Raw genomic sequence first — 55,313 nt, forward strand, 5'->3', positions numbered from 1 at the left:
ATCCAGCAATGCATGCGCGTCAAATGGCCGTCAGACAGGACCTAACCCTCTCCCCAGAGGGGAGAGGGGATTTTAAATGCGATCACCCTGATGATATCTCGGGGCATGGTTGATCCGCTGGCCGGCGGTCCACCGCGCGGACCGGAGTGGACTCCCGGCGCCGCCGGCAAACCGGACGTTCAGAGTCCGTCGGCGCGTTCCGCCGCTTCGCCACCGGCCGGCCGGCGGCGCGAGCCGGCCCACGTCAGCATCGCGGCGGCGCTGAACGCCGCCCCCAGCATCGAAACGCCGTGCCAGCCGGCATGGGCGTAGACCATGGTCGCGGCGCTCGCTCCCATGGCGCTGCCAATCGAATAGAAGACCATGTAGCCACCGACGAGACGGCTGCGCGCCGTCGGGTGGCGGGCGACGATGATGCTCTGGTTGGTGACGTGCACCGCCTGCACGGCAAGATCGAGCAGGACGACGCCGATCAGCAGAAGCGGAATGGACGACGGCAGAAACGCGATCAGCCCCCATGACAGCAGCAGGAGCGTGAGAGCCAGGGCCGTCGTCCATTCGCCGAGACCGCGGTCCGCGAGGCGCCCCGCGCCGGTCGCGGCGGCCGCCCCTGCCAGACCGACCAGACCGAACAGTCCGATCTGCGTGTGCGAATAGTGGAACGGGGCGCTGCTGAGCGGCAGAACCAAGCTTGTCCAGAACGTGCTAAAGGTCGCAAAGATCAGCAGAGCGAGAAGACCGCGAGTCAGAAGAACCCGGTCGCGCAGAAACAGGGCGGGAATGGAACGCAGTGTCTCGGCGTAGCGGTCGGTGCTGCCCGGCACCGGCGTTCGCGGCAGAACACGCGTCAGCAGCCCGACCATGGCCGCCATCAGAATGGCCGATGCCAGATAGACCGCCCGCCAGCCGCCGAGGTCGGCGAGCAGCCCGGCGACGAAGCGGGCGCCAAGGATGCCGATGACGACGCCGCTCGTCACCGTGCCGACCGCCCTGCCGCGTTCGGCGGGCCTTGCCAGCGTCGCGGCGAAGGCGACCAGAACCTGCACCACGACGGCGAGCAGGCCCATCGCGGCGAGGCCGGTGAACAGAACCGCTTCGGTTTTCGCCGTCGCGACAGCGACCAACGCGAGGATCGACAGAAGGCCCTGGCCAATGACAAGCCGACGACGGTCCAGCAGATCACCGAGTGGTACGATGAAAATCAGCCCCAGCGCGTAACCGACCTGGGTCAGCGTCACGACAAGGCCGATGGCGCCCGGCGAAATCCCGAAATCCCTCGCGATCGCGTCGAGCAATGGCTGGGCGTAATAGATGTTCGCCACACTGAGGCCGGCGGCAACAGCGAAGGTCAGCGTCGCACCTCTCGATAACCCGCCCTCCGGCTGGCGCCATGCCCTTGGTCCCCTTGCGTTCCGCATCGTGATCCCGTTCGTGAAGCCGATCTGGTTTCATATCGAGACCACTTGCGCATAGAGAATTCTAGTTCTATTTTAGGACTAGACGTGCAGGGTGGAAATCGGGGTCATGGTCAAGCGGGTCAGTCTTTGGGATGCGGGTTGCCCGGTGGCGCGCGCGCTCGATGTCATCGGTGACTGGTGGTCACTGCTGATCATTCGTGACGCCTTCGACGGCGTGCGACGATTCAACGAGTTTCAGAGCGGCCTTGGCATCGCCAAGGGAATGTTGGCAACCCGGCTGCGCGATCTGACCGCGCGCGGCATCCTGGAGACCGCGCCGGCGTCGGACGGCAGCGCCTACAAGGAATATGTCCTGACCGAAAAGGGGCGCGGCCTTTTTCTCGTGATCGTCGCTCTGCGCCAGTGGGGCGAAGACCATCTCTATGGCCCTGATGAACCACGGTCCTCGTTGATCGCCACTGAAACGGGCGCCCCGGTCGCCCGGCTGGAGCTGCGTGCGGGAAACGGGCGGGTTCTGACATGGGACGATACGGAGGTGATAAAAATCAGCACGATATGATCGACTGAAGATCCTGGAGCAGTCCACGGCACGGCAGCCATTCCAAACGGACTTTCATGGCTTGGTCGATCATGGCTTGGTTGATCCGGCGGCCGCGCGATCCACCGGGTGGACCGCGCGGCCATGGACCCGAGCGGACTCCAAAGCGAACTTCCGTTCGCTTTGGAGTCTTATCGCCTCATTCGCCGGCTCTCAGCGGATGCCGATGGCATCCGCCTGCCGCCAGTGGGAACTCTGTTCCCGCGAGAGGCGGGCTCCGGTCGCATGCGCGACCGGGACCGCCATCGCGGTCCAAAGCGGATTGCAATCCGCTTTAGAGCAGGTCCTCGATCCGGATCGGCAGATGCCGGATTCGCTTCCCGGTCGCGTTGTGGACGGCGTTGACGATGGCCGCCGCCGCGCCGACCATGGCCACCTCGCCAAGCCCCTTGACCCCCGACGGGTTGAGGCGGCTGTCCGGCTCGTCGATGAAATCGACGTCGATGGCGCCGATGTCGGCGTTGACCGGCACGACATACTCGGCAAGGTCGTTGTTGAGAACGCCGCCGAACCGGGGATCGCATTCGGCGACCTCGCGCAGGGCGGCGCCGATGCCCCAGACCACGCCGCCCCGGACCTGGCTTTCCGCCGTGCGGCGGTTCATCACCCGTCCGCAATCGGCGACGCTGACGACCCGCCGGACCCGCACCCGTCCCGTCGACGGCTCGACATGGACTTCGGCGAAATGCGCGATCCAGCTGAAGGCCAGGAAGTCGGGGTATTCGGGACCGGTCGTCACCGGCATGCCCCGGCGCAACTGCTCGATCGCCTGCCGGTCCTTGCCGAGCGGCACGGTGTCCACCGACACCTCCAGATATGGGCGCCGGGTCCGGGCAAGCTGAACAGGGACGGGCTCGTCCGACAGCGCCGCTTCGGTCAATTGGCTCAGTTCCTCGCGCAGCTTCAAGGCGGCGGCCCGCGCCGCCGGGGCAGCACTCCCCGCGCCCCAGGAACCCGCGGTGAGGTGCTGGGGGGCGTGGCCGGTGTCGCCGATCCGGATGTCGAGCTTATCGGGATCGACGCCGAGGACGTCGATCAGCTCCGCGGCGATGACGCTGCGAATCCCCTGCCCCATTTCGTGGCCGGACGTGGCGATCCGGCATTGGCCGCCGGCCGAGAGCCGCAGCGTGGTGACGGAGGGCGTCATCGCGGCCTTGTAGCTGCCGCAGGCGACGCCGAGGCCGATGCGGTCGCCGTTTTCGGCGACCAGGGCGCCCGGCTGGTTCGTCCGGCGGTCCCAGCCGAACAGCGCGGCCCCGCGCCTCAGGCAGTCCGCGAGATGGCGGGACGAGAAGGGTTTGCCGGTGATCGGGTCACGCTGGGTGTCGTTGGCGAGGCGCAGCGCCACGGGGTCCATGCCGAGCGCCCCGGCGAGTTCGTCGAGCGCGCATTCGGTGGCGTGGCTGGCCGGATGCTCGTACGGGGCGCGCTGGTGGCCGGGGGTCTGGGTGTCGACCCGGACGATGCGCTCGCGTCCCCGCCACGCGCCATACCCGTACATGCGCGGCGGAGTGGCGCCGTGATCGCTGGCGAAGCCGTCATACCGGCTGTTCTGCTGCACCGTTTCATAAATGCCGGCGAGCAGGCGGCCGTCACCGTCGGCGGCGAGCCGGACGCGATGCCGGCTGTGCGGGCGGTAGGAGGCCGTGTGGAACAGCTGGCCCCGCGGCACGACGAGCTTGACCGGGCGGCGCAGCAGCAGGGCGGCGCTCGCCACCAGGACGCTCTGCTCCTGGACGCCGTTCTTCTGGCCGAACCCGCCGCCCGTGTAGGGGCTGACGCCGCGCAGCGCCTGCGGCTCCATCCCCATCATGCCGGCCAAGCCGCCGGCGAAGGCCGCGGCGGACTGCGTTCCCTCGTAAATCCGCAGCGTGCCGTCCTCGAACGCCGCGGTGGTCGAGATCAGCTCGATGGGGTTGTGATGCTGCTGGGGATGCCGATACTCCACGTCGATGGTGTGGACGGCGGAAGCGAAGGCGGCCTCGGCGTCGCCGGACGCGAGCGGACTGACGGCGTCCGGCTCGGGGCTCGCGAGGTCGTCGTCCATCCGCGCGCTGAAGGGGTCCTCGGCGTAGCGCACCGTCACGGCCTCGGCGCCTTCGACCGCCGCCTCCAGCGTTTCGGCGACCACCAGGGCGACCGGTTCACCCCGGTGGCGGACCTGCGGGGCGGTCATGGGTTGGTAGCCCTTTCCCGGCTGCCCATAGGCGCCGCGCGCCGCGGGCGTCGTCCGGATCTGCGAGAAATCATCATGGGTGAAGACGCGCACGACGCCCGGAACCTGGAGGGCCGCCGCCGTGTCGATAGACAGGACACGCCCCTTGGCGATCGTCGCCGGCACGGTCATCGCGTGAAGCAGCCCGGGGAACGGCTGGTCGGCGGCGTACAGGGCGCGGCCGAGCACCTTCTCGTGGGCGTCGATCCTGGGACGGTCCGCGTTGCGGTTCGGCGTCATCGGCTCTTGCTCCCGGCGTTGATGATGGCGTCGGCAAGGGTCCGCGCGCCGAGTTCGATCTTGAAGGCGTTGTGGCGGCCGGCACGGGCCTCGGCGAACGCCGCTCTGGCGGCCTCCAGCGCCCGCTCGCGATCCAGGGTTTCCCCACGCAGGAGAGCCTCGGCGGGACGCGCGCGCCAGGGCACGGTGGCCACCCCGCCGAGCGCCACATGCGCCTGCCGCACGCGATCGCCGTCCATTTCCAGCGCCACCGCGGCGGACACCAGCGCGAAGGCGTAGGATTCGCGGTCGCGCACCTTCAGATAGGTGGAAGTCCGACCGGCGGCGGTCTTCGGCACCGAGATGCCGGTGACGATCTCCTCGCGGCCGATGGTGAATTCCAGGTGAGGCGTCCGGCTGGGCGGCCGGTAGAGTTCGGCGATCGGGATCACCCGCGGTCCGTCGAGGCCCTGCAGCTCGATCGCGGCGTCCATCGCCATCAGCGCGACGGGCCAGTCCCCGGGCGACACGGCGTTGCACGCCGCGCTGGCCCCCAGCACGGCCTGGGACCGGTCCATCCCGCCGATGGCGGCGCAGCCGGAGCCCGGTTCCCGCTTGTTGCACGGGTAGGCGCCGTTCGCGCCGTTGCGGAAATAGGGGCAGCGCGTCCGCTGCAGCAGGTTGCCGCCGACGGTCGCCATGTTGCGCAGCTGCTGGGAGGCCGCCTTCGACAGGCTTTCCGCCAGCACGGGATAATCGTCGCGCACGACCGGGTGCTCGGCGACGTCCGCCATCAGCGCAGCGCCACCGAAAAACAGCCGGTCGCCGTCGGTGTCGATGCGGTTGGCGCCATCGAGGTCGGCGATGTCGATCAGGTGCGCCGGCTTCTCGATGCCGAGCTTCATCAGGTCGTAGAGATTGGTGCCGCCGGCGATGTAGCGGGCGCTTTCGCCGGCCGCGACGAAGGCCTCGATCGCCTCACGGGCCGTTCGGACCTGGACGTAGGACAGGGGCTTCATGGCTCAGCTCCTCTCGATCCGGGGAGCGGCCTGTTCGATCGCCGCGACGATGCCGACATAGGCGCCGCAGCGGCAGATGTTTCCGCTCATGTACTCCTTGATCTGCTCCGGCGTCGACGCGTGCCCCTCCTTGACGCAGGCGATCGCCGCCATGATCTGGCCGGGCGTGCAGTATCCGCATTGCAGGGCGTCGTGATCGATGAAGGCCTGCTGCATGGGATGAAGTCCGTTCGCCCCGGCGATACCTTCGATGGTGGTCACGTCGCGGCCGTTGGCCTTGGCGGCCATCGTCAGGCAGGAGGCGACCCGGCGGCCGTCCAGATGGACCGTGCAGGCGCCACATTGGCCGTGGTCGCAGCCCTTTTTCGCGCCGACGAGGCCCAGCCGCTCGCGCAGCAGGTCCAGCAGGGACGTCCGGGCATCGACGTCCAACGCCGTCGGGCGGCCGTTGACGCGGAAGGACAGGTGAAAGGACAGGGGGACCGTCATGCCGTTCTCCGGTGAAGGTCGCGGACCGGCGGGCTGGGCGAGCGCGGCGGCGGGCAGCATCGTTCCCGTCAACGAGACGATGGTCCCGGCCTCCAGAACCTGCCGGCGGGTGAGGTCGAAAGGTTGCCTGTCTTGCGGGTCCGGCATTGGAACTCCCTCGGTTGATTGCACCCTGTCGGCCGCCGGCCGGGGCCGGACGGGCGCCTTGGGATCGCAGGCCATTGAGAGTGGTTCGCGAGGGCCGGAAGGATAAGGCGCCCCATCCTGACCGGACTGGTAAGCTGTCCTTCGCAATCGGGTGAGACTGGCGAAGCGGGCCATGCCGACGGGTGCTCAGGCGGCCCACCTCGATGGCCTCACTGGACGCGCATCCACTCGATTTGGATGCGCGTGCCCTCCGGCCGTTGGAAATGTTCGGTCATGCGGTCCCCGACCACGATGAGTGTGAGCTGTTCCCGCGTGCGGGTGCTGCCAACCCAGTTCGGAAATGTCGCCCCCTCGACGCGATTTCCGCTGAATTCACCTTTTTCGTCAACGGTATAGGTCCCGAAGAAACCGATGCCGCGGGTCATTGCCATGCGGTTTTCGTCGTCGGTTCCTTCGCCACGGGCATCCGAGGCGAAACGCGGGGTGTCGGCATCGGTGAGAACCTCCACGAAACGCATGTCCGGCGTGAAGACGAGGAGGCCGTTGGGCCTCGCTCCATAGGCCGGGATGTTTTGACCGTCCGGGTCGATCGTCGCCGACACCATCCTCCAGGTGCCGACCAGTTTGTTTTCCGCCGCCGTTTGCGCGAAGGACGGAGCGGAGGCGAGGCCGATGGCGAGAGCGACGGTTGCGGATCGGATGAACATGATCTTGTCCTTCACGAATGATGATGTTTGCCGTCTTTGCCGGTCAGAGATCCGAACGGTCGGCGGAATGCGCCACATCCCGCTGCGTCTCAAGAGCCGCCAAGCGGGCCGCAAGGGCTTGCGCGATCGAGGAATGGGCGGTGCTGCCGAGCGTCAGGCGGAGAGGCGGCGTCGGGCTGTCGACCGCGGCGATGATCGCCGCCACGGTTCGCGCCGCGTCCCCCTTCAAAACGAAGCTGCCGTCGCCGATCGCGCGACGCAGGGCGCCGACGGGGGTGTCCTCATAGACGGCCATCGCATCGGCGCGGACGAGGTTGACCGCGAAGCCCGTGTCCGTCGGGCCGGGCTCCGCGATGATGAAGGTGATGCCGAAGGGCGCCACCTCCTGCGCGACGGACTCGACGAACCCTTCGATGCCCCATTTGGTGGCGTGATAGAGGCTGAAGCATGGATAGGCGATTTGCCCGCCCTCGGACGACACCTGCACGATGCGTCCCCCTCCCTGCCGCCGAAGATGGGGCAACGCGGCACGGATCAGGTGGATGGAGCCGGTGAGGTTGGTGGCGATCTGCCGGTCGATCTGCGCCTCGGTGAGTTCCTCGGCCGCGCCGAACAGGCCGTAGCCGGCGTTGCTGACGACCACGTCGATCCGGTCGTGCCGTTGAAAGGCGCTGCCGATGGCCGTTTGAACGCCGGCCAGGTCCGTGAGGTCGAGCGGAACGACCTCAAGGCGATCACCATGCTGCCGTTGCAGGTCGACCAGCGCTTCCGGGCGGCGCGTCGTGGCGAGCACCCGGTCGTTCCGGGCGAGCAACTGCCGCGCCATGGCAAGACCAAGGCCCGACGACGCGCCGGTGATGAACCATGTTTTCGACATGCGGATTCCTCCTCTTCCGTTCATCCCCGATGTGGATCGGGTCCATTGGTGCGATAAGATCGCCATGGTGAGACGGGTTGGTGAGGAATTTCGACGAATGGCGCGTCCCAGCCTGAACGACCTGGCGGCCTTTGCCGCGGTCGCCAGCCACCGCAGCTTCCGCAAGGCCGCCGATGCGATGGGCGTGTCGCGTTCGGCGCTCAGCCACGCGATCATCGGGTTGGAAGGCAAGCTGGGCATCCGCCTGTTGAACCGCACGACACGCAGCGTGTCGCCGACCCAGGCAGGCGCCCGGTTGCTCGCGCGGCTCGATCCGCTCCTTCAGGATCTCGATCAGGCGCTCGACACGCTGTCCGAGGCGCGCGGGACGCCCAGCGGAGAGCTGCGGATCAACGCGAACAAGAGCGGCGCCCGCATCCTGCTCCGGGACGTCGTTCCGAGATTTCTTGAACTGTACCCCGGGGTCGAACTCGATCTCGTCTCGGAAGGCCGGCTGGTCGACATCGTCGAGCAGGGATTCGACGCCGGCGTGCGCCTTCTGGAGGCCGTCCCGCAGGACATGGTCGCGGTGAAATTCGGCGGCGAGGTCCGCTTCATCGCGGTGGCCGCTCCATCCTATCTCCAGGGCCGCGAGCCCCCCGACACGCCCGACGATCTGCACGCCCATTCCTGCATCCGCCAGCGCCTGCCCAGCGGAAAACGTTACCGGTGGGAGTTCTCCAGACGCGGCGCCGAAGTCGCGGTCGACGTCCCGGGCACCCTCACCCTCGACGACAACGATCTCCTGGTCGAGGCGGCCGCCGCCGGACACGGCATCGCCTATGTGCCGGAACACTTCGCGCGGTCCTGTCTGCAGGCGGGGCGGCTGGTCACCCTTCTGGACGACTGGTGCCCACCGATTCCCGGTCTCGCGCTCTACTACCCGCGCAATCGGCACGTGCCGTCGCCGCTTCGTGCCTTCATCGATCTGCTCAAGGACGCGGATCGGGAACGAGGAACGCGAAGCACCACCGCTTGACAATCGTTCGCTACCTTGCAAATATCGCAAGGTAGCGAACGAATTGCGGAGAGGGTGGCGTCATGCCGGAGCGAAGCGACGCCGGGCATCCGGTCGTGGCGGGATGGACGAAGCGGTGCTATTTCGCGGGCCGCGCCCTCATGGACGCGACCCTGCGGCCTTACGATCTGGGATCGACGCAGTGGTATGTTCTCTGGCATCTGGCCAACGTCGGCCCGACCGTCCAACGCGATCTTGGACGGGCGCTTGAACTGGAACGCGCGACGCTGAGCGGGATCGTCGCCACGCTCGTCCGCAAGAATTTGATTGAACAGACCTCAGGCGGGGACGACCAGCGCCAGCGCCTTCTGACGCTGACCGCCGCGGGCGAGGCCCTGTGGCGCGACCTCCCCGATCTTTCCTTCATCCACGACGCAGCGTTCGGCGGCATCGACGAGGCCGATCTGGCGACGACGGTCCGTGTCCTGCGGCTGGCCACCGAGCGGCTGCAAAACCTGTTGCGAAAGGAATGAGCCGATGACGGTGCTGATAACCGGAGCGACCGGCCTTGTCGGTGAACGGCTGGTCCCGCGACTGATCGACGCCGGCTTTGCCTGCCGGGCACTGCTGCGGGCCGGAAAACCCTGCCCACAGGGGGCAACCGCCGCGACCGGCGACCTCCTCGACCCGTCGACTCTTTCGGACGCCATCCGGGGCGTTTCGGCGGTCGTGCATCTGGCGGCGGTCTTCCGCAGCCAGGACACCGACCTCATCTGGAAAAGCAATCGCGACGGCACCCGGAATCTGATCGCCGCGGTGAAGGCGAACGCCCCGGATGCCCGCGTCATCATGGCGAGCACCAGCCATGTCTACAGCATGGACAACCCGCATCCCGGCCGCGAGGACGATGCGGTCGATCCCAAGCATCCCTATCCGGCGAGCAAGGTGGCCGCGGAAAAGGACCTGCGCGACCGCGGGCTGACCTGGTCCGTCATCCGCTTCCCGTTCGTGTACGGCGACGGCGACGGGCATCTCGAATCGCTTCCCGATCATGTCGGACGCTGGCATCCGGCCCAACGGATGAGCACGATCCACCACCGCGACATCGCCACCGCCGTGAAGCTCGCGCTGGACGGGGTGTTCGACCGGCGCGTCGTGAATGTCGCCGACGACGCCCCTTTGTCCATCTTCGAGCTTGCGGGTGTGCTGGACACCGGAATGGCGGCGACCTCCGAGCCTCTCGCGAACCCCTGGTATCTTCATGTCGACGGTTCGCTGGCGCGCACGCTCGGTTTCCGGCCCAGCGTGAGAAGCGTCCATCAGGCCCATCAGGAAGGGCTGATGTGACCGACACGCGCCGCGCGGCTCACCCCGAACGGCCTCCGGAAAGCCCGGTGGGAACGGCGATCTGGGTGCGGTGCATGCGGCGGCGCTGGTTCTCGGGAAAGGGATCGCGGCGGTGCATGGTCCAGCGGTTGTCCCACATCACGAGATCGCCGACCCGCCATCGGTGGTGCCAGGACAGCTCCGGACGCACCGCCGCCTCCCACACCGCGTCGAGCAGGGCTTCGCTCTCCGCCGGCGGCAGGCCGGGGATGGAGGCGTGCGGGCGGCGCCCCAGAAGCAGCGCCTTGCGCCCGGTCGCCGGGTGGGCGATGACCAGCGGGTGAACCGTGCCCGGCGAGGTGGCGAGGTCGGTCGGCGGCGCGAAGCCCTGCCGCAGATAGCCGCCGCTGTTGGTGGTGCTGTCGTGCTTGATCGACAGCCCGTCGATCCGCCGCCTCAGCTCCTTCGGCAGCGCGTCGTGGGCGGCGAACATGCTGATGAATCCGGTGTCCCCGCCCTCCTCCGGCACCTCCAGCGCGTAGAGGCTGCTGGCGTAGGGCGGGATCTCCAGATAGGTCATGTCGGCGTGCCAGACCGACTCCCCCGCCCCCAGCGCGCCGATGGGACGGCCCTGCTCGGTGACGTTGGAGATGACGTAGACCTCCTCGAAGCCCGGCGCGTGCAGCCGGCCATGCTCGGTGATCGGCGCCTTGTCGAGCGGCCCGAAATGACCGGACACCCGGACGAGGTCGGCGTCGGACAGCGTCTGGTCGCGGAACACCAGCACCAGATGGCGGTCCAGCGCCACGGCCAGCGCGGCGGCGGTGGCCGCGTCCAGCGGCCGCGACAGGTCGATGCCACGGATCTCGGCCCCCAGCGTGGCGGAGACCGGGTGGGTGGTGAAGGCGGGGTGGGTCATGGGAACGCCCTCAGCTTCCGGTGCGGTCGTGGATGTCGGCGAAGAACAGGTCGCGCCAGTCGGCGGGCCGGTTGCGGATCGAGCCGATGCGCGCCATGAAGTCGGTGAAGATGCCGATGCCGCGCGGGGCGAGATCGTAGGACACCTCCGGATGGGCGATCATCGCCGCCACCTCCTCCTCGCCGAGCTTGGACTTTTCGATGCGGATGTAGGCGCGGGCGGCCTCCCTGGGATCGGCCTTGATGAGGGCCACCGCGTCCTCCAGCGCCGTCAGCACGGCCTTGGTCAGCGTCGGGTTGGCGTCATGGAAGGCGGCGGAGGTCCACAGCGCGCTGAAGGACGCCGGCCCGCCCAGCACGTCGTAGCTGCTCAGCACCTTGTGGATCTTCGGGTCGCGGAGCTGCTGATCCTGGAAGGGCGGGCTGGTGAAGTGGGCGGTGATCTCCGTCCGGCCGGACAGCAGGGCGGCGGTGCCGTCGGGATGGGCCAGCGAGACGGTCAGCGGGTCCAGCCGCGCGTGCTGGCCGGGGCCGAAGACCTGCTCGGCGGCGATCTGGAGCACGATGGCCTGATAGGAGGCGCGGACCGACGGCACGACGATGCGGTCCTTGTCCGTGAAGTCCGTCAGGCCCTTCACCTCGGGCCGGTTGGTGTTGAGGTAGGCCGGCTGGGCGTTCAGCGCGGCCAGCCCGCGCAGGTTGGCGTTCCCCTTCGTCTTGTCCCAGGCGATGATGAAGGCCGGCACGCCCGCCGCCCCGAAATCGGCGTTGCCGGACAGGGTGGCCTCGGTGATCGTCGTCGGGTTGCCGAGCGGGGTGTAGCTGGCCGTCACCGCGCCCAGCCCGGCGGCGCGGGCGTGCTTCTCCACAAGCCCCTTGTCCTCCATGACGTAGAGCGGCAGGTAGCCGAGGCCGAGGTTGCGGGCGAAGCGGACCTGCGTCGCCTCGGCCCGCGCGGGGGCCGGGTTCAGGCCGGCGACGCCGGCGGCGAGCAGCAGCGCGGAGCCGAGCAGCGTCCGGCGGCCCAGCGTGGAGAGGCGCGTGGAAATGGTCATGGGGTGTCCCGTGGCGGAGATCGTCAGATGACGCGGAAATTGTGGGCGCCGTCGCGCTTGAGCTGGTCCACCAGCTCAAGCTCCCAGTCGATGTAGCCCTGCATGGCGGCGGCGCTGTTGTCGGTGCCCTCGTAGGGGCGCTTGTAGACGTCGTCCGGCTCCGGCCCCAGCCGCTCCAACCCGGTGCTGAGCGGCAGCCCGGCCGCCACCCAGCCCTGCGTGCCGCCCTCCAGCAGCAGCGGGGCCGCTCCCGGCGGGAAGTCGGCGGCGGCGTAGCGGGTCAGCGCGCCGTCCCAGCAGGTCAGCACCGGCCGCACGCCCTTCGGCAGGCGGGCGATGGTGCCGCCCAGACGCGCGCGGGTCGCGAAATACGCCCCCGGAATGTGGCCGGCGCGGTAGCGCGGGCTGCGGGCGATGTCGATCACCGCCGCCTCGCCGTTCTCCAGCAGGGCCAGCAGGTCGCGCGGCGCCACCGTCTCCGCCCCGGTGTCCGGGATGGGCGGCAGGCGGCGGCGGTCGGGACCGGTCCCGATGCCCAGAGACGCCACGTCGCCCTCCAGCACATGCACCTCCCAGCCGAGCTGCGCCAGCCAGGAGGCGGTCATGTCGGCGCGCGGCCCGCCGCCGCCCGCCGGGTCGTCGGCGAGCACGATGCGGGCGCCGCGCACCGCGACATACTCGTCCGTCGCCTGGACGAGCTGGCCGCCCGCCGCGTGGCGGAAGCCCGGCAGATGGCCGGCCTCGTACTCCTCCGGGGTGCGCACGTCGAAGAGGTGCAGGGTGCGCCGCCCGTCGCCGCGGAAGGCGTCCAGCGCGGCGGGGCCGATGCGCCCGACGCCGGCGCGGTCGGCCACCGCGCGGGCGGCCTCGCGGCCCTTGGCGTCGCCCTCCGGCGACACCGCCGGAAAGCGCCCGTCGCGCCCGCGGTCCAGCTCCAGCCCCGCCAGCGTCCAGCCGATGGTGCCGTTGCGCAGCGCCGCCACCCGGTTGGAAATGCCGGCGTTCACCAGCGATTGCGTGCCGATGATCGAGCGGGTGCGCCCGGCGCAGTTGACGATGATCAGCGTCCGCGGGTCGGGCGCGATGTCGTGGACGCGCTTGACCAGCTCGGCTCCCGGCACGCTGATGCCGCCGGGAATCGCCATGGTCCGGAACTCCTCGTAGCGGCGGGCGTCGAGGATCACCAGATCGGCCCCGGTGTCGACGAGCGTCTTCACCTCCTCGGCCGACAGCGACGGGGTGTGGCGGTGATGCTCCACCCACTCGCCGAACGCCTTGCTGGGCACGTTGACGTCCCGGTAGACCTCGAACCCGGCGGCGATCCAGCCGGCCAGCCCACCCTCCAGCAGCGTCACCTCGCGGTAGCCCAGCGCCTGGAGCCGCCGCGCCGCCGGCTCGGCGTAGCCCTCGCCGTTGTCGTAGACGGTGATCGGCACGTCGCGCCGCGGCAGCAGGTCGTAGGCCAGCAATTCCACCCGGCTGAGCGGCACCGACACGGCGAACAGCGGATGGGCCAGCGAATAGGGTCCCTCCTCACGCGCGTCGAGAAGGGCGACCTCCCTGCGGTCGATCCAGTCACGGCGGATGCCGGCGGCGGTGCGGGTGGCGAGCGGTGCGGTGTCGGGCATGGTTGCTTTCCGGGACCTGTTATGCGGCTTGCGGAACGGGCTTCGAGCGGTCCCACAGGTTGGGCAGGGCGTTGTTGGCGTAGCCGGAGATGAAAGGCTTGCGCTCGCCGGTCAGCGGATCGAAGACCGACCGCCGAATGGCGCCGATGTTGCCGCCATAGACGTGGATGCTGATCGATGGACGGTCGGACAGCGCGTTGGAAATGGCGTGGACGTCGCCGATGCGCGGCGACACCGCCTCCACCGATCCGACCGGCAGAAGGTCGGCGGCGACGGCGACGGGCGGGCCGTCCCGGAGTTCGTAGCGCTGGGAATGCTCCGCCCCGCGCAGCACGCCGACGAGGCCCCAGACGGTGTGGTCGTGGATCGGCGTGCGCTGCCCCGGCCCCCAGACGAAGCTGACGATGGAAAAGCGCTCATGGGGATCGCAATGCAGCAGATACTGCCGGTAATGGACCGGATCGGGCTGGGCGTAGGCGTCGGGCAGCCAGTCGTCCACGGCGACCAGCCCGGCCAGCAGACGGCGTCCCGAGTCCAGGATGGCGGCCTCGTCGTCGCCCAGACGCTCCACCAGACGGGTGACGTCGCCGATGAAGCCGCGCAGGCGGGACAGGTTGGAAAGGGTGGGATCGGTCATGGCGTGCGTCCATTCGGAACGTGGGGGCGGCCGGGGCCGGGGGTGGGGCGGATCAGGCCAGCGCGGTCACCAGCACCGGAAGGACGGCCAGGACGACGCCGGCCCCCAAGGCCAGCCGATGGCTGAGCGAGGGGTGTTCCGCGTGCGTCGGGTGGGGGGTGAGCGTCTGGACCGGCGCGCTGTCCGAAGAGTCCGGCGGCAGTGGCAAGGGCAAGGCGCAGGACGGGCTGAGCGACGCGATCAGCATCCATTGGAAGTCATCCGAAGCCTTCATGCCGGGTCTCCTGCTTAAAAGGGAGAGGAAGGGGGAACGTCGCCGGGCGGTCGCCGCGCCACTAACAACACTTGCTCATTGTTGTATTTTTCTCATTCCATATAGGAAAATAGGATTTATGCTCGGCGTCAAGCGTGCGCTTTGCCCCGAGCGCGGTTTTTCGCTGGTTCAGCGACGTGAACGGGGCGCCGCGATCGCGGGAAGACGGAACAGGAAGACGGGAATGAGCGACACGCGGCGTGTTTTGATCGCTGGAGCGGGAGCGGTCGGCGGGTACATCGGCGCCCGGCAACCGCGCCGTCCTGGACATCGTGCGCGCCATCGAGCGCGGCCGGCTGACCCCGGCGCCGGATCGGCTGGCCGGGGTGGCTGTCGGCCCCGGCTGACGGCACGCCCCTCCCCTCCTCTGTGCGGCGGCGCCTCACACGATCGCCGGCTCCTTCTCCAGTTCCTCGCCACTGGCGAAGCGGGCCGGGGACAGGCGGGCGAACCAGTCCGGAACGGCCTGCCCGTCGACGAGCTGGGCGAGCAGGCGCCCCGCTGCGGGAGCGGTCATGAAGCCCTTCGCCCCCGACAGCGCGACGAACAAGCCGGGCAGCGCCGTTTCGCCGAGCACCGCCAGCATGTCCGGCGTGATGGAGTAGAGTCCGCCCCAGGAGCGCAGCAGCCGCGCGGTTCCCAGCGCCGGCAGCAGGTCGATGGCGCGCGCGGCGGCGCGCGGAAACAGGTCCGCGGTGGGCTGGGCATCGGCGCCGAGCGCCCGCCGCCGGTCCGACGCCACCACCACGACGCTGCCCCGCGCTGTCTGGTTCAGGAACATCTCGTGCGCGAAGGACACCACGCAGGGGCCGAGTCGCGGCGGCAGCGGTTCGGTGACGAAGGCCTGGTTGGGATAGGGCTGCACCGGAATGTCGATGCCGAGCGACCCGAGAAGCTGCGGAATCCGCGTGTCGGTGGCGACGACGACGCGCCCGGCCTCGATCGCCTCCCCACCCGCGCTCAGACGGAAGGCGCTGCTGAACGGTTCCACGGAATCGACCTTCACGCCATGACGGATGAGCACACCGGCGCGGGCGGCGGCGCGGTGAAACCCGTCCAGCACGCGGAACGGCGACAGGGAGCCGTCGCGGGCGCAGAAAGAACCGCCGACCACCCCCGAGAGGTTGAGGCCGGGCGCCAGCCGCGCCGCCTCCTCCACAGTCAGCAAGGAACTGTCCACGCCGAACCGGGACTGGAGCGCGATGTTGCGGCGGAGCTGGTCGAGCTGTTCCTCGCCATGGGCCAGGATCAGGTAGCCGTCCTGCTTGAACTCGATGCCCTCGGGATAACCGAACTCCTCGGCGAAATTCTCGTAGGACGGCAGGCTGTCCTGGCAGAGCCGGATGTTGCCCGCCGCCCCCCACTGGACACGGAACCCGGCGCCGCAGCGTCCGGTCTCGTTGCCCGCGAAGTCCGACCGGTCGAGCAGCAGGACCGACAGGTCGGGGCGCAGCCGGCGCAGCCACAGCGCCACCGACAGGCCGTAGGCACCACCGCCGATCACCGCGATGTCGGCGATCCTGGGAAGAGTCGTCATGATCCCACGCTTTCGTCCGAAACCCGGTTGGCCAGCGCGGCGAGCGTGACGGGTCGGATGCCGGGGCGCGCGTTGACCGCCTCCCCCTCGCCTCGCGGTCCGGCGAGCGCCGCCAGGGTGCGCAGGCAGGACCGCCCGCCGCAGGACCCCATGCCGGCCCGGGTGTTGCGCTTCAGCCCGTTCAGACCGTCATGCCCGTCGGCGACGGCGCGGTCGATCCGGGCGCGGGTGACGCCCTCGCAGCGGCAGACCACCGTGGCCGGGGTCACCAACTCGTGGATGTCCCGCGGCAACTCCCAGGAGGCGGCCAGCGCCGCCTGGAAGGTCCAGTGGCGCGCCCGCTCGGCCCGGTCCGCGGCGGCCTGCGCGGCGAAACGCCCGGCATCCCGGTGCAGCGCCCACCCCGCCGCCGCCGCCCCGACCACGGCGCCGTCGCAGGCCGCCGCCAGACCGCCGGCGAAACCGCCCGCGTCCCCGGCGACGAACAGGCCCGGCACGGAGGTCGCCCCGTCCCCGTCGCGCACCGGCAGCCAGCCGCCGCGCCGGGGGTCGAAGCGGGTTTCCGCCCCGGCCATGCGCGCCAGCTCGCTGTTCGCGGTGAAGCCGTGGTTGAAGGCGACGGTGTCGGCGGCGAAGCGCCGCTCGGTTCCCGGAACGGGCCGTCCCCGCCCGTCGTGGCGGGCGATCACCAGCCGTTCGGCGGCGCCGTCTCCGCTGACCGACAGCGCGACATGGCGGGTCAGCACCGGCACCCCGGCGCGGCGCAGGACGGACAGCCAACGCCATCCCTCCGACAGCACGCCGCGCCCGGCCCACAGCGCCGCTGGATCGCGGAGCAACCCCGGCCACAGCGGGCTCCATGGGGGACGCAGCAAAGCCACCACCGGCACCGTCGCCCCGGCCTCGACCATCTGCGCCGCCGCGACCAGGGGCAGCGGCCCGGCCCCGGCGAGCGCGATCCGGTCCCCCGCGCGCACCCGCCCGCCCTTCAGCAGGGCCTGGAGCGCCCCCGCCGTCACCACACCCGGCAGGGTCCAGCCGGGAACCGGCACCACGCGCTCGTGCAGGCCGGTCGCCACCACCAGCGCGTCGGCGCGGATCAGTCGGCTGCTCGTCTCGTCGGCGATGAGGATGCGGTCCAGGCCGTAGATGGCGGTGACGGAGGTTCCCGGACGGTGGTCGATGGCCCCGGCGTGGCGGGCGAAGCGGTCGAACAGGCGGCGCTTGCGCTCCGCCTCCGGCCGGGCCGCGGCGGAGACGGCGCCGCCCGCCAGCGACGGCGGCGGCTGGCGGTGGATCTGCCCGCCAGGGCGCGGCGCCTCGTCCACCAGCACGACCGCGCAGCCGAGCCGGGCGGCCTGTGCCGCCGCCATCATGCCCGCCGGCCCGGCGCCGACCACCACCACCCGCGCGCGGCTCACGACGCCCCTCCATCCGGAAGGCCGCCGTCGGGCAGCAGCCCCGGCCCGACCTGCCAGCGGACGGACAGGCCCGGACGGGCTTCGGTCTGGCAGGCGCGGCTGTTGGGCCGCCCGTCGATGATGCAGCGGCACTCCCAGCACACGCCGATGCCGCAGAACAGGCCGCGCTGGGAACCGTCCTCCGCGGTGCGCCACGCCCGCTCCCCGGCGGCGAGGAGAGCGGCGGCGACGCTCTCTCCCGCCCAGGCCGGAATCGCGCGCTGCCCGAACCGGTCTTCGAAAAGGATGGTGAAGCCCTCCCCTTCCCGGACGTCGGGACGTCGGGAAGGTGTGGCGGCGGCGGACGATGCGGCCCGATCCATGATGCAGCCCCGGCGTCCGGCTCAGAGCAGGGTGAAGGCGCCGCCCTTCACGGTCAGCACGAAGCCGCCGTAGGTGGGGGTGCGGTTGTCGTTGATGGTCAGCTTGCCGCCGCCCAGCACGGTCGGCAGGTCCTTCACCGTCAGCAGAGCGGCGCGGATGGCGGCGCGGTCGTAGGTCGGGCCGGCGGCCTTGATGGCGGCGGCGGCGACCTTGAGCTGGTTGTAGCCGATGGCGGCGAAGACGTCCGGGGCGATCTTGAACTTGCGCTGGTAGGCCTCGACGAAGGTCTTGTTCAGCGGGCTGGCGCTCTCCAGGAAATAGTCGGCAACGAAGATGGTGCCCTCCACCGCCGAACCGCCGACTTTGAGGAACTGCTGCGACGCCATGCTGGGCGTGCCGAGGATGCGCACCTTGTCGGACAGGCCAGCCTGCTTGGCCTGGATGATGATGTTGGCGCTGGTCTCGGCGGTGGTGGAGATCAGCAGCGTGTCGATGTCCAAAGCGGCCAGCTTGGTCGCCAGCGCCGTGAAGTCGGTGTCGCTGCCGACGATGGTCTCCTCAGCCACGGTCTTGATGCCCTTGGCCTCGAACAGGTCCTTCACGCCGTTCTTCTGGGCGATGTAGGCGTCGTTGTCGCGGTTGAAGACGTAGGCGACGGTCTTGGGCGCCAGACGGGCGGCGGCCTGCTCGCCCAGCGCCTGCATGATGGTGGCGGGGGTGGCGTTCGACTTGAAGACCCAGTCGCCGACCCGCGTCACGTCGGCGGACGCCGTGGAGACCACCGGCACGCCCTGCTCCTGCGCCACCGGCAGGGCGGCGAAGGCCTCGACGCTGGAGGTCGGGCCAAGGATCACCGCGGCCTTGTCGTACTGGGCGAAGCGCGAGACCAGCGTGGTCGCCTGGTTCTTGTCGCTGGCCGTGTCCTCGATCAGCAGCTTCAGTTTCAGGCTGCCCAGCTCGCCCGACGCGTTCAGCTCCTCCAGCGCGGTCTCGATGCCGTTGCGGCCGGGAACGGCGGCGAAGGAGAAGATGCCGGTCGAGGCGACGGGCACGCCGATCACCACCTCCTGCGCCTGGGCGGGCTGGAGGGCGGCGGCAATGGCCAGCGACAGGGCGGCGGCGCCGAGCAGGGTCTTCATTGTGAACGGTCCTTTGTTAGAAATCGGGAAGGTCGTCGCCGGGCAGGTAGTGGCGGACCACCGAGGGATCGCGGGCGAGGTCGCCGCTCGGCCCCTGGTGGACGATGCGCCCCTGCTCCAGCACATAGGCGTGGCCGGTGGCGTCGAGCGCGCGGCGCGCGTTCTGCTCCACCAGCAGAATGGTCAGGCCGGAGCGGCGCAGGGTCTCCAGCGCCGCGAAGACCTGCGCGGCCATCAGCGGCGACAGGCCGAGGCTCGGCTCGTCCAGCATCAGCAGGCGCGGGCGGCCCATCAGCGCGCGCCCGATGGCGAGCATCTGCTGCTGCCCGCCGGACAGCGACCCACCCTCCTGCCGGCGCCGCTCCGCCAGGATGGGGAAGAGGGCGTAGACCTCGTCGATGTCCGCGGTCCCCCGCGTTCCGGCGGCCAGCCGCCCGAGCCGAAGATTCTCCTCCACCGACAGCGGGCCGAGGATCTGGCGCCCCTCCGGCACCTGGAGCAGGCCGCGCCGCGCCACCGTGTGGGCGGGCAGACCGGCGATGTCCGCACCGTCGAAGCGGATGCGTCCGGATAGCGGCTTCACCACGCCGCTGACGCTGTTGAGCAGCGTGCTCTTGCCCGCACCGTTGGGGCCGATCAACGCCACCATGGCGCCCACCGGAACGGTCAGGGTGACCCCGCGCAGGGCGCGGATGCCGTCATAGGCGGTGACGAGGTCCTGAATCTCCAGCATGGCCGGTCACGTCCCCAGATAGGCTGCGATCACCGCCGGGTCGCGGCGCACCGCCGCCGGGGTGCCGCTGGCGATCAGACGCCCGCTGTCGATGACGTGGATCTCGGCGCAGAGCGACAGGACGAAGCGCATGTTGTGCTCGATCAGCAGGACGCCGAGCCCGTCGCCCGCCAGCTCCGCGACGATGCGGCCCAGCGCGTCGGCCTCCACGTCGTTCATGCCGGCCACCGGCTCGTCCAGCAGGAGGAGCCGCGGCTCCATGGCGAGCGCCCGCATCATCTCGACGCGGCGCTGGTGGCCGTAGGACAGGCTGCCCGCCGGCTGGTCGGCGAAACCGGCCATGCCGAAGCGCTCCAAAATGGCGGCGGCGCGGCGGCGCAGCTCCCGCCCCTCGCGCAACGCCGAGGGCAGGCCGAGCAGACCGGCGGCGAGGCCGGCGCGCTCGTGCCGGTGGAAGCCGGCGACCACGTTGTCCAGCACGCTCGCCTCCTTCAGCAGGCGGACGGTCTGGAAGGTGCGGGCGATGCCGGCGCGCGCCACCTCCGGCGCTTCGGCCTCGGTGATGTCGCGGCCGCCCAGCCGGATGCGCCCGGCGGTCAGGCGCAGCAGGCCGGTGATCAGGTTCACCACCGTGCTCTTGCCCGCCCCGTTGGGACCGATCAGGCCGGTGATGCGGCCCGGCGCGACGGTCAGCGACAGGTCGTCCACGGCCACCACGCCGCCGAAGGCGCGGGTCACCCCGTCCAGGACCAGCCCCTCTTGAAGTTGCGAGGTCATGCCCGCGCCTCCCCCGCGCGCTGCCGCGCGGCGAGGCGCAGGCGCCGCGCCTGGAGGAGGACGGTGTCCACCACGCCGTGCGGCAGGTAGACGATGAACAGCACCATCAGCAGCCCGTTGACGGCGAGGCGATAGTCGGCCAGCGGGCGCGCCAGCTCCGGCAGCGCGGTCAGCACCGCCGCCCCGGCCAGCGGCCCCAGCACCGCCGCGCGCCCGCCCAGCACCACGAAGGTCAGCACCGACACCAGCAGCGGAAAGCCGAAATCCTCCGGCACGAGGCTGTAGTTGCGGTGGGCCATCACCCCGCCGCCCAGCCCGGCGACGGCGCCGGACAGCGCGAAGGCCAGCCGGTGGTATTGGACGACCCGGATGCCGAGCGAGACGGCCACCGTCTCCTCCTGCCGGATGGTGTCGAAGGCCCGCCCGACCCCGCCGCGCGACAAAGCGAAGACGAGGTAGAGGACCAGCGCGAAGACGCCCAGCAGGTGCCAGCCCTGGACGGTGCGCGGCAGGCCGTTCATGCCCATCGCGCCGCCGGTCAGCGGCTCCGCGTAGAGGGCCAGCGACAGGACGATCTGCACGAAGGCGAGCGTCGCGATGGCCTGGAACACGCCGCGCAGCCGGGCCAGCGGCAGGGCGAGCAGCCCGCCCGTGGCGGCCCCGGCCAGCGCGGCGGCGGCCAGCCCCAGCGGCATCGGCACGCCCCAGCGCACCGTCAGCACGGCCGCCGTGTAGGCGCCGATGGAGGCCAGCCCCGCCGTCGCCAGCGAGAAGACCCCGGCGCGCAGCGCGATGTACTGGCTGTAGGCCAGGATGGCGTTCACCAGGATGAGTTCCGCCAGGGGCTGCTGGGCGAGAAGAAGGTCGATCATTGCCGCACCACCCGGATTTCCCGGCGCAGGGTCCCGAAGAAGCCGCTGGGCCGCAGCAGCAGGATGACGAAGAGAAGCCCGAACAGGATCGCGTCGCTGAGGGCAGAGGACAGGAAGGCGACGCTCAGCGTCTGGATCATCCCGAACAGCAGCCCGCCGATCACCGCCCCCGCCACGCTGCCCAGGCCGCCCAGCACGATCACCACGAAGCCGCGCAGCAGATAGGGCTCGCCCATCAGGAAATGGACGGAGTTGAAGGCGATGCCGATGATCACCCCCGCCGCTCCGGCCAGCGCGCCGCACAGGAAGAAGGTCAGGGCGTGCACCGCGCCGGGGTTGACGCCGAGCAGGCTGGCCGTGCGTTCGGAGATGGCGACGGCGCGGATCTGCCGGCCGAAGCTGGTCGCGAACAGGAAGGCCAGCAGCGCCGCCACCAGCACGGCGACGCTGCCGACGATGACGATCTGCTGCAGCGACACCCGCAGCCCGAACACCTGATAGAAGACGATCGGGAAGGTGCCGAAGGGGAAGCGCTGCACCTGCGTGTCGGAGGCGATCTGCGCCGCGCTCATCAGGATCTGCGCCACGCCGAGGCTGGAGATGATCGCCGCGAATTCCGGGGAGCCGCGGCGGCGCAGCGGCCGGAAGGCCACCGCGTCCACCAGCACGCTGAGCAGCCCGGCGGCCAGCATGGCGATGGCGAAGGCCGCCGCCAGCGGCAGGCCGAGCGCGGTGACCGCGAACAGGCCGGTGAAGGCCCCCCACATGAACACCGCCCCGTGGGCGAGGTTCAGCACGTGCAGCACGCCGAAGATCAGCGTGAAGCCCAGCGCGAACAGCGCGTAGGTGCTGCCCACGACGATGCCGTTGACGATCTGCTGCGCGACCAGAGCCACGCTGTTCCCCTTTTCGATGTGGATTTCCGCTCCGGCGCTACGGATTTTTTTGTGGAATGGAACGATACCGCGCACCGGTCATGCAGATTTTTCTACACATTCGAATGCAGGTCGTCTACCTATTATCTATTACTCCGGTATGAAAATAGGAAATGACCCCCTACTCCCTCCTCTCGCTGGCCCGGAACGCGCTGACCGGGCACCGCCGCTGGGCGCCGGCCTGGCGCGACGCGGCTCCGAAGCCCGCCTACGACGTGGTGATCGTGGGCGGTGGCGGGCATGGGCTGGCGACCGCCCACTACCTCGCCTCCCGCTATGGGGTGACCAACGTGGCGGTGCTGGAGAAGGGGTGGATCGGCGGCGGCAACACCGCGCGCAACACCACCATCGTCCGCTCCAACTACCTGCTGGACGACAGCGCCTTCCTCTACGAGCACTCCCTGAAGCTGTGGGAGGGGCTGACGGCGGAGCTGGACTTCAACGTCATGTTCAGCCAGCGCGGGGTGGTCAGCCTCGCCCACAGCGCCCATGAGCTGACGGCGCTGCGCCAGCGCGACCGCGTCATGCGGCTGAACGGAATCGATTCGGAGATGCTGGACCGGGCGGCGCTGCGCCGGCTGGCCCCGGCGCTCGACCTGTCGCCCACGGCGCGCTTCCCGGTGACCGGCGCCTCCATCCAGCGGCGCGGCGGCATCGCCCGGCACGACGCCGTGGCCTGGGGCTTCGCCCGCGCCGCCGACCGGCGCGGCGTGGACATCGTGCAGAATTGCGCGGTGACCGGCCTGCGCATCGAGGACGGGCGCGTGACCGGGGTGGAGACGACGCGCGGTCCGATCCGCGCCGGCAAGGTGGGGATCGCCGTCGCCGGCCATTCCGGCGTGCTGGCGGCCATGGCCGGGCTGCGCCTGCCGATTCGCAGCTACACGCTTCAGGCCTTCGTGTCGGAGCCGCTGAAGCCGGTGCTCGACACCGTGATCGTGTCCAATCAGGTGTCCTGCTACGTCAGCCAGTCCGACAAGGGCGAACTGGTCTTCGGGGCGGCGCGCGACAATTACAGCTCCTACAGCCAGCGCGGCAGCCTGCCGATCCTGGAGGACTGCGTCGCCAACCTGCTGCAGCTCTTCCCCGCCTTCAGCCGGGTCGGGGTGCTGCGCGGCTGGGGCGGCACGGTGGATGTGTCCCCGGACCTCAGCCCGATCATCGGCCCGCTGCCGGTGGAAGGGCTGTTCATCAATTGCGGCTGGGGCACCGGCGGCTTCAAGGCCACGCCCGGCGCCGGCGACGTGTTCGCCGCCACCATCGCGCGGGGGGAGCCGCACCCGCTGGCGGTCCCCTTCGGCCTGGACCGCTTCGCCACCGGACGGCTGATCGACGAAGCCGCCGCCGCCGGCGTCTCGCACTGACGCACGGGAGAGAGTGAACCATGCTGCTGATCCCCTGCCCCCATTGCGGCCCGCGCGAGGAGCGCGAATTCCGCTGCGGCGGCGAATCCCACGTCGCCCGCCCCGCCGTCGCCGAAGCGCCCGACGACCGGACCTTCGCCGAGTATCTCTACGTCCGCACCAACCCGCGGGGCGTGCTGGCCGAGCGCTGGCATCATCTCTACGGCTGCCGGCGCTGGTTCAACCTGCTGCGCGACACGGTGACCCACGAGATCACCGCGGTCTATCCGATGGGCGCGTCCCGTCCGGAGTCCGCGCCATGAGCGGCCAGCCCCACCGTCTGCCGCGCGGCGGCCTGATCGACCGCGGCCAGCCGGTGCGCTTCGTCCATGACGGGCGCTCCTACGAGGGGTTCGCGGGCGACAGCCTCGCCGCCGCCCTGCTGGCCAACGGCGTGCGGGTGGTCGGGCACAGCTTCAAGCTGCACCGTCCGCGCGGCATCCTGGGCAGCGGCGTGGAGGAGCCCAACGGCTTCGTGGAGACCGGGGCCGGCGCATTGGTCGAGCCGCTGGCCGCCGCCACGGCGGTGGAGCTGCGGCCCGGACTGGTGTCGCATGGGCTCGGCGGCTGGCCGTCGGTGCGTTTCGACATCGGTGGTCTGCTGGATTTCGCGGCCCCGCTGCTGCCCGCCGGTTTCTACTACAAGACCTTCAAGGCGCCCGCCGCGCTGTGGCCGCTCTACGAGCGGGTCATCCGCCGCCTCGCCGGCGTCGCCCATGCGCCGGAGGAGCCGGACCCCAGCCGCTACGCCAAACGCTGGCACCACGCCGACGTGGCGGTGGTCGGCGGCGGCCCCGCCGGTCTGGCCGCCGCGCTGGCCGCCGCGGAGGCCGGGGCGCGCGTGCTGCTGGTCGACTCCGACCAGCGGTTGGGCGGCAGCCTGCTCGGCGGGCGGGAGGAGATCGCCGGGCGTCCGGCGCTGGAATGGGTTGAAGCGGTGCGGGCGCGGCTCGCCACCCTGCCGGACGTTGTGGTGCTCACCCGCGCCACGGCGCTTGGGCAGCACGACCACGGATTCCTCAGCGTTCTGGAGCGTACGGCACCCGACACCGACGGTCCGCGCGCCCGGCTGTGGAAGGTCCGCGCCAAGCGGATCGTGCTGGCGACCGGCGCGCTGGAACGGCCGCTGGCCTTCGCCGACAACGACCGTCCGGGGGTGATGCTGGCCGGCGCCGTGCGCAGCTACCTGAACCGCTACGCCGTGGCGCCGGGACGGCGGGCGGTGGTCTTCACCAACAACGACAGCGCCTTGCGCACCGCATTGGACCTGGACGAGGCCGGCGTCGCGGTGGCGGCGGTGGCCGACCTGCGGACGGCGGTGTCCGGCCCCTGGGCGGAGGCGTTGCGCGAGCGCGGCATTCCCCTGCTGACCGGCCATGCGGTCGCCGCCGTACGGGGACGCGGCGCGGTGCGCGGCGTGACCCTCGCGCGCCTGACCGACGACGGCGGCGCCCTGCTGCCGGGCACGGAGCAGGACGTCGCCTGCGACCTGCTGGCCCAGTCCGGCGGCTGGTCGCCCACCGTCCACCTGCACGCCCATGTCGGCGGGCGGCTGCGCTACGACGCGGAGACCGCCGCCCTGCTTCCCATTCCCTGCGAGGGGCCGTGGCGGGTCGCCGGTGCGGCCAACGGCACCTTCGGCCTCGCCGCCGCCCTGGCCGAGGGGACGGAGGCCGGTCGGGAGGCGGCGGAACGCGCCGGCCATACGCCGGGCGCCCCTTCGCCCGCCCTGGCCGCCAGCCCCACCCCGCCGCTGGCGCCGCGCGCCCTGTGGCGCATCCCGGCCCTGTCGCGGCGGGCGCGGCGCTTCGTCGATCTGCACAACGACGTGACGGTGGCGGATGTGGAGCTGGCCGTCCGCGAGGGCTACCGCTCCGTCGAGCATCTGAAGCGCTACACCACCGCCGGCATGGGGCCGGACCAGGGGCGCACCGGCAACCTGCTCGCCCTGGGCATCCTGGCGGAGGAGCGCGGCGAGCCCATCGACGCGGTCGGCACCACCACCTACCGCCCGCCCTACGTGCCGGTGCCCTTCGGCGCGCTGGCCGGGCGGGACGTCGGCGCGCTGTACGAGCCGGTGGCCGTCACCCCCGTCGATTCCCGGCACGCCGCCGCCGGGGCGGAGTTCCAGAACGCCGGGTCCTGGCGCCGCCCGGTCCTGTTCCCCCGCCCCGGCGAGGAGCGCGCCGCCGCCATCGCCCGGGAGGCGCTGACCGTGCGACGGGCCGCCGGGCTGTTCGACAGCTCCACGCTGGGCAAGATCGAGCTGCACGGGCCGGACGCGGTGGAACTGCTGGAGCGCGTCTATGCCAACCGCTGGCGCTCGCTGCCGGTGGGAGCGGCGCGCTACGGCCTGATGCTGCGCGACGACGGGACGATCCTCGACGACGGGGTGACGGCGCGGCTGGGCGAGAACCGCTATCTGGTCAGCAAGACCAGCGGCGGCGCCCGCGCCGTCCACGACTGGCTGGAGGAATGGCTCCAGTGCGACTGGCCGGATCTCGACGTGGCGGTGATCCCCGTCACCGCCCAATGGGCCAGCGTCACCGTCGCCGGGCCGAATGCCCGCGCCGTGCTGGGCAGCGCCGTTCTGGGCAGCGCTGGGACCGATATCGACCTGTCCGCCGCCGCCTTCCCCCACATGGCGGTGCGCGAGGGGCAGGTCGCCGGCCTGCCGGCGCGGGTCTTCCGGGTCAGCTTCACCGGAGAGCTGTCCTACGAGGTCAACGTGCCCGCCGGCCACGGCCCCGCCCTGTGGGACGCGCTGCTGGAGGCCGGGCGGGGCTTCGGCATCGCGCCCTTCGGGCTGGAGGCCGTGCACATCCTGCGCGCCGAGAAGGGCTACGTCATCCTGGGCCAGGACACCGACGGGTCGCAGACCCCGCATGACATCGGCCTGTCCGCCCTGGTCGCCGACCGCAAGCTGGACTTCGTGGGCAAGCGCGGGATGCTCCGCCGCCATCTCGCCGGGCCGGGCCGGCTCCAGCTCGTCGGGCTGTTGACGGAGGACCCGGCGGCGGTGCTGCCGGAAGGCGCCTGCATCGTGGAGACCACCGACCGGCGCCCGCCGGTGCCGAAGCTGGGGACCGTCACCTCCGCCTACGCCAGCCCCGCGCTCGGCCGCTCCATCGCGCTGGCGCTGCTGCGCGACGGGCGGGAGCGGATCGGCCGGACGGTCACGGTGAACGGCGACGGGGACTTCGTCCGCGCCACCGTGACCGAGCCGCGATTCTACGATCCGGAAGGACACCGCCTCCATGCCTGACGACCTGACGAAAGCCGGGCGCCCAACGCCGCGCAGCGCCTTCGCGGGGGTGGCGCCGGGGGGCCTCTTCGAGCGTCCCGGCGTCATCCGCCTGCGCGATCCCGGCCACCGGCCCAAGGCGCTGCTGCGCGGGCGCTTCACGCCCGCGTGGAGCGCCGCCGTCGCGGGCGTGCTGGGCGTCGCCCCGCCGGAGCAGCCGGGGGCCGCCGCGCGCTCCCCGGTTGCCGAACTCCTGTGGCTCGGCCCCGACGAATGGCTGGTGCTGGGGAGCGGGCCGGGCAGCCTCGCCCCCGCCCTGCTGCGCGCCGGGCTGGCCGCGGCGGAGGTGGGCGACGGCCTGCCGGACCTCGAACTGTCCGGCCCGCGCGCCCGCGAGGTTCTGGCCGGCGGCACCGCGCTCGACCTGCACCCCGCCGCCTTCCCGGCGGGCCGGGCAACGCGCACGCGGCTGGGGCGCATCGGCGTCCTGCTGCAACGGGCGGAGGATGGCGCCAATGGTCCAGTCTTCCGCCTCCACGTCGAACGGCCCTGGGCCGGATACCTGTGGTCCTGGCTGGCCGACGCCGCGCTCGACCACCCTTCGAACGACGAGAGTTTCCCCCGATGAGCCTGCACGAGTCCCTGACCGTCATCGACGGCCTGATCGTTTCCCGCTGGAGCCGTTCGGTGTTCGAGAGCATGCAGCGGGGCGGAATCGCCGCCGCCAACTGCACCTGCTCCGTCTGGGAGGGCCTGGAGCCATCGCTGCACGCCGTCGCCCAGTGGAAGGTCCGGCTGCGCGAACACGCCGACCTGCTGGCCCCGGTGCACCGGGTGGAGGACATCGCCCGCGCCAAGGAGACGGGGCGGGTCGGGGTGATCCTCGGCTGGCAGAACTCCACCGGATTCGGCGACCATCTGCCCTATGTGGCGCTGTTCCACGAGCTGGGCTTGAGGGTCGTGCAGCTCACCTACCACACGGCCAATTCGGTCGGATCGGGGTGCCTGGAGAGCCGCGACGGCGGGCTGACCGACTTCGGCCACGATCTGGTGGCGGAGCTGAACCGCGTCGGCATCCTGATCGACCTCAGCCATGTCGGGTCGCGCACCGCGGAGGAGGCGATCCTCGCCTCCCGCCAGCCGGTCGCCTACACCCACTGCGCGCCCAGGGCGCTGAAGGACCACCCGCGCAACAAGACCGACGCGGAGCTGCGCTTCATCGCGGAGCGCGGCGGCGTGGTCGGCGTGACCATGTTCCCGCCCTTCATGCCGCGCGGCAACGACAGCACCATCGACGATTACCTGGACGCCGTCGAGCACACCGTGAATCTGTGCGGCGAGGATCACGTCGCCATCGGCACCGACTTCACCCAGGACGTGGACGCGGACGGCATCCGATACTTCACGCTCGACAAGGGCACCGGGCGCCGCCTGCTGGAGGTCGGGGAGGTGCGCAACCCGCCGGGATTCGAGCGGCTGGACGGCTTTCCCAACCTGACCGCCGCCATGGAGCGCCGCCGCTGGCCGGAGCCGCGCATCGCCAAGCTGCTGGGCGGCAACTGGCTGCGCCTGTTCGGCGAGGTCTGGCGCGACCCGGCGGGCCGCTGAGGCGACGGAGGAGCATCCGATCATGGACCGCAAGACAGCCGCCGACTTCTTCGGGCGAGCGGTGCCCGATGCCTTCATCGCCGACACGCCGGAGGCAGAACGCCCCGCCGTCGCCGCGATGCTGGAGGGCTCCAAGGGCTTCTTCGATGGCTGCGCCCGCCATCAGGTGGTCGCGGAGGTCGTGGAGGCCGAGCGCTGCATGGCCGGGGTCCGCGTCGGCCAGCGCTACGTCATGCAGGGCGCGAACCTCGACCCGGCGCAGACGACCGGGCCGGTCTGCGTCTTCCTGATGGGGATGCTGGCGCAGCGCGTCGGCATCGCCTTCGACCGCTTCGGGCGGGAGGGTGCGGTGTCCCTGTCCCTGCCGGGCGCCCACTGCACCGACCCCGGCCCGGCGGTCGGCGGCTTCGGCGCGGTGAAGGTGCGCATGTGGATCGAGCCGGTCCCGGATGCGGCTCCTGCGGGAGAGCAAGCATGACCATCGACACCGCCGCCGTGGACGCGCTGGCCGCGGATGTGGCGCACGCTTTGGACCGGCTGGGCGACACCGGCGGGAACTGGGTGCCGCCCACCCCCGGCATCGACCATGACGTGGTTGTCGTCGGCGCCGGGCAGAGCGGGCTGGCCGTTGCCTTCGCGCTGCGCCGGGCGGGCATCACCAACATCACCGTCATCGACGCCGCGGAGGAAGGCCGCGAGGGCGTGTGGGAAACCACCGCCCGCATGCAGACCCTGCGGTCGGTGAAGACCCTGCCCGGCCCGGAACTCGGCCTGCCCGGCCTGACCTTCCGATCCTGGTACGAGGCGGCGTTCGGGGCGGACGCCTACGCCGTCCTCGGGCGCATCCCGCGCACGGTGTGGGCGGATTATGTGCGCTGGTACCGGCGTGCGACTGGGATCGCCGTGCGCAACCGCACCCGCCTGACCCGCATCGAACCGCTGGACGCCACGGCGCCGCACGGCTTCCGTCTGAGTCTGGAGCGGGATGGCGAGGCTCGGACCGAGACCGCGCGCAAGCTGGTGCTGGCGACCGGGATGGACGGCAGCGGCGGCCCCTTCGTCCCGCCGGTCATCGCGGACAGCCTGCCGCGGAGCCTCTACGCTCACACCGATGATCCCATCGACTTCGCGGCGCTTGGCGGGAAGGTGATCGGCGTTCTCGGGGCGGCCTCCTCCGCCTTCGACACCGCCGCCACCGCTCTGGAGCAAGGCGCCGCCGCCGTCCATCTGTTCTGCCGCAACGCCGACCTGACGCGGGTCACCACGGTCAAGGGCCTGTCCTACGCCGGCGCGCTCGACCATTTCCACGAGCTGCCGGACGCCGACCGCTGGAGCCTGATGCGGCGCTTCTTCGCGAACGCGCCCGGCCCGATGCCGGACACGGTGCGCCGTGCCACGCGCTTTGCCAACTTCCACCTGCATCTCGCCGCCGGCTGGATCGCGGCGCACGACGCCGGGGGGACCGTCGAGGTGGAGGCGGCCGACGGGCGTCACCGCTTCGATTGTGTGATCGCCGGCACCGGCTACCGCACCGACCTCGCCCGCCGTCCGGAACTGGCCGGCTTTGCGGAGACCATCGCCCTCTGGCGCGACCGCTACGCCCCGCCGCCCGGCGAGGAGGACGCGGGGCTGGCCGCCAACCCCTATCTGGGGCCGGGCTTCGAGTTCGTGGAGAAGGCGCCCGGCACGGCGCCCTTTCTGAAGGACATCCACAATTTCACCTACGGCGGCGTCGTCAGCCATGGGCGCGCGGTCGGGGAGATCGCCAGCCTGAGGCACGGCGTTCCCCGCCTCGTTTCCGCCATCGGGCGCGACCTGTGGCTCGCCGACCGCGCGGCGCATCTGGAGCGCCTGCGCGCCTTCGACACCCCCGACCTGACCGGCGAGGAGTACGTCCACGCGCTGTGGCGCCCGCCGGTCGATTCATCCTCGTTCCGAGACACGGAAACACCGACATGACCGACCTTCGATCCATCCGCCGCCGCAGCTTCCTGTTCGTGTCCGGCCTCCGCCCCGACCGCTTCGCCAAGGCGCTGGAGACGGGTGCGGACGTGGTGTGCATCGACCTTGAGGACGCCGTCGCTCCCGACCGCAAGGACGAAGCGCGCGCCCTCTCCCTGCCCGCCTATCACGGGCAGCGCGCCGCGCGGGCGGAAAAGGCCCTGCGCATCAACAGCATCCGCTCCCCGGAAGGGATCGCCGACATCGGCGCCATCCTGACGCTGGAGACCCTGCCCGACGCGCTGGTCCTGCCCAAGGTGCGCTCCGCCGACGAGGTGCGGATCGTCGCCGACCTGCTGCGCTCGCGCCCCGAGCCGGTGGCCCTCTACGTCATCATCGAGACGGCGGAGGGGCTGGAACGGGTGGCCGAGATCGCCGAGGCCGATCCCTCCATCATCGCCCTGTTCATCGGCGCCGTCGACCTGTCGGCGGAACTGCGCGTCCGCCCGACCTGGGACGCTTTGCTCTACGCTCGCTCGCGCATCGTGCACGCGGCGGCGCGGGCCGGCGTCGCCGTGCTGGACGTGCCCTTCCTCGACCTGGAGGACGCCGCCGGGCTGGAAACGGAGGCCCGCCGCGCCGCCGCCCTGGGCTTCACCGGCAAGGCGCTGATCCATCCCGGCCATCTGGCGGCCATCCACGCCGCCTTCACGCCGACGGCGGAGGAGGTGGCCCACGCCCGCCGCATCATCGCCGCCTTCCAGGAGAGCACGACCGGCCTCGTCGTGGTGGACGGCAAGCTGATCGAGAAGCCGGTGGTCCGCGAGATGGAGCGCATCCTCCTCACCGCCGGCGCCGCTGCCTGATCCTCGCCCGTCCAACCCCCATTCGTCCCACTGGAAAGACCGCATTCATCATGAAGCGCCTCATCCTCGCCGCCACCGGCCTGCTGGTCGCCCTGGCCGCCCCGGCCTACGCCCAGACCATCAAGGTCGGCGCCACCTCCGGCCCGCACGCCCAGATCCTGGAAGTCGTCAAGGCCAACGCCGCCAAGGACGGGCTGGACATCCAGATCGTCGAATTCACCGAATACATACAGCCGAACGCCGCGCTGGCCGCCGGCGACCTGGAGGCCAACTCCTACCAGCATCTGCCCTTCCTGAAGGCGCAGATCGACGCCCGCGGCTACGACATCGTGCCGGTCGGCAAGACGACGCTGTTCCCCATCGCCGTCTATTCCAAGCGCCACAAGACGGTGGCCGACCTGCCGGTGGGCGCTTCCATCTCCATCCCCAACGACCCCAGCAACGGCGCCCGCTCGCTCCTGCTGCTGGAGAGCGCCGGGCTGATCACGCTGAAGCCGGGGGCTGGCATCAAGGCCACCCCGCTCGACATCGTCGGGAACCCGAAGAAACTGAAGATCGTGGAGCTGGAATCGCCGCAGCTCGTCCATTCGCTGGACGACGTGGACGCGTCGGCCGTCAACACCAACTACGCGCTGGAGGCCAAGCTGAACCCGGTCAAGGATTCGCTGATCCTGGAAAGCCCGCAGTCGCAGTACACCTGCGAGATCGTCGTGCGCCGGAAGGACGCCGACCAGCCGTGGGTGAAGAAATTCGTCGCCGCCTACCAGTCGCCGGTGGTCAAGGAGTTCATCCAGACCAAGTTCAACGGCGCCGCCGTCCCCGGCTGGTAAGGAACGGAACAGGGCTCAGCCGATGCCGAGGCTGAGCCCGCCGTCCACCGGCAGGCACACGCCGGTGATGTAGCGCGCCTCGTCGGACGCCAGGAAGACCGACGCCGCGGCGATGTCCCAGGCCGTCCCCTGGAAGCCCAGCGGGCACAGCGCATCGCGCGCCCGGCGCATCTCCCCGGCGTCCTTGTAATGGGCGGCGATCTGGCTGCGGGCCATCGGCGTGTCGATCAGGCCGGGCATGACGGCGTTGGCGCGGATTCCGTCGCGGGCGTGCTGGCGGGCCACCGCGACGGTGAACTGGTTGACCCCGGCCTTCGCCGCCGCGTAGCCGATGTAGGGGTAGGCCCAGCGGATCGCGGCGATGGAGGAGATGTTTACGATCGCCCCCGACCGTTGCGCCACCATCACCGGCAACACCTGCTTGCAGGTCAGGAAGACGCCGGTCAGGTCGGTGTCGAGCACCCGGCGCCAGCTCTCCTCGCTGGTCTCCACCGGCCCGCCGGGCTCGGTGATGCCGACGTTGTTGTGCAGGATGTCGATGCGCCCGTGGGCGGCGAGCGTCCGTTCGGCCGCCGCCGCGATCTCCGGCCCTTTCGTCACGTCGGCGGTGACGGCCAGCGCCGCGAAGCCTTCCGTGGCGATCAGGGCGGCGGTCTCCTCCGCGGCCTCCGCCACCTTGTCCACGGCGACCACGCGGGCGCCCTCGCGGGCATAGGCGACCGCCGTCGCCTTGCCGTTGCCCCAGCCGGGGGCGGAGGAACCCGCGCCAAAGACCAGCGCCACCTTGCCGGCCAGACGTCCGGCCTTCGCTTCGCTCATGATGCGCGTCTCACTCGTAGCCCAGCGTGTGGGGAATCCACAGGGCGAGTTGCGGCAGGGCGGCGACCAGGGCCAGCGCCACGAACATCGCCAGGATCAGCCAGCCGACCCAGCGCACCGTCGCCTCCATGGTGGTTCCGGCGATCTTGCAGGTGACCATCAGGTTGACGGCCATGGGGGGCGTGAACTGGCCGATGGCCAGCTTCATGGTCAGGATCACCCCGAACCACACCAGATCCCACTGGAAGTGGTTGGCGATGGGTACCAGGATCGGCAGCAGGATCAGGAAGGTGGACACGCCGTCCAGGAACATCCCGATCACCACCAGCACGCCGATCAGCAGCGCCAGCACGCCGTATTCGCCGATCCCCAGCCCCAGGATGCCCCGCGCCACCGGGTCGATGATGCCGAGCGTCGCGGTCGCCCAGGCGAAGACGCCGGCCAGCGCCACCACCGTCAGGATCACCCCCGACACCTCCGCCGCCTCGACCAGCAGGCCGTAGAGGTCGCGCAGGGTCAGGGTGCGGTAGACGAAGAAGCCGACGAACAGGCCGTAGGCCGCGGCGACCACCGCCGCCTCGGTCGGGGTGAACAGCCCGCCGCGCAGCCCGCCGAGGATGACCACCGGGGCCATCAGACCCCACACCGCCTCGCGCAAGGCGGGCCACAGCGGCGGGCGCGCCTCGCCCTCCCGCGCCGTCTCGCCGAAGCCGTGGCGGCGCGACAGCCAGACCGCCGGGACGATCAGCGCCAGACCAGCGAGGATGCCCGGCACGATCCCGGCGGCGAACAGGGCCGGAACCGACGCCTGCGGCACCAGGATGCTGTAGACGATGAAGGCGATGGAGGGCGGAATCAGGATGTCGGTCGCCGCCGCGGCGCCGATGACGCTGGCCGTGAAGGCGCGGGGATAGCCCTCCTTCAGCATGGCCGCGGTCATCACGGCGCCGACCGCGGCGGAGGTCGCCGGGCCGGAGCCGGAGATGCCGCCCATGAACATCGCGACGACGATGGCGACCGCCGGCAGCGCCCCCTGCCGCTTGCCGACCACCGCCAGGGCGAAGGCGACCAGCCGCGCCGCCACCCCCGACCGCTCGAAGATCAGCCCGGTCAGGACGAACATCGGAATGGCGAGCAGCGGGTACTTCGCCACCCCGGTGTAGACCGTGGTGGACAGCGACAGGATGCCCGAGCCCTCCAGCGCGATGGCGACGGCCCCGGCGAACGCCAGCCCCACCCCGATGGGCACGCCGAGGAACAGCAGCAGGAAGAAGCCGGCGAACAGCAGCAGCGGGATCATGGCTCGCCGGCCCCCGCCCGCAGGATGTCCGGCCGCCGGACCACCCGCACCGCCCGCCCGAGCGCCCGCAGCGTGACCACCGCCGACAGCAGCGGAAGCCACAGCGTGTAGAGCCATTGCGGCACGCCGAGACCGGGCGAGGAAATCTCGAACCGGTACTCGTCGATGGTCATCAATGTGCCCAGCGCGACCAGCGCCCCGAACACCAGGGCCGTGACGCCGAGCGCCAGCAGCTCCGCCCGCAACCGCCCGCGCGGCCCGAACCGGTCGATCAGGAAGCCGATGCGGATGTGATGGTCGCGCGCCACCGCAACCGAGGCGCCCAGCAGGGTCATCACCACCATCAGGACGATGGCGTATTCCTCCGTGAAGGCCAGCGAGACGTTGGTGGTGTAGCGCGTCACCACGTTGGCGAAGGTGATCAGCCCCATGACCGCAATCGCGGCGGCGGCCAGCGCCTCCTCGATGGCAAGGGGGACGCGGGGCGTGTCCGCGCCAGATTCGGGGTTGGGTTCGGCCATCGCGGGTCTCAGCGGCTCCTCGCCACGGCCTCTTCGGCCTTGCGCACGAGGTCGGCGCCGACCGTCTGCGTCCATTTCTCGTAGACCGGGCGGGTCGCCTTGCGGAAGGCCGCCACATCGGTCTGCTCCGTGGTCACCACCTGCACCCCGTGGGACGCCAGGGCGGTCAGGGCGGAGCGGTCCTCGGCGGTCAGGCCCTGGCGCGACAGGGCGGTGAACTCGGCGGCGGCCTGCACCGCAGCGTCGTGGACGAGCGCCCGGTCCTCCGGCGTCCAGCTCTCCCACACCTCCTTGTTGGCGATGAACAGCCCGGCGTCGGCGATGTAGTTCCACAGCGTCAGATGCTTCTGGTTCAGGCCGTAGAGCTTGGCGGCGAGGAACAGGCTGACCGGGTTCTCCTGCCCGTCCACGGCGCCGGTGGACAGGGCGGGCTGCAGGTCGGCGAAGGTCATCTGGGTCGGGTTGGCGCCCAGCGCGGTGAAGATGTCGTTGAAGATGGGCGACCCGACGACGCGGACCTTCAGCCCCTTCAGATCATCCGGCGTGCGCACCGGCTTTTTCGAGTTGGACAGGGCGCGGAACCCATTCTCGCCCACGGCCAGCGGCATGACCTGCTTGGATTCCAGGATGCCGAACAGCGCCTTGCCCGGCTCGCCCTGGGCGACCGCGTCGAACGCCTTGCTGTCCGGGAACAGGAAGGGCAGCGAGAAGAGGTTGGCCTCCTTCACCGTCGGCGACAGGTTGATGGTGGAGTTCACCAGCAGGTCGATGGAGCCCTGGCGCAGTCCGGTGAACTCCCGCGTGTTGTCGCCGCCGACGAGGCTGGAGCCGGGATAGACCTTCACGGTGATGCGGCCCCCGGTCTTCTCGGTGACCAGCTCGGCCCAGCGGTAGGCCCCCTCCGCGATGGGGATGGGGCGGCTGCCGACCACCGACAGCTTGTATTCGCTCTTGTACTCGGCCGCGCCAGCGGGCACGGAGACGGCGGCCAGCGCGCCGAACAGGGTCAGCGCGGCGGCCAGCAGGGGGCGCGTTCTCGTCAGCATGAACAGGAACTCCGAAGAGGGGAATGGGGTCAGGAGCGCCAGGAGACCAGACCGGCGGCCGCGGCGGCGACCGCCGGGGCGGTGATCCGGCTCGCCGGTTCCAGCGCCGGGGAATAGGGGACGGGGATGCGCGGGGCGCCCAGCCGGCGCACCGGCGCCTTCAGCGCGCCGAACAGCGCGTCGGCCACGGTCGCCGCGATCTCCGCGCCGAAGCCGGCCACCTCGACCGCCTCGTGCACCACCAGCAGCCGCCCGGTGCGGGCGACTGAATCCAGAACCGCGCCGCGGTCCCACGGCCACAGACTGCGCAGGTCGAGGATGTCCAGCGACACGCCCTGCGTCTCGGCCAGGGTGGCGGCTTCCTCGGCGATGCGGACGCCGCCGGACCAGGTGACGACGGTCACGTCGCGGCCCTCGCGCACGCGGCGGGCGACGCCGATCGGCACCTCCCAGTCGCCGTCCAGCGGCACCTCGCCCTCCGCGGGCCACAGGTCCTTGTGCTCCAGATGGACCACCGGGTCATCGGAACGGATGGCGGCGCGGAGCAGCCCGTAATTGTCGGCGGGCGTCGCCGGGGCCAGCACGACGAGGCCGGGGATGTGGACGTACCAGGACTCCAGCGACTGCGAATGCTGGGCGGCGGAGTTGCTCCACAGCCCGACCGGCTGGCGCACCACCAGCGGCACGCGGGCCTGCCCGCCGAACATGTAGCGCGCCTTGGCCGCCTGGTTGACCAGCTCGTCCACCGCGCAGAGCGCGAAGTCGGAGAAGCGCATCTCCACCACCGGACGGGTGCCGAGCAGGGCGGCGCCGACCGCGCCGCCCATGATGGCGGCCTCGGAGATCGGCGTGTCGACGACGCGGGTCGGGCCGAATTCGGCCTGGAGCCCCTGGTACTGGCCGAACACACCGCCGCGGCCGATGTCCTCGCCGAGCGTCCAGACGGCGGGATCGGCGGCCAGCTCGTGGGCGAGGGCGAGGCGCGCCGCCTCGCGGTAGGTCAGGCGGCTCATTGCGGCGCTCCGATGTCCTGTACGTCGGTGAAGGCGGTGCCGAGGTCCGGCCAGGGGCTGTCCAGAGCCGTGGCGAGGGCGGCGGCCAGCGCCTCGCGCTCGTGGCGCTCGACACGCTCCAGCGCGTCCGGCGTCACGCCGAGTCCGGCCAGCGTGGCGGCGGCGCGGCGGATCGGGTCGTTGCCGGCGAGCTGCGCCTGCACCTCCGCCGCGTCGCGGTAGGTGGCCGGGTCGCTGGAGGTGTGGCCGCGGAAACGGTAGGTGCGGGCGTGCAGGAATTGCGGCCCTCCGCCCTCGCGCACGGCGCGGACGAGGGCCGCCGCCGCCGCGTCCACCGCCGCCAGGTCGTTGCCGTCCACCACGGTGACCGGGATGCCCAGGCTTTCCGCCCGAACGCCGGGGCCGCCGCCCGCCGACACGCTGCCGGTGCGGGTGGTGGCGCCATAGCCGTTGTCCTCGCAGACGAACAGCACCGGCAGGCGGAAGGCGGCGGCCCAGTTCAACGCCTCCAGGAAGGGGCCGCGGTTGGTGGCGCCGTCGCCGAAGAAGCAGACGGCGATCCGGTCCTCGCCCTTCAGCGCGATGGCGTGGGCGGCGCCGACCGCGATGGGCAGGCCGGCGGCCACGACGCCGTTGGCGCCCAGCATGCCGACCGAGAAGTCGGCGATGTGCATCGATCCGCCCTTGCCGCCGCAGGTGCCCCCGGCCCGCCCGCACAGCTCGCGGAACATGGCCAGCGGGTCGGCGCCCTTGGCGATGGTGTGGCCATGGCCGCGGTGCGTGCTGGTCAGCACGTCGTCCTCGCGCAGATTCGCCCCGACCGCGGCGGCGATGGCCTCCTGCCCGATGGACAGATGGATGTAGCCCGCCACCTGCCCGGCCTTGTGGGCCTCGTCGGCCAGCGTTTCGAAGACGCGAATCCGCTGCATCGTGGCGTACAGCCCCAGGAGCCGCTCCGCATCGGGTGCAGCGGCGTCCGGGGGCGAACTCGGTAGTGCCATGGATGTCCGTGCCTTGATTATCTATTTTCCTACTAGGTAAATTGAGTTTATTCACACCCGCATATGCATTTCCAGAAGATTTTTGGCAAACCAGAAGATTATGCTTTCCTTAATATGTAAAATATCGGCGGGTGGCCACGGGGGTCGGTGGCTGCCTTCAGCCCTCGCCGTGCGAAAGGACCAGAAACAGCCGAGCCTCCACATCGTCGGCGTTGCGGCACTGGTAGGTCCGTTCCGCCTCGAACAGGACGGCGTCGCCGGCCACGAGACGGTGCGATCCCTTGCCGACGCACAGTTCCACGGCCCCCTCCGCCACCACCAGATTGATGCTGGCGCCGGAGGAAACGCCGCCGCCGGTTTCGCATCCTCCCGGCCGCAGGCGGATTTCGAGGAAGTCGGCCCCCCGCCCCTCCCCCGGCGGCGCGAGGAGCCGTGACCGCACCAGCCCGTCCGGCGAGACGAAGCTGCGCGCCTGATCCTCCCGCATCAGAAGCACGTCGCCCCGCCCGTCCAGCCGGGTCAGCGCCGTCAGCGTCACGTCCAGGGCGCGGGCGATCTTCCACAGCACGGTGATGGTGGGGGCGCTCCGTCCCAGCTCGATCTGTCCCAGCATCGCCCGGCTGACCCCGGACAGGCGGGCCAGCCGCTCCAGAGACAGCCCCTGGCGGGTGCGCAACCGTCTCAGATTGCGGCCAAGGGCGGCGGGAATCGCCGAGTCCGGCGTGCTGGGGGCGTAGTCGTCGTTCGCGGCGCTCACGGCTCGTTCCCTCATTGCGCAGGACTTTCCCTGCGACGAGGGGAGAATAACGCGCATTGCCTACTATTCAAATAGATTTAACAGAGTCCAATTGCGCCACTTCATTGTACAACAAACTCCACACGTGCTTACCAGAGGGTGAATGCCCCATCGGCGAGTTCCCGCTCGTGAGGAATGACACCGATCTTACGAGGGCTCCAACCAATTGCCTGAAAGTCTCACGCAGATGAAGGAGCAGCCCGCCACCGGAAACGGAAGTGACCATCCGTAATATCTATTGGAATAATAGGAAACAATCATCCGGCCCACCTCTTGATCCGCCGGAACTCCTTTCGCCGCGTCTTCGCACAATCGAGCGGAGGCTTGTCTGTTATAGCGGACCAATCGACGCCCGGGCCGCCGCCGATGCTTGAGGCCGTGGCGAAAGCCATGCATGGTCATATCCACCTTCGGCGGGCCGGCGCCATCCCATAGGCCGTATCGCCGAGCCGGATGTCCGCTCCCGCCCATCGACCTTTCATTTCCGCGTCCGCAAACCGCCGATTCCCCGGAGTCGGTGCATGGCGCCGGCTGCCGTTTTCCTCCGCCGCCCTTCCAAAGGAGCCGATTTCATGTCCGAAGACACCGAGCTGCGCCGAACATTGAACGAGCAGGCGGCCCGCCAGCTCGCCAACGCCACGAAGACACGGGCGCAGTGGTCGGGCATAACGCCGCGCTGGCTGGTGTCCTTCCTGCCCTGGACCCCGGTGGAGGCCGGCATCTACCGCCTGAACCGGGTCGTCGATCCCCAGGGACAGGTGCGGACCGAGGTGGAGTGCAGCCCGCGCAACGACGCCGACCTGCCGGAAACCTTCGTCCCCTACGACGAGAACCCGCGGGAATATTCGCTGAACGCGGTCACCACCGTTCTCGACGTGCAGACCCGCGTCTCGGACCTCTACAGCCATCCGATCGACCAGATCCAGGAGCAGCTCCGCCTGCTGATCGAGAAGGTGAAGGAGCGCCAGGAGAGCGAGCTGATCAACAACGCCGAATACGGCCTGCTGACCAACGCCGCCCCCAGCCAGCGCATCAAGACGCGCAAGGGCCAGCCCACCCCCGACGATCTGGACGAGCTGATCGCCAAGGTGTGGAAGGAGCCGGCCTTCTTCCTGGCCCACCCGCGCGCCATCGCCGCCTTCGGGCGCGAATGCACCCGCCGTGGCGTTCCGCCGCCCACGGTCACCCTGCACGGCTCGCCCTTCCTGACCTGGCGCGGCCTGCCGCTGATCCCCAGCGACAAGCTGCACGTCACCCCCGAAAGCCGCACCAGCATCCTCCTGCTGCGCACCGGCGAGGCGAAGCAGGGCGTGATCGGCCTGTTCCAGCCCGGCGTCCCCGGCGAGGTGGCCCCCAGCCTGTCGGTCCGCTTCATGGGGATCAACCGCAAGGCCATCGCCTCGTACCTGATCTCGCTCTACTGCTCGGCCGCGATCCTGACCGAGGATGCCATCGGCGTGCTGGAGGATGTCCATGTCGGCAACTATTATGACTACGCCTGACGCCGCCGCCCTGACCCCGCCGCCACCGGCGGCGGGGTTCGGCGGACCGGAGGCGGGATTGCCGGACATCGCTCTGATCGCCCGCCTCGCGAACCAGTTCTTCCAGGCCCTTCCCTCCGGCCCGGCGCCCGCCGTGGCCCCGCCGTCCGGGCTGTCGGCGGCGCAGGCGCCGGGACCGCTGCCCGCGGCGCCACAGCCGGGTCCGGTGGCCAACCCGTCCGCCTCCCCCGCTCCGTCGCTGCGGCCCACGGCGCCCGCCATCCCGCCGGCGACCGGCGACGGCGGGCTTGGGACGATCCTGCATTCGCTGGGCGGCGCCCTGTCGCTGGTCCCGGCGCTGCCGGGTGCCGCCACGGTTCCCTCCACACCGGTCGCGGGGCCGGTCGCTGGCGCTCCGCCCTTGCCTTCCGGCGCGCCCTATTTCCTCGACGGCGGGCGCAACGCGGCGGCCGGTCACGGCGCCACCGTGCCCTCCGCCACTGTGCCCACTACCGCCGTACCTTCCGCCGTTCCCGCAGCCCCGGGCCTTCTGGTGGAGGTCGGCGCCCTGTCGGTGCAGCTCCGCGCCGAGCAGGTGCCGGATCTGCCGCCGCCCGCAAGCCCGGCCTTCGACCCGCGCGCCGCGCGCCGCGACTTCCCGATCCTGAACCAGACGGTGCACGGCAAGCCGCTGATCTGGCTGGACAACGCGGCCACCACGCAGAAGCCGCAGGCGGTGATCGACCGGCTCGCCCGCTTCTACGCGGAGGAGAACTCCAACATCCACCGCGCCGCCCACGCGCTGGCCGCCCGCGCCACCGACGCCTATGAGGAGGCGCGCGAGAAGGCCCGCCGCTTCGTCGGGGCCGCCGACACGGACGAAATCGTCTTCGTCCGCGGCGCGACCGAGGCGATCAACCTCGTCGCCAAGGCGTGGGGCCGCCAGCACATCCGCGAGGGCGACGAGATCGTCGTCACCTGGCTGGAGCATCACGCCAACATCGTGCCGTGGCAGCAGCTCTGCGCCGAGACCGGGGCGCGGCTGCGGGTGGTTCCGGTGGACGAGGACGGCCAGATCCGGCTGGACGAGTACGCCCGGCTGCTGAACCCGCGCACCCGTCTGGTGTCGCTCACGCTGGTGTCCAACGCGCTCGGCACGGTGACCCCGGCGGCGGAGATGGTGGCGATGGCGCGCTCCGCCGGGGCGGTCACGCTGGTGGACGGCGCGCAGGCGGTGTCGCACATGCCGGTGAACGTGCAGGCGCTGGGCTGCGACTTCTTCGTGCTGTCCGGCCACAAGATGTTCGGCCCGACCGGCATCGGCCTGCTCTACGGCCGGGAAGAGGTGCTGGAGGGCATGCAGCCCTGGCAGGGCGGCGGCAACATGATCGCCGACGTGACCTTCGAGAAGACCGTCTACCAGCCCGCCCCGATGCGGTTCGAGGCCGGAACCGGCAACATCGCCGACGCGGTGGGGCTGGGTGCGGCCATCGACTATCTCGACCGCATCGGCATGCCGGTCATCGCCGCCTACGAGCATTCCCTGCTGGAGTACGCCACCGCCGGCCTGTCGACCGTTCCCGGCCTGCGGCTGATCGGCACGGCGCGCGAGAAGGCCGGAGTCCTCTCCTTCGTTCTTGACGGCTGCCGGACGGAGGAGGTGGGCCGGGCGCTGGACCGGGAGGGCATCGCGGTGCGCTCCGGCCATCATTGCGCGCAGCCGATCCTGCGGCGCTTCGGGGTGGAGAGCACGGTGCGTCCATCGCTGGCCTTCTACAACACCTGCGAGGATCTGGACGCGCTGACCGCCGCCCTGCACCGCATCCGCCACACGCTGGTCCGGCGCGGCCACTGACCGGAAGGAAACGCCCCATGGGCCGCATCGTCACCCCCGCCCGCTTCGCCCAGACCCCCGCCAACCTCGGTGGATTCGAGACGGACTCCGACCGGGAGCGGGCGGCCCTGTGGGCGCGTCTGCGCGCCGAGGCGGAGGCCGCGGCGGAGAGCGATCCGCTGCTGCGCGGCTTCATCCACATCGCGGTTCTGTCGCACGATATCGCCGTGCTGTCGCACGATGGCTTCGCCTCCGCGCTCGGCGGGCATCTGGCGCGCAAGCTGGGCGACTGGTACATCCCCGCCGAACGGCTGGCCGACGTCACCGAGCAGGCCCATGCCGGCGATCCCGGAATCATCGCGGCGGCGGTCGCCGACCTGACGGCCATCGTCACCCGCGACCCGGCCGCGGATGGCCTTCTGACGCCCTTCCTCTACTTCAAGGGCTTCCACGCGCTGCAATGGCACCGCGTCGCCCACTGGCTGTGGGCGCAGGGGCGCCGTGACCTCGCCCATTTCCTGCAGAGCCGGGTGTCGGAGGTGTTCGCGGTGGACATCCACCCCGCCGTTTCCATCGGGCGCGGCGTGCTGATCGACCATGGGACGGGGGTGGTGATCGGCGAGACCGCCGTGGTCGGCGACGACGTGTCGATCCTCCAGGGCGTCACGCTGGGCGGCACCGGCAAGGAGCATGGCGACCGCCATCCCAAGGTGCGCGACGGCGTGCTTCTGGCCGCCGGGGCCAAGGTGCTGGGCAACATTGAGGTGGGCCGCCACGCCAAGGTCGGCGCCGGCAGCGTCGTTCTGAAACCGGTGCCGCCCGGCGCCACGGTGGCCGGCGTTCCCGCCCGCGTCGTCGGCTGGTCGACCTCCGGCCAAGCCCCGGCGGTGGAAATGGACATGAGCCTGCCCGAACCCGAATACACGATCTGACGGGGTTATCCGGGCGGCGGCCGGTCGCGGCGCAGCCCCGTCAGAGCCTCGGCGACCGCCAGCGCGTGAGGAACGATCTCCGACGCGCCGACCACCTCGCCCAGGCTGCCACGGGTCGGCGGTCCCACCACGAACAGGCCGGGAACCGGCAGCCCGGCGGCGTCGAGCGCCCGGCCGCGCCCGTCGACCTCGATCCCCAGGCCGAGCCGGTCCGGCCGGATCAGCCCCTGGGCGGCCAAGCCGGCCAGCAGCGCGTTGCGGCCGAAGGAGGCCCCATGCCCGGCGCCGGTGCAGTTCACCAGGGCATCGTAGCTCCGCCCGACCGGACCCTCCCCGCCACGCGGCCGGTGGACGACCCACAACCCGTCACCGCCCGAGGCGCCTTTCCCGGCGCTCGCCGCGACCAGCCGGCCGGCCAGCACGGCGAGGCGCCCGTCCGCCTGTGCGTCCCCCACCAGACGGGCGACCTGCGGGGCCGCCTGGAAGCGGTGGACGTCCCACCAGACCCGAAGATGGCGCTGGAACCGCCGCCGCTCGTCGAGCGGCAGGGCGGACCACAGGACTCCGTTCTGGAGACGCACGCTTTCCAGCACGTCGGTCCAGGGCCGCCCCGCCCGCTGGGCGGCGGCGACCGCGGCGCGCACGCGGCGCAGCAGGTCGCGGACGCGGGTGGGCGGATCGGCGGTGAAGTCGGTCCAGGACGTGGCCTGGGCCGGGCGCGGGCGCGGCACCAGCCCGTGGCGCGACAGGGCGGTCAGCGGTCCGCGATGGCCGCGGCCGAGCAGCGTCGCGACCACGTCGCCCATGGTCAGGCCGGTGCCGACGATGAGCACCCGGTCGTCCCGCGCAACGCCGTCGAGGGCGCCCGGCCCCCAGGGATCGGCGACGACCCGCGGGTGCCCGCCCAGCGCCGCCAACACGCCCGGCAGTTCGGGGGGCGGGTTTCCCGTGCACAGGACGAGCGCGTCGGCCTCCGTCGCCGTGCCGCCGGCCATCTCCACCACGAACCCCGTTCCGTGGGACGTCCCACGGCGATGGGCGGCGACCGCCCGGTCGCGGCGGTGGGTCACCCGCACCGGTCCGGGGGCGGCGAACAGCGACCGCAGCCGTTCGTCGAGGTAGCGCCCGAATTCCGACCGCGCGGGGTAGTGAAGCCCCTCCGACCAGCCCGCCGGATCGGCCTCCAGCACGCCGCGCTCCAGGCACCAGCGATGGAAATCCTCCTCCGCGCCGTCCTCTCCCGTCCGGCCGGTCGCCGCCGTCATGCGGATGGAGGGCACGTTCACCCGATGGCGCGGATCGCCGCCGGGGGCGTAGGTCAAGCCGGCGCCGAGCGACGGCCGCGGGTCCACAAGCTCCACCCGGGCGGAAAAGCCGTCCGCGGCGCCGGCGCGCACCAGCCCGGCGGCCACGCCGCTGCCCGACACGCCGGCGCCGACGATGACGATCCGCAAGGGGGCCGGCCCGCTCATACCCCCTCGCGATGGACGATCCGTCCGCCGGCGACGGTCAGGTGGCAGCGCAGGTCGCGCAGCCGGTCCAGGTCGATGGCGGTGGGGTCCTCCGACAACACGGCGAGGTCGGCGGCGAAGCCGGGGCGCAGCGGCCCCTTCCAGCCCTCGTCGAAGGTCAGGGCGGCGCCGGCCACGGTGAACAGACGCAGGGCCGTCTCGGCGTCCAGCCGCTGGTCGGGACCGATCACCCGGCCGCTGGTCCGTTCGCGCCGGTTGCAGACCGTCCACAGGGTGAAGAAGGGGTCGTAGGGGATGTTGTCGGTGGCGATGGCGGTCGGGATGCCCAGCCGCAGCAGGTGGGCGTGCGGCGCCACCAGATCGCCGCCGTCGGGCTCGTCCAGATAGGCGGCTCCGCCCTTCCACAGAAAGTAGGTCGGGATCGTCGTCACCAGAACGTCCAGCCGCTTCAGCGCCTCCAGATCGGCCAGCCGGGCGCGGCCGATGTGTTCGATCACCCAGCGCCGCCCGGACAGCCCGTGGCGCTCGTTCACCGCCTCCAGCACCGGCACCACCTCGTGCAGCTTGTCGCTGACGATGGTGTGCAGGCGCAGGTCGTGCTCGGCGGCCAGGAGGCAGGTCTCGCGGAAGTCGGCGGGGGTCAACGCCTGTTCGACGAAGCCCGACCAGCCAGTGTCCGGCAGGTTGGCGCGGGCGCAGCAGGCCACCGCCGGATCGCCGCCATAGGCGATGTGGACACCCGACAGCCTCAGCCAGGGATCGCCCAGCCCGGCGCCGCGGGCGTGGGCCAGCCAGTCGCGCATGGCGCGGCGTGCCTCGGCGATGTCGGCCCAGCTCGGACTGACCACCAGCCCGACCCGCACCGTCAGCTCCCCCAGCTCCCACAGGCGGCGGTAGACCGAGATGGTCTCCGGCGCCGAGCCGTGCCCCTCGTAGACGCTGGTGGTGCCCTGGGCGTTGTAGAGCCGCTGGGACAGCCGCACCCCCTCCAGCCGTTCCGCGAAGCCGAAGCGGGGAACCGCCGGCAGCAGGTCGAACTCGACGGTCGGGCGGCTGTTGCGCTCGACGATGACGCCGGTCGGCTCGCCATCGGCGTCCTTCAGGATCTCGACCCCGGAACAGGTCGGCACGGTCGCCGCCGTGATGCCGTTCAGCGCCAGCGCCCGGCTGTTCAGGACGCTGTGCCCCGGCGGCTTGCCCCAGTTGCCGAACAGGCCGGGGATGTGGACGGGATGGTCCGGCGCGGCGCGGTCCAGCTCGTGCCGGTCCGGCGGTCGCCCCTCGGCCAGGGTGGCGGCGCCATCGAAGAAGAAGGGCGGCGTGCCGATCGGCATGGTGACGATCCACTGGCCGGGCGGCGTTTCCGCCACTGCCGCCCGTACCCGCTCCAGGATGTCGCCGACGCTGCGCGCGCCGGCCAGCGAGGGGCGCTGGCGCTTCAGCCCCTCGCGCTCCATATGGGCGTGGGCGTCGTTGAAGCCGGGGATCAGAGTCGCCCCGCCGAGGTCGATCACCTCGGTCGATGCGGTGGCGAGCCCGGCGACCTCCTCCCCGCCGACGGCGAGGATGCGGTCGCCGGCCAGAGCCACCGCGCTGGCGCGCGGACGGGCCGGATCGAAGGTGATGGCCCGCGCGTTGCGCAGGATCAGGGTCGGTTCGCTCATCGTCGGCCCTCAGGAGGCGGTGGTGTACCAGGGGAACAGGCGGCGGATCAGCGCCACGAACAGGCGGTCGGCGATGAAGCCGAAGGTGCCGAGCAGCACCAGCCCGATCAGCATGATGTCGACCCGGAACATCTGGTGGCCGGTGGACATCATGTAGGCGATGCCCTCCCGCGCGCCCGACAGCTCGGCAGCGACCAGCAGGATCAGCGAGACGGCGATGCCCTGCCGCAGGCCCGCCAGGATCATCGGCAGCGCCGCCGGCAGGACCACCAGCAGCAGCGTCGCCAGCCGCCCCGCCCCCAGGCAGGCGGCGGAGCGCAGATAGGCCACCGGCACGTCGCGCACGCCGATGAAGGTGGTGATCCAGATCGGGAAGAAGCTGCCCCAGGCGACCAGCGCCACCTTCGACCCCTCGCCGATGCCGAACCACAGCACCGACAGCGGCACCAGCGCGATGGAGGGAACGGAGCGGAAGCCGTGCAGGATCGGCTCGCTGACATGGTGCAGCAGGCCGATGCGCGCGGTCAACAGCCCGGCGGTCACGCCGGTCGCCGTCGCGATGGCGAAGCCGAGCGCCGCCCGGCGCAGGCTGACCAGGATGTTGGCGGGAATCTCGCCGGACAGCAGCATCGGGACGAAGGTGTCGAACACCACCGACGGCGGCGGCAGCAGCACCGGGTTGACCCAGGTGCCGAGCCGCGGCACCGCCTCCCAGACCGCCAGGAACAGCAGGATGCCCATCACGTTCAGCAGGGCGCGCAGCCACGCCGCCCGCCGCCGGCCGCGGCGGTGGGCGCGGCGGAACGCCTCGGCGAAGGCCGCGCCGTCGGTTGCCGCGTCCGCCGCCGGGCGCCGGAGGGTGGCGCGGCGATCGCCGGTCATGCCTTCCGTCGTCGCGGTCACGCGGCCCTCCGTTCGCCATCGGTTCCGCCATCGGCCCCGCCGGCCGTCCGGCTGCCGCGGGCCAGCGCCGCGGCGATGCGGGCGTATTCCCGGCCGAAGTCCGCCGACCCGCGGTCGCGCGGGTAGGGCAGATCGACCGTCAGATCCTCGCGGATGACGCCCGGCCCGGCCCCCATCACCACCACCCGCTGGGCGAGGAAGACCGCCTCGTCGATGTTGTGGGTGACGAACAGGACCGACACCCCGGTCTCCCGCCACAGCCGCAGCAGATCCTCCTGCAGGGTGGTGCGGGTCATGGCGTCGACGGCGGCGAAGGGCTCGTCCATCAGCACCACCTCCGGCTCCACCACCAGGGCGCGGGCGACGGCGACGCGCTGGCGCATACCACCCGACAGCTCGTGCGGGTAGCGGTCGGCGGCGTGGCGCAGCCCGACCCGGTCCAGCGCCTCCAGCGCCCGGCGGCGCCGGATGGGGGCGGAGACGCGCTGCATGCGCAGGCCGAACTCGACGTTCTGCCGCGCGGTCATCCAGGCGAACAGGGCGTATTCCTGGAACACCACGCCGCGCTCCGGCCCCGGCCCGGCCAGCGGCCGGCCGCGGAAGCGCACGTCCCCCGAGGTCGGCGTCAGGAAGCCGGCGAGCAGGTGGATCAGCGTGGACTTGCCGCAGCCGGAGGGGCCGATCAGGCAAACGAACTCGCCGGCCTCCACCGTCAGCGACACGTCGCGCAGCGCCCAGACCGGCGACCCGTCGCGGGACGCGTAGATCTGCGACACGCGGTCGAAATCGATCAGCGGCCCGCTCATGTCCCCCCTCCTCATGTCAGGCTGACCCGGTCGGGCGCCACCGCCTTCAGCGGCGAGTCGACGATCAGGCCGCGGAACAGGGCGCGCAGGTCGCCGGCCGGGCGCTTGGCGAGGCCGGCGGCGATGGCCCATTCCGCCTCCGCCACCAGATCGTCGAGGAAGCGGTCGTCGAAGGCGATCTTGAAGGTGAATTCGGACGTCGCCTCCAGGATCTCCTTCGGCGGGGTGTGGATGCGCCGCGCGATCAGGTCGGCCCAGCCGCCGTCGGCGTGAATCCGCCGCTCCGCCGCCTGAAGCGCCTTGATGGCGCCGGCGACCAGCTCCGGCTTCTCCTTCACCACCTTTTCCGTGGTCAGCAGGAGCTGATGGCTCTGGAAGAATTTCTCCAGCCCGTCCTGGGTCATCACCGCGGTCTTGCCGCCCGACTGGCGCTCCGCCACCACCGCCGACTGGCTGCTCCAGGCGAAGCCGTCGATGTCGCCGCGCACCAGGGCGGAGGTCATGTTGTTCGGGGTGAGGTCGACGACCTCGACGTCGCTCTGCGCCAGCCCGGCGAATTCCAGATACTTCGCCAGCATGTACTGCCCGGACGTGCCGACGCGGGTGGCGATCCGGCGGCCCTTCAGACTGGCCGGCTTGGCCGGATCGATGCCGCCGTCCTTGCGCACGACGATCTTCATGTCGCGCGAATAGCGGCTGTAGTTCACCAGGATCAGCGGGCGCAGCCCCTGCAGCACCGCGAACACCACCGGCGTGTCGGTCGAGGCGGAGAAATCGGCGGAGCCGGCGAGCAGCGCCTGCATCGAATCGCGCCCGCTCTCGAACTCCATGGTGTTGAGGTCGACGCCGGCCTCGGCCCAGGTGCCGGCGGCCTCGGCGACGAAGGGCACCGCCCAGGTGTAGCCGGTGCTGCCATAGGCCAGCGTCGCCTTGGCCGCCGCGGCGCGCGCGGGGCCGGCCCACAGCGGCGCGGCGGCGAATGCGCCGGCAGTCACGGCGCCGGCGGTCACCGCCGCGCCCGCCAGCAGGCGGCGGCGGCTGAGGCGCACAGCGGAGGGATCGAACACGGTCATGGTCGGGGAACTCCTGTCGGGTGCGGCCGGGCGCTCAATGGGGCGCCAGCAGCCGGAAGGTCTGGTCGGCGGAACGGTTGTCGCGATGACCGGTGCTCCAGCCGATGGCGCGGCGGTAGCTGCCGAAGAGGCCGGCGGCGGCCACCGCATCCTCGGCGATCCCCGTCACCGTCTCGGCGTCGGGGGCGACATAGAGGGCGTCGTCGGGGCAATGGGCCTCGCACAGGAAGCAGGTCTGGCAATCGGCCTGCCGGGCGATGGTGGGCGCGGCCCCCTTGGCTTGCCCGCCCACCGCCTGGAACACGTCCATCGGGCAGATGGAGACGCAGATGTTGCAGCCGGTGCAGCGCGTCGGACTGATCAATTCGATCATGCCGCCAACTCCCGCGTCGCCCCGGAGGGATCCGGATGGAGCGGCGCCGGACGGGCGGAGACATGGACCTCGTCCAGGCCCCCGACCGTCAGCAGATGGCGCTGCGCCGGATCGAGGGCGGCATGGTCGAGGCGGCGGTGCATGCCGCGCGATTCCGTGCGCGCCAGCGCCGAGCGGTACATCCAGCGGGCGGTCGCCAGCATCGCCGCGGCCTCCCGCGCGCGCAGGGAGCCGTCGGCCGGGGATGGCGCGGCTCCGGCCGCATTGCTCCACAGCCGGTCCAGCCGGGCGAGCGCGCCGGTCAGCCCCTCCTCCGTACGGAAATAGTTGATGTGGTAGGGGAAGACCTCGGCCTGGACGGCGCGGGTCAGCGCCGCGGCGTCGATCGAAGCGCCCTTCCCCTCTCGCAGTCCGGCGCCGCCGGCCCGCCGCAGGTTGCGGGCCCCGTTCCCCAGGGCGCGGGCGTGGTCGGCGGCCCCCTGCCCGGCCCAATGGCCGCTCGACATCGCCCAGGCGGCGTTGTGGCTGCCGCCGCCGGTGAAGCCGCCGCAGATCGGCTCGCGCGACGCGGCGTCCCCCGCGGCGAACAGGCCGGGCACCGCGGTGGCGCAGGTCTCGTCGACCAGCCGCAGGCCGCCGGTGCCGCGCACCGTGCCCTCCAGCCGCAGGGTCACCGGGAAACGCTGGGTGAAGGGGTCGATCCCGGCACGGTCGAAGGGCAGGAAGAAGTTCGGCTGGGCCTGGCGCATCGCCGCCCACAGCTCCGGTTCGGCCCGGTCGAGGCGGGCGTAGACCGGCTCGGTCGCCAGGACCCGCGCGATGACCGAACGGCCCCCCTTGGACGCGGCGCCCGGAATGACCGCGCCGTCCGCCCGCGTGAAGCTGGCCCACTGATAGAGCAAGGTCTTGGTCACCGACCCGAAGGCCGGGGCGATGGCGTAGGCGTTGGAGAACTCCATCCCCGACAGGTCGGCCCCGGCCTCCGCCGCCATCAGCAGCCCGTCGCCGGTCAGCACGTTGCAGCCGAGCGCCTTGCTGAGAAAGGCGCAGCCACCGGTGGCGATGACCACCGCCTTCGCCCGGACGGCCCAGCGGCCTCCCTTCTGCCGCCGCACACCGGCCGCGCCGGCCACGGCGCCGCCGTCATCGACCAGCAGCTCCAGCGCCGGGCAATGGTCCAGGATGGTCACGCCGGCCTGCTTCACCCGGCGGCGCATCAGCCGCATGTATTCCGGCCCCTGCACCGACACGCGGCGGTCACGCCCGTCGGCGTCGCGCGGGAAGGGATAGCCCCAGTCGGCCAGCTGCCCGACCGCCGCGTGGGTGCGGTCGAGCACGCGGTCCATCCAGCCGTGATCGGCCAGATGACCGCCGAGCCCCTCGCGCGCCGCCTTGGCCGCCGCGCGCTTGGCCGGGTCGGGGTCGACGTACCACAGCGTGGTCCCCGACGCGGCGGTGGCGCCGGATGTGCCGCAGAAGCCCTTGTCGGCCAGGATGGTGCGGGCGCCGGCGGTCGCGGCGGCGATGGCCGCCCATGTGCCGGCGGGGCCGCCGCCCAGAACGAGGACGTCGGCGTCGAGGTGGGCCTCAAGATGGGCGCCGAATGCAAGAGATGAAACGGATGGGGTGGCGGGAGCGCCGGGCGCGTTGGCCATCGGAAACCTCCGGGGCTGATCGGTCGCGCGGACAAAGCGGCGGGCTGAGCGTCCGCGGCAGGTCCGGAACCGATATTTCACGTATTTGTTTCGCTTTATGTTACAATAAACATACTTACACAGTAGTGTTTGAGCGCATACAGAAATATGCATGCCTGTAAAAATTTCGGCCGGCACGCCCGATGAAGGGACGGTGCCGGCCGTGATCCGCGCGGTCTGTGGGTTATCGGACGGCGTTCCTCACGCCTCCGCCAGCGCCTGTTCCAGATCGGCGATGATGTCGTCCGGATGCTCGATGCCGATGGACAGGCGGACGTAGCCGGGCGTCACGCCGCTGGCGCGCTGATCCTCCGGCGACAGCTGGGAATGGGTGGTGGTCGCCGGGTGGATGGCGAGCGACCGCGCATCGCCGATGTTGGCGACGTGGTAGAACAGCTTCAGCGCGTCGATGAACCGCCGGCCCGCCTCCGCACCGCCGGCCAGCTCGAAGCCGACCAGCCCGCCGTAACCGCCCTTCAGATAGGCGTCCGCCCGGCGCCGGGCCTCGCCCTCCTGAAGGCCGGGGAAGATGACCGACGTCACCTTGGCGTGCGCCTTCAGGTGGTTCGCCACGAGGATGGCGTTGGCGTTGTGCTGGCGGATGCGCAGGGGCAGCGTCTCCAGCCCCTGGATCAGCTGGAAGGCCGACTGCGGGCTGAGCGCCGCGCCGATGTCGCGCAGCAGGGTGACACGGGCGCGCAGCGCGTAGGCGATGGGGCCGAGCGGCTTGGCGGCTTCCGTCCAGATGGCGCCGTGATAGCTGGGATCGGGCTGGGTCAGCAGAGGGAAGCGGGCGGCGTGGGCCTCCCACGGGAAGGTGCCGCCGTCGATCAGGACGCCGCCGATGGTGGTGCCGTGGCCGCCGATGTATTTGGTCGCCGAATAGAGCGTCACCGCCGCGCCATGCTCGAAGGGCCGCACCGTCAGCGGGGCCGCCGTGTTGTCGACGATCAGCGGCACGCCGAGTTCCCGGCCGATGTCGGCGACCTCGCGGATCGGGAAGACGTTCAGCTTCGGGTTGGGCAGCGTCTCGGCGTAGTAGGCGCGGGTGCGGTCGTCGGTGGCGCGGCGGAAAGTCTCCGGATCGGCCGGATCGACGAAGCGCGCCTCGATGCCGATCTGCTTCAGCGTGTTGGCGAACAGGTTCCAGGTGCCGCCATAGAGGTCGGTCGAGGTGACGATGTTGTCGCCCGCCTGCGCCAGATTCAGCACCGAATAGAAGGACGCCGCCTGGCCGGAGGCGACCGCCACCGCCGCCGCTCCGCCTTCCAGAACGGCGAGCCGTTGCTCCAGCGCGTCGACCGTCGGGTTGGTGACGCGGGTGTAGATGTTGCCCAGCTCCTCAAGCGCGAACAGGCGCTGGGCGTGGGCGGTGTCCTGGAACTGGTAGGAGGTCGTCTGGTGGATCGGCACCGCGACGGACCCGGTGACGGGATCGGAACGGAAGGCGCCGCCATGGACGGCCAGGGTTTCGAAACGCGGCGAACGGTCGGTCATCGGGGGGCTCCCTTTTCGGAAATCCGGAGGTTGGACGGCGGTCAGGCGGAAATGCCGACGAGATCGGCGTAATGGCGCTGCGCCACGTCGGGGTGGGAGCGCAGGCGGCTCTTCAGAGTGTTCTCGCCGACCGACGCGAACAGGGGGTTCAGCGGGTCCTGCTCCGGCCCGCGCGCCTCGGCGGCCAGATCGTCCGGCAGCGGCAGAACCGGCACGCGGACGTCCAGCCCGGCCCCCAGGAAGAAGGCGGCCGACAGCCGGTCCACCCCCGCCGGCGGCGTCACCACCCGATGCACCGCAGCGCGGAAATAGCCGTTGGTCGCCAGCTCCAGCAGTTCGCCGGCGTTGACGACGAAGGTGCCGGGAAGCGGCGGGACATCGGCCCAGCCCCCGTCCGTCTCGACCTGCAAACCGCTCTGGCGGTGCTGGAGGACCAGCGTCAGCAGGCCGCTGTCCTTGTGCGGCCCGACCCCCTGCCCCTCTCCATCCTCCGCCTCAACGGCGTCATGGCCCGGATAGCGGATCAGCTTGACGAGCTGGGTCGGCCGGTCGGTGAGGATCGGCGCGAAGGCGTCCTCCGGCAGGCGCAGGGCGGCCGCCACGGCCGACAGCAGGCGCCGCGACAGCGCCGTCAGTTCCTCCTGCAGGCGCAGCACCGCCGGGCGCAGGTCCGGCAAGGCGTCCGGCCACTGGTTGGGACCCTGCAGGCGGACCCAGGGCGGCGACCCCGGCCCCCAGGGCAGGGCCTCCCGTTCGGACCCGACGTCCAGCTGCTCGCGCCAGTCGGCGCGGCCGCGGGTCCGCTCCCAGCCGGCGCGGGTGTAGCCGCGGAAATGGGGCGAGTTGACCATCTCGATGGACAGCTTGTCGCGCTCCGGCAGGGTGAAGAAGGCGCGCGACAGCTCGAAGGCCGTGTCGAGGAAGGCCGCATCGACCCCGTGTCCGGTCACATAGAAAGCGCCGAAGCGGCGAATGGCCGCGCGCAGGTCCGAGAGGAGCAGGGCGCGATCGGCGGCGCCGCCGTCCAGGCGCGCGAGATCGAGAAGCGGCAGCGGCGGCCGGTCGGCCGGTGAGGAGGTCGCGGTCACAGGAGTCTCCTTTGCGGACATGCGTTCGGGAACGCCCGCGCGAGTGCGGCGAATTGATCGATCGGGAAGCGTAAATTCTGGAACGGGACGCTCAGCCGGCGCGGCAGCGGGCCTTCAACCAAGTCCCGCGCATCTGCGCCCATAGCCCGCCGAGCGGAGCGCGGAACGCCCGGCAGTCCGCTCCGGCACAGATCCCCATGGCTTCGGGAAGCGGAATCCAGACCGTTCCAGAGTTGGACGCTGCGGAAGCGGAGGCCGGACGGGCCGTCGGGTGGTTGGCCATGACGTCTTTCCAGGGCAATGGCAGGGCGGCTTCACCGGGGTGCCGACACCCCGCGGAAGCCGTGGTTTCCCAACCATCATTGTCCGTCAGCCGTCTATTGTCTATAAAATATGTGGGTTTATTGGGCCAAAAAATTACAATTAAAACATTATTTTAATGTTGAATCTGTTCGGTGGGTCGCTGGCCATCGACAAACTGCGGCGGGCGCCGATCCCCTCCATCGTCAATCTGGCGATCGCTCTGTTCGATCTGCTGAACACCGCGCGCATCGGGGCCAAGGACTAGCCCGGATAATTCACGGGAGCTGAAGCTGGGGCGCCGTGGACGCGAGGCGGCCGCCATCGAAGGCGGCGATGACCGGCTTGCCGGCAACCGGTGACAAGCCGGGCAGAACCCCGGTACTCTCGGCCATGGCGGGCGTGAACTCCGTTGATCCGTGGTGAGACTGCTTCAGCACCAGAATCTTACACGAATTCAGTGACTTAACCTCGCGCCCGCCGCCCCAGCTTCAGCTCCCGTAAATTATCCGGGTTAGACCGAGGCAGCCCCAGGACGAAACCAAAGTCATGCGGTACCCAACCCGCGCATGAGAGCTTGCTCAACCGTCGTCTTTGGCCCCGCCTCCTGCCGTGGGCATCCACTGAGCTTCAGCGCCTGGGCATAGCCAGGGACGGTGACGCATACCGAAAAGCCTTGACTGCGAACACGAGAACAGAGGTGTCCACCGACTCGGAGGAGGCTCACCCAACGACGTACGGTTTCGTTGGAAACCTCCACACTGCATTCGGCCAGCAGCTCCTCAACGTCGTAGTAGCTCAGGTGAACCGCAGATGCAGCCAGATCATGCGTCAGATGATCGTGGGTCGAAACTGGTGGCGGGTTACGAATGCCCTGATGCGGCCATAGCAGGCGAGCCGTCACCGTTGCCGTGACAATACCCTCCGCTGTGAGCCCCGCCGATTTGACTAATTGGTACACAAAAAATCTCCCTGCGACAAATTCTCCGCAACAGGGTAGCAAACGGAAGCGCAGCACGATTTATTGTTGTGCAGTACGTGTTCAAGATATACGAATTTTAGGCGCTAGTGCGTTCAAAAACAATTAGGTACCTAATCATACAAATGTCTTTCTACTAAAGGAGAGTGCAAATGTCCTTGCGTCTTGGCTTTGGTTCGCTTGCCGTTGCCGCCGTGATCACCATCGGTGCAACCAGCGTTGCCCATGCCACGCCCGAAGTCCGCATCACCATGCAGAATCTCGGAACGACCACCATGAGCAAGACGGCGGGTTCGGGGCCGAGCGGCACCGCAATTGTGCCGCTTCCCACCTCCGTTGGTGGACTGACCACCACGGCTTCCCCAGCCCGCTATTCCGTCCCGCTCAACACAGCGGCCAACGGCGTTTTCACCTACACGGCGACGGGCGGTCACTCCTGCGGCTACAGCTATTCCCGCAGCGGCTCCTGCGTTCTGACCAGCACGACGG

The 55,313-nt window shown here is 70.8% G+C and carries 53 protein-coding genes (1 of these 53 running past the window's edge); 18 read left to right on the forward strand and 35 right to left on the reverse strand.

Annotated elements, in window-relative coordinates:
- Nucleotides 1-179 precede the first annotated feature (179 nt).
- Nucleotides 180-1,418, reverse strand: a complete 1,239-nt coding sequence (locus DXK32_RS16645) for an MFS transporter (protein WP_282184592.1) — start codon at nt 1,416-1,418, stop codon at nt 180-182.
- A 106-nt stretch (nt 1,419-1,524) separates the two neighbouring features.
- Here DXK32_RS16645 and DXK32_RS16650 point away from each other — a divergent pair, with 106 nt between their 5' ends.
- Nucleotides 1,525-1,977 (forward strand): winged helix-turn-helix transcriptional regulator, encoded by a 453-nt coding sequence (locus DXK32_RS16650; RefSeq protein ID WP_114859544.1) that lies wholly within the window; start codon nt 1,525-1,527, stop codon nt 1,975-1,977.
- Nucleotides 1,978-2,290: 313 nt separating this feature from the next.
- Here the strand turns inward: DXK32_RS16650 and DXK32_RS16655 are convergent, their stop codons facing one another.
- From DXK32_RS16655 to DXK32_RS16675, 5 genes are all read right to left on the reverse strand, one after another.
- A complete protein-coding gene (locus DXK32_RS16655; RefSeq protein ID WP_114859545.1) occupies nt 2,291-4,471 on the reverse strand; it encodes a xanthine dehydrogenase family protein molybdopterin-binding subunit in 2,181 nt (726 codons plus the stop codon).
- Nucleotides 4,468-5,469: an FAD binding domain-containing protein gene (locus DXK32_RS16660; protein WP_114859546.1), complete on the reverse strand. Its 1,002-nt coding sequence runs from the start codon at nt 5,467-5,469 to the stop codon at nt 4,468-4,470. Before DXK32_RS16660 ends, DXK32_RS16655 begins: the two co-directional genes overlap by 4 nt.
- 3 nt (nt 5,470-5,472) lie before the next feature.
- Complete coding sequence (locus tag DXK32_RS16665) at nt 5,473-6,105, reverse strand: 2Fe-2S iron-sulfur cluster-binding protein (protein ID WP_114859547.1); 633 nt, start codon at nt 6,103-6,105, stop codon at nt 5,473-5,475.
- 209 nt (nt 6,106-6,314) lie between these two features.
- A complete protein-coding gene (locus tag DXK32_RS16670; protein ID WP_247877197.1) occupies nt 6,315-6,827 on the reverse strand; it encodes a lipocalin-like domain-containing protein in 513 nt (170 codons plus the stop codon).
- Between the two features lie 28 nt (nt 6,828-6,855).
- Entirely contained in the window at nt 6,856-7,689 is an 834-nt protein-coding gene (locus DXK32_RS16675) for an SDR family oxidoreductase (RefSeq protein ID WP_114859548.1), read from the reverse strand.
- A 97-nt stretch (nt 7,690-7,786) separates the two neighbouring features.
- Between DXK32_RS16675 and DXK32_RS16680 the strand changes: the two genes are divergently transcribed.
- The 3 genes from DXK32_RS16680 to DXK32_RS16690 all read left to right on the forward strand — a co-directional run bounded on the left by DXK32_RS16680 (nt 7,787) and on the right by DXK32_RS16690 (nt 10,033).
- Nucleotides 7,787-8,707: a LysR family transcriptional regulator gene (locus DXK32_RS16680; RefSeq protein ID WP_114859549.1), complete on the forward strand. Its 921-nt coding sequence runs from the start codon at nt 7,787-7,789 to the stop codon at nt 8,705-8,707.
- A gap of 62 nt (nt 8,708-8,769) precedes the next feature.
- Entirely contained in the window at nt 8,770-9,219 is a 450-nt protein-coding gene (locus DXK32_RS16685; protein ID WP_114859550.1) for a MarR family winged helix-turn-helix transcriptional regulator, read from the forward strand.
- 4 nt (nt 9,220-9,223) lie between these two features.
- Entirely contained in the window at nt 9,224-10,033 is an 810-nt protein-coding gene (locus DXK32_RS16690) for an NAD-dependent epimerase/dehydratase family protein (protein WP_114859551.1), read from the forward strand.
- A gap of 19 nt (nt 10,034-10,052) precedes the next feature.
- Here DXK32_RS16690 and DXK32_RS16695 read toward each other — a convergent pair whose 3' ends face one another.
- The 13 genes from DXK32_RS16695 to DXK32_RS16755 form a co-directional block, all read right to left on the reverse strand.
- On the reverse strand, nt 10,053-10,931 hold the full coding sequence (locus DXK32_RS16695) for a TauD/TfdA dioxygenase family protein (RefSeq protein WP_114859552.1): 879 nt from the start codon (nt 10,929-10,931) through the stop codon (nt 10,053-10,055).
- A gap of 10 nt (nt 10,932-10,941) precedes the next feature.
- Nucleotides 10,942-11,985 (reverse strand): ABC transporter substrate-binding protein, encoded by a 1,044-nt coding sequence (locus DXK32_RS16700; protein ID WP_114859553.1) that lies wholly within the window; start codon nt 11,983-11,985, stop codon nt 10,942-10,944.
- Between the two features lie 23 nt (nt 11,986-12,008).
- Entirely contained in the window at nt 12,009-13,613 is a 1,605-nt protein-coding gene (locus DXK32_RS16705; protein WP_114859554.1) for a rhodanese-like domain-containing protein, read from the reverse strand.
- 19 nt (nt 13,614-13,632) lie between these two features.
- On the reverse strand, nt 13,633-14,250 hold the full coding sequence (locus DXK32_RS16710) for a cysteine dioxygenase (RefSeq protein ID WP_114859555.1): 618 nt from the start codon (nt 14,248-14,250) through the stop codon (nt 13,633-13,635).
- Nucleotides 14,251-14,302: 52 nt separating this feature from the next.
- Nucleotides 14,303-14,524 carry a hypothetical protein gene (locus DXK32_RS16715; RefSeq protein WP_114859556.1) on the reverse strand — a complete coding sequence of 74 codons (222 nt, stop codon included), beginning with the start codon at nt 14,522-14,524 and terminating at the stop codon, nt 14,303-14,305.
- A gap of 421 nt (nt 14,525-14,945) precedes the next feature.
- Complete coding sequence (locus tag DXK32_RS16720) at nt 14,946-16,100, reverse strand: NAD(P)/FAD-dependent oxidoreductase (RefSeq protein ID WP_114859557.1); 1,155 nt, start codon at nt 16,098-16,100, stop codon at nt 14,946-14,948.
- Complete coding sequence (locus DXK32_RS16725) at nt 16,097-17,521, reverse strand: NAD(P)/FAD-dependent oxidoreductase (protein ID WP_114859558.1); 1,425 nt, start codon at nt 17,519-17,521, stop codon at nt 16,097-16,099. Before DXK32_RS16725 ends, DXK32_RS16720 begins: the two co-directional genes overlap by 4 nt.
- Nucleotides 17,518-17,883, reverse strand: coding sequence for a (2Fe-2S)-binding protein (locus tag DXK32_RS16730; RefSeq protein WP_247877198.1), 366 nt, complete (start codon nt 17,881-17,883; stop codon nt 17,518-17,520). Before DXK32_RS16730 ends, DXK32_RS16725 begins: the two co-directional genes overlap by 4 nt.
- Before the next feature lie 21 nt (nt 17,884-17,904).
- Nucleotides 17,905-19,023 (reverse strand): ABC transporter substrate-binding protein, encoded by a 1,119-nt coding sequence (locus DXK32_RS16735; RefSeq protein WP_114859559.1) that lies wholly within the window; start codon nt 19,021-19,023, stop codon nt 17,905-17,907.
- Nucleotides 19,024-19,039: 16 nt separating this feature from the next.
- A complete protein-coding gene (locus DXK32_RS16740) occupies nt 19,040-19,756 on the reverse strand; it encodes an ABC transporter ATP-binding protein (protein ID WP_114859560.1) in 717 nt (238 codons plus the stop codon).
- A 6-nt stretch (nt 19,757-19,762) separates the two neighbouring features.
- Nucleotides 19,763-20,533 carry an ABC transporter ATP-binding protein gene (locus DXK32_RS16745; RefSeq protein ID WP_114859561.1) on the reverse strand — a complete coding sequence of 257 codons (771 nt, stop codon included), beginning with the start codon at nt 20,531-20,533 and terminating at the stop codon, nt 19,763-19,765.
- The gene (locus DXK32_RS16750; RefSeq protein ID WP_114859562.1) at nt 20,530-21,405 is read right to left on the reverse strand and encodes a branched-chain amino acid ABC transporter permease; all 876 of its coding nucleotides are present in this window, start codon (nt 21,403-21,405) and stop codon (nt 20,530-20,532) included. Before DXK32_RS16750 ends, DXK32_RS16745 begins: the two co-directional genes overlap by 4 nt.
- The gene (locus DXK32_RS16755) at nt 21,402-22,301 is read right to left on the reverse strand and encodes a branched-chain amino acid ABC transporter permease (protein ID WP_205215740.1); all 900 of its coding nucleotides are present in this window, start codon (nt 22,299-22,301) and stop codon (nt 21,402-21,404) included. The genes DXK32_RS16750 and DXK32_RS16755 overlap by 4 nt, the downstream gene beginning before the upstream one ends.
- A 152-nt stretch (nt 22,302-22,453) precedes the next feature.
- On the opposite strand from DXK32_RS16755, the gene DXK32_RS16760 reads away from it, so the two are divergent.
- The 9 genes from DXK32_RS16760 to DXK32_RS16800 are packed head-to-tail and all read left to right on the forward strand — an operon-like array spanning nt 22,454 to nt 32,232.
- A complete protein-coding gene (locus DXK32_RS16760; protein WP_114859563.1) occupies nt 22,454-23,704 on the forward strand; it encodes a sarcosine oxidase subunit beta family protein in 1,251 nt (416 codons plus the stop codon).
- A 20-nt stretch (nt 23,705-23,724) separates the two neighbouring features.
- The gene (locus tag DXK32_RS16765; RefSeq protein ID WP_109067927.1) at nt 23,725-24,006 is read left to right on the forward strand and encodes a sarcosine oxidase subunit delta; all 282 of its coding nucleotides are present in this window, start codon (nt 23,725-23,727) and stop codon (nt 24,004-24,006) included.
- Nucleotides 24,003-27,008 (forward strand): sarcosine oxidase subunit alpha family protein, encoded by a 3,006-nt coding sequence (locus tag DXK32_RS16770; protein ID WP_114859564.1) that lies wholly within the window; start codon nt 24,003-24,005, stop codon nt 27,006-27,008. The genes DXK32_RS16765 and DXK32_RS16770 overlap by 4 nt, the downstream gene beginning before the upstream one ends.
- Nucleotides 27,001-27,615, forward strand: a complete 615-nt coding sequence (locus tag DXK32_RS16775; protein WP_114859565.1) for a sarcosine oxidase subunit gamma — start codon at nt 27,001-27,003, stop codon at nt 27,613-27,615. Before DXK32_RS16770 ends, DXK32_RS16775 begins: the two co-directional genes overlap by 8 nt.
- Nucleotides 27,612-28,595, forward strand: coding sequence for a dipeptidase (locus tag DXK32_RS16780; RefSeq protein WP_114859566.1), 984 nt, complete (start codon nt 27,612-27,614; stop codon nt 28,593-28,595). The genes DXK32_RS16775 and DXK32_RS16780 overlap by 4 nt, the downstream gene beginning before the upstream one ends.
- A 22-nt stretch (nt 28,596-28,617) precedes the next feature.
- Nucleotides 28,618-29,073: a hypothetical protein gene (locus DXK32_RS16785; protein WP_114859567.1), complete on the forward strand. Its 456-nt coding sequence runs from the start codon at nt 28,618-28,620 to the stop codon at nt 29,071-29,073.
- Nucleotides 29,070-30,554: an FAD/NAD(P)-binding protein gene (locus tag DXK32_RS16790; RefSeq protein ID WP_114859568.1), complete on the forward strand. Its 1,485-nt coding sequence runs from the start codon at nt 29,070-29,072 to the stop codon at nt 30,552-30,554. Before DXK32_RS16785 ends, DXK32_RS16790 begins: the two co-directional genes overlap by 4 nt.
- Nucleotides 30,551-31,402 carry an HpcH/HpaI aldolase/citrate lyase family protein gene (locus tag DXK32_RS16795; protein ID WP_114859569.1) on the forward strand — a complete coding sequence of 284 codons (852 nt, stop codon included), beginning with the start codon at nt 30,551-30,553 and terminating at the stop codon, nt 31,400-31,402. The genes DXK32_RS16790 and DXK32_RS16795 overlap by 4 nt, the downstream gene beginning before the upstream one ends.
- 50 nt (nt 31,403-31,452) lie before the next feature.
- Complete coding sequence (locus tag DXK32_RS16800) at nt 31,453-32,232, forward strand: MetQ/NlpA family ABC transporter substrate-binding protein (RefSeq protein WP_114859570.1); 780 nt, start codon at nt 31,453-31,455, stop codon at nt 32,230-32,232.
- A 15-nt stretch (nt 32,233-32,247) separates the two neighbouring features.
- Here the strand turns inward: DXK32_RS16800 and DXK32_RS16805 are convergent, their stop codons facing one another.
- The 7 genes from DXK32_RS16805 to DXK32_RS16835 all read right to left on the reverse strand — a co-directional run bounded on the left by DXK32_RS16805 (nt 32,248) and on the right by DXK32_RS16835 (nt 38,689).
- The gene (locus DXK32_RS16805) at nt 32,248-33,051 is read right to left on the reverse strand and encodes an SDR family NAD(P)-dependent oxidoreductase (RefSeq protein ID WP_114859571.1); all 804 of its coding nucleotides are present in this window, start codon (nt 33,049-33,051) and stop codon (nt 32,248-32,250) included.
- Between the two features lie 10 nt (nt 33,052-33,061).
- Entirely contained in the window at nt 33,062-34,351 is a 1,290-nt protein-coding gene (locus tag DXK32_RS16810) for a TRAP transporter large permease (RefSeq protein WP_114859572.1), read from the reverse strand.
- On the reverse strand, nt 34,348-34,872 hold the full coding sequence (locus DXK32_RS16815) for a TRAP transporter small permease (RefSeq protein ID WP_114859573.1): 525 nt from the start codon (nt 34,870-34,872) through the stop codon (nt 34,348-34,350). Before DXK32_RS16815 ends, DXK32_RS16810 begins: the two co-directional genes overlap by 4 nt.
- Before the next feature lie 8 nt (nt 34,873-34,880).
- On the reverse strand, nt 34,881-35,918 hold the full coding sequence (locus tag DXK32_RS16820) for a DctP family TRAP transporter solute-binding subunit (protein ID WP_114859574.1): 1,038 nt from the start codon (nt 35,916-35,918) through the stop codon (nt 34,881-34,883).
- Nucleotides 35,919-35,947: 29 nt separating this feature from the next.
- Nucleotides 35,948-36,931 (reverse strand): alpha-ketoacid dehydrogenase subunit beta, encoded by a 984-nt coding sequence (locus tag DXK32_RS16825; RefSeq protein WP_114859575.1) that lies wholly within the window; start codon nt 36,929-36,931, stop codon nt 35,948-35,950.
- A complete protein-coding gene (locus DXK32_RS16830) occupies nt 36,928-37,932 on the reverse strand; it encodes a thiamine pyrophosphate-dependent dehydrogenase E1 component subunit alpha (protein ID WP_114859576.1) in 1,005 nt (334 codons plus the stop codon). The genes DXK32_RS16825 and DXK32_RS16830 overlap by 4 nt, the downstream gene beginning before the upstream one ends.
- Nucleotides 37,933-38,089: 157 nt before the next feature.
- Nucleotides 38,090-38,689, reverse strand: a complete 600-nt coding sequence (locus DXK32_RS16835) for a helix-turn-helix domain-containing protein (protein ID WP_114859577.1) — start codon at nt 38,687-38,689, stop codon at nt 38,090-38,092.
- A 611-nt stretch (nt 38,690-39,300) separates the two neighbouring features.
- On the opposite strand from DXK32_RS16835, the gene DXK32_RS16840 reads away from it, so the two are divergent.
- Genes DXK32_RS16840 through cysE form a run of 3 tightly spaced genes read left to right on the forward strand, consistent with a single transcriptional unit; the run spans nt 39,301 to nt 42,975 of the window.
- Nucleotides 39,301-40,230, forward strand: a complete 930-nt coding sequence (locus DXK32_RS16840; RefSeq protein WP_114859578.1) for a family 2A encapsulin nanocompartment shell protein — start codon at nt 39,301-39,303, stop codon at nt 40,228-40,230.
- Nucleotides 40,217-42,064, forward strand: a complete 1,848-nt coding sequence (locus DXK32_RS16845; protein WP_247877199.1) for a family 2A encapsulin nanocompartment cargo protein cysteine desulfurase — start codon at nt 40,217-40,219, stop codon at nt 42,062-42,064. Before DXK32_RS16840 ends, DXK32_RS16845 begins: the two co-directional genes overlap by 14 nt.
- 17 nt (nt 42,065-42,081) lie before the next feature.
- Nucleotides 42,082-42,975 carry a serine O-acetyltransferase gene (cysE, locus tag DXK32_RS16850; RefSeq protein ID WP_114859580.1) on the forward strand — a complete coding sequence of 298 codons (894 nt, stop codon included), beginning with the start codon at nt 42,082-42,084 and terminating at the stop codon, nt 42,973-42,975.
- Between the two features lie 5 nt (nt 42,976-42,980).
- On the opposite strand, the gene DXK32_RS16855 is transcribed toward cysE, so the two are convergent.
- The 9 genes from DXK32_RS16855 to DXK32_RS16895 all read right to left on the reverse strand — a co-directional run bounded on the left by DXK32_RS16855 (nt 42,981) and on the right by DXK32_RS16895 (nt 53,545).
- A complete protein-coding gene (locus DXK32_RS16855; protein ID WP_114859581.1) occupies nt 42,981-44,447 on the reverse strand; it encodes an FAD/NAD(P)-binding protein in 1,467 nt (488 codons plus the stop codon).
- The gene (locus DXK32_RS16860) at nt 44,444-46,111 is read right to left on the reverse strand and encodes an amidohydrolase (RefSeq protein ID WP_205215741.1); all 1,668 of its coding nucleotides are present in this window, start codon (nt 46,109-46,111) and stop codon (nt 44,444-44,446) included. Before DXK32_RS16860 ends, DXK32_RS16855 begins: the two co-directional genes overlap by 4 nt.
- Nucleotides 46,112-46,120: 9 nt before the next feature.
- Entirely contained in the window at nt 46,121-47,014 is an 894-nt protein-coding gene (locus tag DXK32_RS16865; RefSeq protein WP_205215742.1) for an ABC transporter permease, read from the reverse strand.
- Complete coding sequence (locus DXK32_RS16870) at nt 47,011-47,820, reverse strand: ABC transporter ATP-binding protein (protein WP_114859582.1); 810 nt, start codon at nt 47,818-47,820, stop codon at nt 47,011-47,013. The genes DXK32_RS16865 and DXK32_RS16870 overlap by 4 nt, the downstream gene beginning before the upstream one ends.
- 11 nt (nt 47,821-47,831) lie before the next feature.
- On the reverse strand, nt 47,832-48,893 hold the full coding sequence (locus DXK32_RS16875) for an ABC transporter substrate-binding protein (protein WP_114859583.1): 1,062 nt from the start codon (nt 48,891-48,893) through the stop codon (nt 47,832-47,834).
- 34 nt (nt 48,894-48,927) lie between these two features.
- On the reverse strand, nt 48,928-49,266 hold the full coding sequence (locus DXK32_RS16880) for a 4Fe-4S dicluster domain-containing protein (protein ID WP_114859584.1): 339 nt from the start codon (nt 49,264-49,266) through the stop codon (nt 48,928-48,930).
- Nucleotides 49,263-50,921, reverse strand: a complete 1,659-nt coding sequence (locus DXK32_RS16885; RefSeq protein ID WP_114859585.1) for an FAD-binding protein — start codon at nt 50,919-50,921, stop codon at nt 49,263-49,265. Before DXK32_RS16885 ends, DXK32_RS16880 begins: the two co-directional genes overlap by 4 nt.
- A gap of 240 nt (nt 50,922-51,161) precedes the next feature.
- Entirely contained in the window at nt 51,162-52,457 is a 1,296-nt protein-coding gene (locus DXK32_RS16890) for an O-acetylhomoserine aminocarboxypropyltransferase/cysteine synthase family protein (protein ID WP_114859586.1), read from the reverse strand.
- Between the two features lie 41 nt (nt 52,458-52,498).
- Nucleotides 52,499-53,545, reverse strand: coding sequence for an isopenicillin N synthase family dioxygenase (locus tag DXK32_RS16895; RefSeq protein WP_348981597.1), 1,047 nt, complete (start codon nt 53,543-53,545; stop codon nt 52,499-52,501).
- A gap of 439 nt (nt 53,546-53,984) precedes the next feature.
- Between DXK32_RS16895 and DXK32_RS33510 the strand changes: the two genes are divergently transcribed.
- On the forward strand, nt 53,985-54,113 hold the full coding sequence (locus DXK32_RS33510) for a hypothetical protein (RefSeq protein WP_282184593.1): 129 nt from the start codon (nt 53,985-53,987) through the stop codon (nt 54,111-54,113).
- Nucleotides 54,114-54,976: 863 nt separating this feature from the next.
- Nucleotides 54,977-55,313 carry the 5' portion of a hypothetical protein gene (locus DXK32_RS16900; RefSeq protein WP_114859588.1) on the forward strand. The gene runs 101 nt beyond the window's last position, so only the first 337 of its 438 coding nucleotides appear in the window; its start codon is at nt 54,977-54,979; the stop codon falls past the right edge of the window.

It is taken from the genome of Azospirillum brasilense, assembly GCF_003349955.1.
Classification (GTDB): Bacteria; Pseudomonadota; Alphaproteobacteria; order Azospirillales; family Azospirillaceae; genus Azospirillum; species Azospirillum brasilense_B.

Bases quoted from the DNA above. Each gene is read 5' to 3' on its own strand.
- DXK32_RS16890 (WP_114859586.1), bottom strand. From the start codon at position 52,457: ATGACCGACCGTTCGCCGCGTTTCGAAACCCTGGCCGTCCATGGCGGC.
- DXK32_RS16720 (WP_114859557.1), bottom strand. From the start codon at position 16,100: ATGACGACTCTTCCCAGGATCGCCGACATCGCGGTGATCGGCGGTGGT.
- DXK32_RS16675 (WP_114859548.1), bottom strand. From the start codon at position 7,689: ATGTCGAAAACATGGTTCATCACCGGCGCGTCGTCGGGCCTTGGTCTT.
- DXK32_RS16805 (WP_114859571.1), bottom strand. From the start codon at position 33,051: ATGAGCGAAGCGAAGGCCGGACGTCTGGCCGGCAAGGTGGCGCTGGTC.
- DXK32_RS16745 (WP_114859561.1), bottom strand. From the start codon at position 20,533: ATGACCTCGCAACTTCAAGAGGGGCTGGTCCTGGACGGGGTGACCCGC.
- DXK32_RS16740 (WP_114859560.1), bottom strand. From the start codon at position 19,756: ATGCTGGAGATTCAGGACCTCGTCACCGCCTATGACGGCATCCGCGCC.
- DXK32_RS16780 (WP_114859566.1), top strand. From the start codon at position 27,612: ATGAGCCTGCACGAGTCCCTGACCGTCATCGACGGCCTGATCGTTTCC.
- DXK32_RS16855 (WP_114859581.1), bottom strand. From the start codon at position 44,447: ATGAGCGGGCCGGCCCCCTTGCGGATCGTCATCGTCGGCGCCGGCGTG.
- DXK32_RS16800 (WP_114859570.1), top strand. From the start codon at position 31,453: ATGAAGCGCCTCATCCTCGCCGCCACCGGCCTGCTGGTCGCCCTGGCC.
- DXK32_RS16845 (WP_247877199.1), top strand. From the start codon at position 40,217: ATGACTACGCCTGACGCCGCCGCCCTGACCCCGCCGCCACCGGCGGCG.
- DXK32_RS16650 (WP_114859544.1), top strand. From the start codon at position 1,525: ATGGTCAAGCGGGTCAGTCTTTGGGATGCGGGTTGCCCGGTGGCGCGC.
- DXK32_RS16715 (WP_114859556.1), bottom strand. From the start codon at position 14,524: ATGAAGGCTTCGGATGACTTCCAATGGATGCTGATCGCGTCGCTCAGC.
- DXK32_RS16760 (WP_114859563.1), top strand. From the start codon at position 22,454: ATGACCCCCTACTCCCTCCTCTCGCTGGCCCGGAACGCGCTGACCGGG.
- DXK32_RS16735 (WP_114859559.1), bottom strand. From the start codon at position 19,023: ATGAAGACCCTGCTCGGCGCCGCCGCCCTGTCGCTGGCCATTGCCGCC.
- DXK32_RS16695 (WP_114859552.1), bottom strand. From the start codon at position 10,931: ATGACCCACCCCGCCTTCACCACCCACCCGGTCTCCGCCACGCTGGGG.
- DXK32_RS16750 (WP_114859562.1), bottom strand. From the start codon at position 21,405: ATGATCGACCTTCTTCTCGCCCAGCAGCCCCTGGCGGAACTCATCCTG.
- DXK32_RS16825 (WP_114859575.1), bottom strand. From the start codon at position 36,931: ATGAGCCGCCTGACCTACCGCGAGGCGGCGCGCCTCGCCCTCGCCCAC.
- DXK32_RS16765 (WP_109067927.1), top strand. From the start codon at position 23,725: ATGCTGCTGATCCCCTGCCCCCATTGCGGCCCGCGCGAGGAGCGCGAA.
- DXK32_RS16830 (WP_114859576.1), bottom strand. From the start codon at position 37,932: ATGGCACTACCGAGTTCGCCCCCGGACGCCGCTGCACCCGATGCGGAG.
- DXK32_RS16790 (WP_114859568.1), top strand. From the start codon at position 29,070: ATGACCATCGACACCGCCGCCGTGGACGCGCTGGCCGCGGATGTGGCG.
- DXK32_RS16645 (WP_282184592.1), bottom strand. From the start codon at position 1,418: ATGCGGAACGCAAGGGGACCAAGGGCATGGCGCCAGCCGGAGGGCGGG.
- DXK32_RS16860 (WP_205215741.1), bottom strand. From the start codon at position 46,111: ATGAGCGAACCGACCCTGATCCTGCGCAACGCGCGGGCCATCACCTTC.
- DXK32_RS16820 (WP_114859574.1), bottom strand. From the start codon at position 35,918: ATGCTGACGAGAACGCGCCCCCTGCTGGCCGCCGCGCTGACCCTGTTC.
- DXK32_RS16875 (WP_114859583.1), bottom strand. From the start codon at position 48,893: ATGACCGTGTTCGATCCCTCCGCTGTGCGCCTCAGCCGCCGCCGCCTG.
- DXK32_RS16690 (WP_114859551.1), top strand. From the start codon at position 9,224: ATGACGGTGCTGATAACCGGAGCGACCGGCCTTGTCGGTGAACGGCTG.
- DXK32_RS33510 (WP_282184593.1), top strand. From the start codon at position 53,985: ATGTTGAATCTGTTCGGTGGGTCGCTGGCCATCGACAAACTGCGGCGG.
- DXK32_RS16810 (WP_114859572.1), bottom strand. From the start codon at position 34,351: ATGATCCCGCTGCTGCTGTTCGCCGGCTTCTTCCTGCTGCTGTTCCTC.
- DXK32_RS16730 (WP_247877198.1), bottom strand. From the start codon at position 17,883: ATGGATCGGGCCGCATCGTCCGCCGCCGCCACACCTTCCCGACGTCCC.
- DXK32_RS16795 (WP_114859569.1), top strand. From the start codon at position 30,551: ATGACCGACCTTCGATCCATCCGCCGCCGCAGCTTCCTGTTCGTGTCC.
- DXK32_RS16700 (WP_114859553.1), bottom strand. From the start codon at position 11,985: ATGACCATTTCCACGCGCCTCTCCACGCTGGGCCGCCGGACGCTGCTC.
- DXK32_RS16870 (WP_114859582.1), bottom strand. From the start codon at position 47,820: ATGAGCGGGCCGCTGATCGATTTCGACCGCGTGTCGCAGATCTACGCG.
- DXK32_RS16770 (WP_114859564.1), top strand. From the start codon at position 24,003: ATGAGCGGCCAGCCCCACCGTCTGCCGCGCGGCGGCCTGATCGACCGC.
- DXK32_RS16660 (WP_114859546.1), bottom strand. From the start codon at position 5,469: ATGAAGCCCCTGTCCTACGTCCAGGTCCGAACGGCCCGTGAGGCGATC.
- DXK32_RS16880 (WP_114859584.1), bottom strand. From the start codon at position 49,266: ATGATCGAATTGATCAGTCCGACGCGCTGCACCGGCTGCAACATCTGC.
- DXK32_RS16705 (WP_114859554.1), bottom strand. From the start codon at position 13,613: ATGCCCGACACCGCACCGCTCGCCACCCGCACCGCCGCCGGCATCCGC.
- DXK32_RS16815 (WP_114859573.1), bottom strand. From the start codon at position 34,872: ATGGCCGAACCCAACCCCGAATCTGGCGCGGACACGCCCCGCGTCCCC.
- DXK32_RS16655 (WP_114859545.1), bottom strand. From the start codon at position 4,471: ATGACGCCGAACCGCAACGCGGACCGTCCCAGGATCGACGCCCACGAG.
- DXK32_RS16785 (WP_114859567.1), top strand. From the start codon at position 28,618: ATGGACCGCAAGACAGCCGCCGACTTCTTCGGGCGAGCGGTGCCCGAT.
- cysE (WP_114859580.1), top strand. From the start codon at position 42,082: ATGGGCCGCATCGTCACCCCCGCCCGCTTCGCCCAGACCCCCGCCAAC.
- DXK32_RS16710 (WP_114859555.1), bottom strand. From the start codon at position 14,250: ATGACCGATCCCACCCTTTCCAACCTGTCCCGCCTGCGCGGCTTCATC.
- DXK32_RS16840 (WP_114859578.1), top strand. From the start codon at position 39,301: ATGTCCGAAGACACCGAGCTGCGCCGAACATTGAACGAGCAGGCGGCC.
- DXK32_RS16885 (WP_114859585.1), bottom strand. From the start codon at position 50,921: ATGGCCAACGCGCCCGGCGCTCCCGCCACCCCATCCGTTTCATCTCTT.
- DXK32_RS16685 (WP_114859550.1), top strand. From the start codon at position 8,770: ATGCCGGAGCGAAGCGACGCCGGGCATCCGGTCGTGGCGGGATGGACG.
- DXK32_RS16665 (WP_114859547.1), bottom strand. From the start codon at position 6,105: ATGCCGGACCCGCAAGACAGGCAACCTTTCGACCTCACCCGCCGGCAG.
- DXK32_RS16775 (WP_114859565.1), top strand. From the start codon at position 27,001: ATGCCTGACGACCTGACGAAAGCCGGGCGCCCAACGCCGCGCAGCGCC.
- DXK32_RS16680 (WP_114859549.1), top strand. From the start codon at position 7,787: ATGGCGCGTCCCAGCCTGAACGACCTGGCGGCCTTTGCCGCGGTCGCC.